The organism is Streptomyces sp. CBMA156, assembly GCF_014596515.1.
In the GTDB taxonomy this organism is placed as follows: domain Bacteria; phylum Actinomycetota; class Actinomycetes; order Streptomycetales; family Streptomycetaceae; genus Kitasatospora.
Window position 1 is genome coordinate 1 of sequence record NZ_MSJQ01000214.1, and the last position, 56,150, is coordinate 56,150.

Here is a 56,150-nt window from a genome sequence, read left to right on the forward strand (position 1 = left end):
GGCTCGGGCGACCGGCGCTCCGGGCGGCGCTGAGCCCGCACGTGACGGCGGCCGGGGCCGGTGGTTGCGTTCCGCGCCCACCGGCCCCGGCCGCGTCGTGCCCCGGTGCCGTCCGTCCCGGCTGTCCCGTCCCGTCCGCCGCCGTCAGGACAGGAGCTTCTCCTTGGCCCTCAGGTACTCCTCGTCGGAGATGGCGCCCCGCTCCTTCAGGTCCGCCAGTTTCGCCAGGTCGTCGACGTGGCTCCGGCCGGTGCCGCCGACTCCGCCCCCACCGCCGTCCTCCGCCCCGGCGGCGTCCCGGATGTAGGCCTTGAACGCGGCCTCGGAGCGCTGTGCCTGGGCGACGTCCCGTTTGCCCATCGACTGCCCGCGGGCGATCAGGTAGGCGAGGACGCCGATCAGCGGCAGGACGATCACCAGGACCAGCCAGCCGGCCTTGCCCCAGCCGCCGAGGTCGTCGCTGCGGAAGATGTCGGTGATGATCTTGAACAGCAGGAAGAACCAGAGGATCCAGAGGAACAGCTCCAGCATCGTCCAGAAGATGTGGAGCGCCGGGTAGTCCACGGCCAGAAATTTGGTGTCCATGGCCGAGTCATATCACCGCAAAACGGACATAGCTCGGTGCTGTTGGGCTGTTCCAGTGATCTTCCGCCCGGGCGGGAATACCGGCGGAGGGGGGTGGCCTCAGGCCTGCCCGGCCCGCCGGCGCAGCTCCACCGCCAGCGCGACCAGCTCGCCCCACCAGGCCTCGTGCCCGGTCAGCAGCAGCCGCTGGGCCTCGGCGGGCGGCACCGCACGGACCTCGACGACCTGCTCGCCGTCCGCCGGGTTGGTCGGCGCGGAGTCCAGCGCGACCTCTCCCCAGCCCCACAGCCAGGCCTTCTCCGGGTGCGGCTGCCACGGGCGGTACGGCAGCGGGTCCTCGGTGCGGCAGCGGTGCGCGCCCAGCCAGCCGGGCTCGCCGAGCAGCCGGGCGCCCGCCTCCTCCCGCAGCTCGCGGTCGAGACAGGAGGCGACGCTCTCGTCCCGTTCGCGGGTGCCGCCGGGGAGGAACCAGTGGTCCCGGTCGTCCCGGCAGAGCACCACCTCGCCGTCCGCGAAGCCGACCAGGTGGATGTTGGTGACCAGCGCGTCCGGCGGCAGTTCGGTGGAGAACTGCGCGTCGAACCGCCCCCAGCTCCAGTACTGCGGCGCGTGCAACGACGGGAACAGGGCGGCGAGTTCGACGGATCTGGCAGAGGCGTCGGTGCGGTCCGTGGTGTCGGTCATCAGGTGATCGTAGTGCCGGCCGGGAAACGGCGGGGGGCGGTCGGATGGACGAGGGCGATGTCGTCGGTGGAGATGGCGCGCGGGCGGCGCGGACGCGCCCCCTCGGCCGGTGCGCCGACCCAACTGCCCAGCGAGATCTCGGCGGTGATGCCGGGTCCGAAGCCCGCGATCAGCCCGGTGGTGCCCTCGGGCACACCGCCGTCGGCGAACAGCCGGGCCAGCGCGTCGAACACCACGGCGCTGGCGATGTTGCCGCGCTCGGTGAGCGTCGCCCGGCTGTAGCGGAAGGTGGCCGGCTCCAGGCGGAGGAAGCGGCACAGGTCGTCCAGGATGCGCGGGCCGCCCGCGTGCACGATGTAGAAGCCGAGCCCGGAGACGTCCCAGCCGTGCTCCCCGGCCAGGCCGCGCAGCGCCGGCGCCAGCATCTCCATCGTGCCGGGCACCCGCCTGTCCAGCTGGAAGTGGAACCCGGTGTCCTTCACCCCGTACGAGATCCAGTCCTCGGTGTGCGGGACGAGGTGCGAGCCGTTGCGCTCGATCTGCACACCGTGCCCGCCGTGTCCGCGCACCACCACGGCGGCGACCGCGTCCCCGAACAGGCCGTTGGAGAGCAGCGAGCCGACGCCGAGGTCGGCCGGCTGGTAGCAGAGCGAGCAGAACTCGCAGGCGACGATCAGCACGTTGGCACCGGGGTAGGCGCGGCAGAAGTCGTGCGCGCGGTTGACGGCGGCGCCGCCGGCCGCGCAGCCGAGCTGGGCGATCGGCACCTGGCGGGTGTCAGGGCGGAAGCCCATGGTGTTGATCAGCCAGGCGGTCATCGACGGCATCATGAAGCCGGTGCAGGAGACGTAGACCATCAGGTCGATGTCCCTGGCCGTCAACTCGCCGTACGCGAGGGCGCGTTCGACGACCTCGGGGACGCGCCGCTTGGCCTCCCGCTCGTACGTCTCGTTGCGGGCGGTGAAGCCCGGGTGGGTGAGCGTCCGCTCGATCGGCTGGACCAGGTGCCGGGTGCGCACCCCGGTGTTCTCGATCAGCCGCAGGGCCAGGCCGAGCTGGGGGTGGCCGGCGTGCAGGGTGCGGGCCAGGTCGAGGGTCTCCTCGACGGTGATGACGTGCTCGGGCACGGCGATCGCCGGGCGGCAGAGAGTTGCCATGGGTGGGTCTTCCCTGGGGGCCTGGTGGCAGGCCGGTGGATGCGTGGAACGGTACGGGCGCCGCGCGGCGGCGGGCGGCGGAGCCGGCGGCAGGGGGCCGGCTACCAGGCCACCGGCAGGGTGCGCGGGAAGCGCCAGATCGAGCCGGAGTCCCAGTCGAGTCCGGACGGATCGGCGGCGAGCCGCAGGCCGGGGAAGCGGCGCAGCAGGGTGCCGATGGCGACCTGGAGCTCCATCCGGGCCAGGTGCGAGCCGAGGCAGTGGTGCTGGCCGTACCCGAAGGCCATGTGGGTGGGCGCGCCGCGGTCGAGGTCCAGCTCGTCGGGGCGCTCGTAGAAGGCCGGGTCCCGGTTGGCGGTCAGGTAGGAGACGTGCACGGCCTCGCCGGCCCGGATCAGCACCCCGCCCAGTTCGACGTCCTCGGTGGCGACCCGGGCGATGCCGACGCCCTGGCGGAACGGGATGAAGCGCAGCAGCTCCTCCAGCGCCCGGGGCAGCATCTCGGGCCGGGCGCGCAGTTTGGCGAGCTGCTCGGGGTGGGTGAGCAGGGTGTGGGTGATGTTGCCGAGCTGGTAGGTGCTGGTGTCGTGGCCGGTGACCAGCAGGACCATCGCCATCACGGTCAGCTCGTCCGGGTCCAGCAGTTCGTCGCCGTCGCGGGCGGTGGCGAGGGCGCTGATCAGGTCCTCGCCGGGGTGGGCCCGGCGGGCGGCGGTCAGCTCGGTGAAGTACCCGCGCAGCGCCGTCTTGGCGGCCTCCTGGCCGTCCCGGCTGCCGGGGCCCATCCGCATCATCGCCACCGCGTGGCCGCGCAGTTCGGTGCGGTCGGCGGCGGGGATGTCCAGCAGGTCGCAGATGGTGGTGAGCGGGAGGCGGGCCGCCAGGAAGTGCATCAGGTCGGCGGGGGCGCCGTGCTCGGTCATTTCGTCGAAGTAGCCGTCGACGGTCCGCTGGGTGGTCGGGCGCAGCCGCTCGACCTGACGGTTGGTGAAGCCCTGGGCGACCAGCCGGCGGAGCCGGTTGTGGGCGGGCGGGTCCATCAGGTTGATCGCCTCGGCCTGGGCGATCGGGGCGGGCGTCATCCGCGGCAGGTCGCGGCCGATGCCGGCGGCGCGGCTGAACCGGCGGTCGGTGGTGACCACCTTGACGTCCTCGTAGCGGGTGGCCAGCCAGGCCTCGCCCTCGCCGTGCGGCAGCCGGATCCTGGCGACCGGGTCCTCGGTGAGCAGCCGCTTCAGGAGGGGGTCGAACTCCAGGCCGTCGGTGTGGTGGAAGGGGCAGTCCCACACGGGGGCGGTGGTGGTCACGGGCCGGTCCAAGTGTTCTCGTCATGCCGGGTGGTGGCGCCCGAGGTGTCGGTGCTGTTCGGGCGTGGACATGCAGATGGTGCCCCATGACATGGCAAAAAGGGGAATTCGGTGAAGATTTAACTCCAAGGAGTGAGATTCGGATGATAGTCACGCGAATTGAGGTGACAGGGACGGGCGTTGACGGTCAGCCGCCACCCGGTGCGACCAGCCCGGTCTCATAGGCGAGCACCACCGCCTGCGCCCGGTCGCGCAGGTGGAGCTTGGCGAAGATCCGGGCCACGTGGGTCTTCACGGTCGACTCGCTGAGCGTCAGTTCGCGCGCCAGCTCGGTGTTGGACAGCCCCCGGCCGAGCAGCGCGAGCACCTCCGCCTCGCGCGGGGTGAGCGGCGCGAGGTCGCGGTGCAGCGGCGGGCTCTCGCCGCCGGGCGCCGGGCGCGGGGCGCCCGCCGCGAACCGCTCGACCAGGCGCCGGGTGATCGAGGGGGCGAGCAGCGCGTCCCCGGTGTCCACCAGCCGTACGGCGGCGGCGAGATGGGCCGAGGTGACGTCCTTGAGCAGGAAGCCGCTGGCCCCGGCGGACAGCGCGGCGTAGACGTAGTGGTCCAGGTCGAAGGTGGTCAGCATGATCACCCGGCAGCCGGGCACCTGCGCCAGGATGCGCCGGGCGGCCTCCAGGCCGTCGGTGCCGGGCATCCGGATGTCCAGCAGCGCGACGTCCGGGCGGTGCAGCACGGCGGCGGCCACCGCCTCGGCGCCGTCCGCGGCCTCGGCGACCACGTCGATGCCGCGCGCGTTGAGGATCATCCGGAAGCCGGTGCGGACCAGCTCCTGGTCGTCGGCGATCACCACCCGGGGGCGGCGCTCCTGCTGCTGCTCGTGCTCCATGGTTCCCTCCGTCACGGCCGGTCCAGCGGGATGCGGGCGCGGACCCGGAAGCCGCCGCCGAGCCGGCGCCGGGCGTCCAGGTCCCCGCCGTAGACCGCGACGCGCTCGCGCAGGCCGATCAGCCCGCGCCCGGCGCCGTCCGGCCGCCCTGCCGCGGTGGCGGCCCCGCCGGAGAGCACGCTCGGACCGCTGTTGAGCACCTCCACCCGCAGGTAGTGGTCCGCGTAGCGCACCGTCACCTCCGCCGTCGCCCCGTCCCCGTGCTTGAGCGCGTTGGTCAGCGCCTCCTGGACGATCCGGTACGCCGTCACGTCGATGCCGCCGGGCAGTGGCCGCGGCTCGCCGGAGATCCGCACCTCGACCGGCAGCCCGGCGAAGGCGAACCGGTCGATCAGCGGGCTCAGCCGGCCCAGGCTCGGCTGCGGCGCGAAGTCGTCCGCCGGCGCCTCCTCGCTGCCGTCCGCCGCCGGGGCCAGCAGGCCCAGCAGGTGCCGCAGCTCGGTCATGGTGCCCCGCCCGGCCGCCTCGACCGCGGCCATCGAGGCCGCCGCCTCCTCCGGCATGGTGGCCAGCACCTCGCGCGCGGCCCCGGCCTGCACCACCATCAGGCTCACGTTGTGGCTCACGATGTCGTGCAACTCGGCCGCGATCCGGGCCCGTTCGGCGTCCACGGCGGTCCTGGCGGCGCTCTCCCGCTCCCGCTCCAGCAGCCAGCCGCGCTCGCCGACGGTCGCCCGGTGCAGCCGCCGCGCCCTGGCGAGCGCCACGGCCAGCCAGCCGGCCGCCGTGCCCGCCGCGGCGGCCGTCGCGACGGCCGCCCACTCCCACCCCGTTCCCCACACGGCGCCAGCCTCCCAGGTCACGGCATGATCCACATCATCCGGGGGTGCCGCCCCCGTACATCCCCGGTACTACGGCCGCCCTCGGTTACACCCGGGGTGGGACGTACCGGCCGGGCCCCCGCGCCTACGGTCGTCCACCATGAGCAACGACCACGACGGGACCACCCGGCCGGACGGCGCGCAGGTCGTCGTCGAGCTGTCCGGGGTCCACAAGGAGTTCGGTGACGCCAAGGCGCTCGACGGCGTCGACCTGCGGATCCGCGCGGGTGAGGCGGTCGCCGTGATGGGCCCCTCGGGCTGCGGCAAGTCCACCCTGCTGAACATGGTGGCCGGGCTGGACCGGCCCACCGCCGGCACCGTCCGGGTGCAGGGCCAGGACCTCGGGCCGCTGAACGAGAACGGGCTGGCCCTGTTCCGCCGCCGCCACATCGGGATGGTCTTCCAGTTCTTCAACCTGATCGACGACCTCCCGGCCCTCGACAACGTCGCCCTGGCCGCCCAGCTGACCGGCACCAGTGCCCGCCAGGCCCGCCGGCGGGCACTGGAGCTGCTGGACGAACTCGGCGTCGCCCACCGCAAGGACGTCTACCCGGCCACCCTCAGCGGCGGCGAGCGCCAGCGGGTCGCGGTGGCCAGGGCCCTGATGAACCGCCCGGCCCTGCTGCTCGCGGACGAGCCCACCGGCGCGCTGGACAGCCGCTCCGGCGAGCAGGTGATGGACCTGCTGATCGACCTCAACCAGATCGGCCAGACCCTGCTGATCGTCACCCACGACCCCGCCCTGGCCACCCGCTGCGCCAGCCGGCTGGTCGAGATGGCGGACGGCCGCGTGGCGAACGAGCGGATGCTGGAGCCGCAGTCATGACCGGTGCCGTGTGGCGGGCCTCGCGGGCGGCGGTGAAGCGCCGCCGGGTGCAGACCGTCGTGATCGGCCTGGTCGTCTTCTGCGCCACCACGACGGTGCTGCTCGCCCTCGCGGTGATCAGCGCCGCCCGGGCCCCCTTCGACGAGGCCTTCGACGGGCAGCACGGAGCGCACGTCGTGGCGTCCTTCGACCCGGCCAGGGCCTCGGCGGAGCAACTGGCCGCCACCGCCCACCGGCCCGGCGTCGAGGCGGCCGCCGGGCCGTTCGACCAGGCGACGGTGGAGATCCCCACCGACTGGGTGGGCAGCCCGCCAGGACCGCTGACCCTGGTCGGCCGGGCCGACCGGGCCGGGCCGGTGGACCGGGTCGAGCTGCTGTCCGGCCGCTGGGTCACCGCACCCGGCGAGGTGGTCCTCAACTCGCCGTTCGGAGGCGCGGCGGAGACGTTCCTGGACTCCCGGATCCCCATCGGCGGCGGCCGGGACCTCACCATCGTCGGCTTCGCCACCAGCATGAGCCAGAGCGCCGGCGGCTGGGTCACCCCCGAGCAGGCCGCCGCCCTGCACCCCACCGGCCGGCAGATGCTCTACCGCTTCACCGACGCCGCGAGCGAGCAGCGGCTCACCTCCGCCATGGGCACCGCCACCGAGGGCCTGCCGGAGGACGCGGTCACCAGCGCCCAGTCGTACCTGGTGCTCAAGGACGCCTTCTCCGCGGGGGCCGACGCCTACCTGCCGCTGATGACGGTCTTCGGCGTGCTCGGCCTGGTCGTCTCTGCGCTGATCGTCGGCAACGTGGTGAGCGGCGCGGTCGTCTCCGGCTACCGGCACATCGGCGTGCTGAAGTCGATCGGCTTCACCCCTCGCCAGGTGGTCACCGTCTACCTGACCATGGTCTCGGTGCCCGCGGTCGCCGGCACCGTCCTCGGTACGGCGGCCGGCTGGGTGGCCTCGTACCCGATCCTCCAGTCCGCGTTCTCCGGCATCGTCACCGGCACCGCCGTGATCGAGCCCGCCGGCTGGCTGCCGCTCGCCACCCTGGTCAGCGTCCCGCTGCTGGTCGTCCTCGCCGCGCTGCTCCCGGCCTCGCGCGCCCACCGGCTCTCCGCCGCCCAGTCCATCTCGGCCGGCAGCGCCCCGCGCAACGGCCGCGGGCTCAAGGTCCAGCGCCGGCTGAGCGGCACCCGGCTGCCGCGAGCCGTCAGCCTCGGCCTCGGCCAGCCCTTCGCCCGCCCCGCCCGTACCGCGCTGACCATGGCGGCGATCGTGCTCGGCGTCGTCACCGTGACGATGACGGCAGGTCTGAGCAGCACCCTGACCAGACTGGTGGACCACACCGACGGCCACACCCACGTCAACGTCAAGACCGCCCACTTCTCGGGCGACAAGACCGAGCCCAGGCTCAACCCGGCCCAGACCGAGGCCATGCTGCGCGCCGCCCCCGGTGCCGAGCGGGTCAGCACGCGCGGGCTGGTCCAGGTCGGGCTGGCCGGCCACCCCCAGCCCGCGTTCGCCGACTTCTACGGCGGCGACAGCGTCGGCGCCAAGTGGCTCTCGGTGGTGAACGGCCGCCCGGCCACCGGCCCGAACGAGATCGAGGCCGGGCCGTCCTTCCTCCGGCAGCACGGACTCAAGCTCGGGGACAAGCTGACCCTGCTCCTGGACGGGCGGCAGCTGGCCGTCACCCTCGTCGGCGAGGAGGCCGAGGGCAACCCCAGGGCGTTCGCCTCCAACGACGCCACCAGGGCCGCGCTCACCGACGACCCGCACGTGGTCGAGTACGACGTGACGCTCGCCGAGGGTGCCGACGCGGAGGCGTACCGCAAGGCGGTCACGGACGCCGACCCGAGCCTCTCGGCCTCGGTCTTCGACCCCGACCTGGCCGGGCCGATCGCCGCGGTCATCGCCTTCACCACGATCTTCACCGTGCTGCTGTCGGTGGTCGCCGCGCTGGGCGTCTTCAACACCTTGCTGCTCACCGTCCGCGAACGCCGCCGGGACCTCGGCATGCTGAAGTCGATCGGGATGACGCCCCGGCAGGTGGTGGCGATGACGGTCACCTCGGTGGCCTGGCAGGGCGTGGTCAGCGGGATCATCGGCATCCCGGCCGGGGTGGTGGCCCACCGGCTGATCGTCGAGAACGTCGGGACGATCGTGTTCACGGAGGAGGCGATCGACGTCTGGAGCGCCCCGCTGCTGAGTGGTCTCGCCGTGGCGGGCGTCGCGATCGCCGTCCTCGGCGCCCTCGTCCCGGCCCGGTCGGCGGCCCGGCTGCCGATCGCCGAGGTGCTGCACAACGAGTGACCGGGCGTACGGCGGTCGCGGACGGCCGGCCGGACCACCCGGCCGGCCGTCCGCCGCGTCCGGGTCCGTCGTGCCCAGGCCCGCCGTGCTCAGGCCCGTCGCGTCCGGGTCCGTCGCGGTGGGGTTCGCCGCGCCCGCTCACGGTGCTGACGCGTGCTCAGGTCTCGGTGTGAGGACGCCTATCATCGCGCCATGGCCACCGCTGAGCTGATCCGCATCGTCTCCCGCTCCTCACCCATGGCGCTCGCCCAGGTCGAGCGGGTCCGCACCGAACTCGCCGCCCTGCACCCGGGCCTGCGCACCGAGGTGGTGCCGGTCACCACCTCGGGCGACCGCTGGACGGGTGATCTCGCCCAGCTCGGCGGCAAGGGCGCGTTCACCAAGGAGGTCGACGCCGCGCTGCTCGCCGGGGAGGCCGACGTCGCCGTCCACTGCCTCAAGGACGTGCCCGCCGACCGCCCGCTGCCGGCCGGCACCGTGTTCGCCGCCTACCTGCGCCGCGACGACATCCGCGACGCCCTCGTCCACCCCGGCGGCCTGCCGCTCGCCGCCCTCCCGCCCGGCACCCGGATCGGCACCTCCTCCGTCCGCCGGGTCGCCCAACTCGCCGCCTCCCACCCGCACCTGGAGTGCGTCCCGATCCGCGGCAACGCCAACAGCCGGCTCGCCAAGCTGGCGGCCGGGGACGCCGACGCACTGCTGCTCGCGCTCTCCGGCCTGGAGCGGATCGGCGAGCAGGCGCGGATCACCGAGGTGCTCGGCATCGAGGCGATGTGCCCGCCGATCGGCGCCGGCATCCTCGTGCTCCAGTGCCGCGAGGGCGACACCGCGACCATCGAGGCGGTCACCGGCCTCGGCCACCACGAGACCTGGCGCGAGGCGGCGGCCGAGCGGATGTTCCTGCACGCGCTCCAGGGGCACTGCAACAGCCCGATCGCCGGCTATGCCAGGGCGGAGCGGGACGGCCGCCTCTCGCTGCGCGGCCGGGTCTTCACTCCGGACGGCAAGCAGGTGCTGGACGCCCACGAGTGGGCGGGCGCGCTCAGCCCGGAGGACCTCGGGACCTCGGTGGCGCTGGCGCTCAAGCGGCAGGGGGCGCGGGAGCTGATCTCCTCGATCCCGCACTGACGACCGGACGGGGCGAGTGGCCGCGCCGGCGGTCCGTGCGGTGACCGGGCGGTGACCGTCCGGAAGTTTTCCCCGCCCCGGTGAGAACCGGGCGGGTGTTCGGGGCGTCCGTTTGAGGCGTGATCAGTTCGGTGCTCGGCGGGATACCGATGTTCTGGCCCGGGCTGCTGCTCTCGCTGGTGCCCGCGGCTCTGTGGAACCGGCCGGTGGGGCGGTTGCTGCGGGCCCACTGGGTGGTGGGCTTCGTGCTGCTGCTCGGGCTCGGCGGGGTGGTCGTGGGGACGCTGCTGCCGGAGGCGTTCCAGCTCTCGGAGGGCGGCGTCCGGCACTGCGCGACGGAGGGCGGCCGGCCGCGGTCGCCGTACGAGCTGCTGCACGTCCGGCACATCGGGATCAAGCTGGCGACCTATGCCCCGGTCGGCTTCGCGGCCGCGCTGGCGGGCACCCGGCGGCGGGCCGCGGTGGCGCTGCTGGGCGCGGCGGTGCTGCCGTTCGCGGTGTCGGCGGTGCAGTACGCGGTGCCGGCGATCGGGCGGGCCTGTGACGTGCAGGACGTCTGGGACGGGGTGCAGGGGATCGCCCTGGGGGCGGTGCTGGGGCTGGGTGTCGGGCCGCTGGTGCGCGCGGTGCGGGCGCGTACGCGCAGCGTCTGACCGGCGGCTGTCCGGTCGGGCTACTGGTCTCGGGCTACTGGTCGGGCTCCTGGTCGAGCAGCGGGAAGAGCCGGGCGACGGCGGCGACCGGACGGGCCCCTGCGGGTCGGGCGGCCGGGTCGGCCTCGCGGTCCCGGTAGCGGGCCAGCACCTGCCGGACGGCCGCGCCGACGGCGGTCAGCTCCTCGGGCGTCAGGTAGACGACGGCGCTGAAGGCCTCGTCCTGCTGCCACTCGGCCGGGGCGCCGGCCCGCCGGGCGAGCCAGCGCTGGTGGCTCTCGTCCTCCAGGCCGCGGGCCAGCTCGTCGAACCCGCCTTCCGGCAAGGCCTGTCGGGCCGTCGGCAGCCGCCAAGGCCGGGCCCGCCCGTCGGCGGCCGGGGCCTCCTCGATCAGCCCGTAGCGGGCCAGCTGCCGCAGGTGGAACGAGCACAGGCCCGAGCTGTACCCCAGCTGCGCGGCCGCCTCGGTGGAAGTGAGTGTGCCGCGTTCGGCCAACAGCTCCAGCAGCGCGGTGCGGACGGCGTGCTCGGGGAGGGAACCGGTTCTGACGAGGTCTTCGGTCACTTTGCAAAGTCTGCTACTTTGCAAAGTCGACAGCAAGCCCATCGAAGGAGTGCCCGTGTCCGAGCTGCGCGAACGGCCGACCGTCCTGCGGATCACCGAGGTGGGGGAGGAGATCCTGCGCCGCACCTGCCGTACGGCCACCGAGGAGGACTTCGGCAGCGAGCGCCTGGCGCAGCTCATCGACGACATGTTCGCCACCATGCACGTCGCCGACGGCTGCGGCCTCGCCGCCAACCAGGTGGACGTCGACCTGCGCCTGTTCGTCTACGACTGCCCCGACGACGACGGCGTCCGGCACACCGGGCACATCCTCAACCCGGTGGTCGAGGAGCAGGAGCCGGGCCGCGCCCTGATCGAGGAGACCGAGGGCTGCCTCTCCGTCCCCGGCGCCAACACCCGGCTCGCCCGCCCGGCCCACGCGGTGGTGCGCGGCGTCAACCAGCACGGCGAGGCCGTCACGATCGAAGGCGCCGGCTACTTCGCCCGCTGCCTCCAGCACGAGACCGACCACCTCAACGGCGGGCTCTACATCGACCGCCTCTCCGCCCGCGACCGCAAGCGGATGATGAAGCAGACCGCCGACCGGCGGGAGAAGATCTTCGCCGAGCGCGCCGCCAGGGCCGCGAAGGTGGCCGGGTGACCGAACCGGCCCACCTCGCCGCCGTCCGCGCGTCGTACGACACCGTCGCCGCCGACTACCTGCGCCTCGTCGTCCCGCCGGAGGGCATGGACCCGGTGTCCAGGGCGATGATCGCCGCCTTCGCGGAGCTGGTGCGGGAGTCCGGCGGCGGCGAGGTCGCGGACCTCGGGTGCGGGCCGGGGCGGGTGACGGCGTACCTGTCCGGCCTGGGGCTGTCGGCCTTCGGGGTCGACGTGTCCGGCGAGATGGTCGCCCTCGCCCGCCGGGCCCATCCCCGACTGCGCTACGTACAGGGCTCGATGACCTCCCTCGACCTCCCCGGCGGGGCGCTCGGCGGCATCCTCGCCTGGTACTCCGTCCACCACACGCCGGCCGGCCAACTGCCGGAACTCTTCGCCGAGTTCCACCGCGTCCTCGCGCCCGGCGGCCACCTGCTGCTCGGCGGGCACGCGGGCGAGGCCCAACTGCTGCGCCCCGCCCGGGCCTACGGCCACCCGGTGTCGTACGCCTCGCACCTGGTCCCGATGGCGCGCCTCGTCGAGCTGCTGGAGGGGGCCGGCTTCACCGTCACGACCCGGCTCGAACAGCCGCACCCGCAGCGAGCCGACCGCTCCTACGTCTGCCTGCTGGCCACGCCTGCCGCCGGCCGGCGCTGAGGCCCGAACCGGCTGCACCTTCCGAGCGGTCTGTCGCCACCCGGTTCACCTGGACAGTGCACGCACCCGCGCGAGCCGGCATCGCTTCGGGAACGATCGAACCGTTCCCCAGTCCCGGCCGGCCCTTCCGCGATCCGCGCTTCCGCCCGGGCGAGCGGGGTGATCCGGAATGCCGAAGGAGCGGGCCCATGGGTCGCTACATCACAGACGTGAACATCCTCACCCCGTACGGAGACGAGCCGGTCCACGTGCCCACCGGCTGGCACAAGCTCGACACGGATCTCAACAGCGGCGCGGGTGGCGACTACCTCTACCTCGCCTACGAGCGGGCCGACCAGGACCAGAAGAACCCGATCAGGGACATCCGCATCCTCGTCGGGGACGAGAAGCCGCCCGCGAAATACCAGAAGATCCCAGTGGACCTCAACAAAGGTGCTTTCTACGAAGAGAAGAAGGTGACCGATGTCAAGAAGAAGAAGAGGAATCCGCTCTTCATGGCCGTGACCCGAGATCCCGATGCAGGCGATCCCATCGAGGACCTGGTCCTCACGTCCTGGCTTGATGGAAAACACGAGGTTGGCCCGCCATCGGGCTACAGCAGGATCAAGGGCGATCTGAACGATGGAGTCAGAAAGCAACAGAACGACGGGACTTTCACTACGACGCACATCCACCTCGACCGCAAACCCGCCGCCCACTCGTGAGCGCCCTTCGGTGTGCGGCCCGCGCGGTACTCATCGCCGTCCTGGCGGCCGGAGCACCGCCCCTGGCCTCCGCCCCACCCGCCTCGGCGGCGAGCTGCCCGACCCTGGACACCGGTTTGACCTGGTACGGGAACAACCGGCAGGAGCTCCAGGACTTCATCGACGCGACCGGCAGCTGCACCCACCCCGACGCGCACCCGCTGGCCCTGTTCGACTGGGACAACACGCTGGTGAAGAACGACGTCGGCGACGCGATGATGTCCTGGCTGCTGCGCAACGGCGAGATCCTCCAACCCACCGGCAAGGACTGGTCGGCCACCAGCCGCTACCTGACCACCGAGGCCTCGGCCGCGCTGAGCAGGGCCTGCGGGGATTCCACCGTCGCCGGGAGCCCCCTCCCCACCGCCACCGACACCGGGTGCGCGGACGAGATCCTCTCCGTGTACGGCGAGCACACCACCACCGGTGGTGCCGCGGCCTTCGCGGGCTTCGACCACCGCCGCATCAACCCCGCCTACGCCTGGGGCGCACAGCTCCTCGCCGGGCACACCCTCGACGAGATCACGGCCTTCGCCGGCCGGGCCCGTGAGGAGAGCCTGGCGGCCTCCCCGTCGGACTCCGCGCAGGCCGTCCGCACGGTCTGGGTGCGGTACTACGAGCACATGCACGATCTGGTCGGCACCTTGCAGGGAGCCGGCTTCGACGTGCGCGTCGTCTCCGCCTCCCCGGAGCCCGTGGTGCGGGTGTGGGCGGAAGGCCTCGGCTTCGCGGCGGACAAGGTGATCGGCATCCGCAACAAGACCGAGAACGGCAGGCTGACCGCCCACTTGGCCGACTGCGGCGGCGCGGAGGCCGACTCCGTGGTCACCTACATCGACGGCAAGCGCTGCTTCATCAACCAGGACATCCTCGGCATCACGGGCCAGGCGGCCTTCCAACAGGCCCCCGAGGCCGAGCGCCAGGCCTTTGCCGCCGGGGACTCCTCCACCGACGTCACCTTCGTGGGCGACGCGACGGGGCTGCGCCTGGTGATCAACCGCCAGGCGGCCGAGCTGATGTGCCACGCCTACGCCAACGAGGACGGCAGGTGGCTGGTGAACCCGATGCTCATCGATCCCCTGCCCGCCCTGCCCTGCCGGTACCCCTGCTCGACCACCGCCTACACGGGGTCGGACGGCACGGCGGGGCCGGTGCGCGACGACGACGGCCACGTGATTCCCGACCAGGCCGACACCGTGCACTGAAGGAGAGGAAGGCCGGCCGCACCGCGTGGGCGGCCGGATCGCGAAGCCATCCAGGGAGATGAGATGGACAAGGAAGCGTGCAAAAAAGAACAAGCGATCCAGCGCGACAAGACCGTCCCGCAGGACCTTCCTGAGAAGCTGAAGGCCCTCATGCGGAACCCGCCGCCGAAAGGGGGCCTCAAGGCGGTCAAACACGTGGTCCTCCTGATGCAGGAGAACCGCTCGTTCGACCACTATTTCGGTGAAGACGTCGACGGTGTGCGGGGGTTCAAGGACCGCAACGTGGTCCTCCAGCCCGACGGCAAGACCTCGGTCCTGGAGCAGCCCGGGTCCGAGGGGCCGAAGCAGTGGAAAGTCCCGGACAAGAATGTCGACCAGGGGCTCGACCACTACTGGGGCGATGCCCACGACGCCTGGAATGGGGGCTGGTACGACCGTTGGGTGGAAGCCAGATCGGTCGACACGATGGGCTACTACGACCAGAAGGAAGTGGTCGGGTTCTACCGGAAGCTGGCCGACGCCTTCACCATCTGCGACGCCTACCACTCGTCCGTGATGGGTGACACCACCAGTAACCGGAACTACTTCTTCTCCGGATTCGGCGGCTGGGAACCCAACGGACTCCGGGTGACCGGGCCCGCCGCCCACGGGCGGGAGAACGCGCCCGAAGGGTACAACTGGACCAGCTACCCGGAACTGCTGGAGGCCAACGGTATTTCCTGGAAGGTCTACCAGGAGTGGGACAACTTCTACGACAACAACCTGGAGTTCTTCCAGGAGTTCAAGCGAGTCGCCCAAGACGTTCTGGGCGATGCGAAGCTGCCCGTCACGTACAAGAGCCTCTGGGACTTCTACCGCCGTGACAGGGATTGCCCCGTCAAGGTGGGCGCGATCCCCGAGAAGGAGCTGAAGGCTCTCGCCGACGCGGCGAACGACAAGAACCGGCCCGCCGCCGACAGGAGCCTCTACGCTCGCGGGCTGTACCACTATCCGCGTGAGGACAACAACGGAGGAGTAGAGGGGAAACGCGGCTTCCTGGAGGGGTTCAAGAAGGACATCGCCGACGGCGTGCTGCCGCAGGTGTCGTACCTGGTGCCCCCGGAGCAGGACACGGAGCACCCCTCGAGTTCGTCCCCGGCGTTCGGCCAGCAGATCGCCTACCAGGTGCTGGAGGCCATCGCCTCCGATGAGGAGACGTGGAACTCCACCATTCTGTTGATCAGCTACGACGAGAACGACGGCCTCTTCGACCACGTCCCGCCCCCGGTACCACCGGGGAAGTGGGGCGACGAGTTCGTGGACGGCCTGCCCATCGGGCTGGGGGCCCGGGTGCCCATGATCGCGGTGTCGCCGTGGACGGTCGGCGGCTACGTGAACTCCCAGGTCTTCGACCACACTTCGCAGGTCCGCTTCCTGGAGAACTGGCTGGGCGTGCACCAGCCGGCCATCGGCCGGTGGCGCCGCACGGTGGCGGGCGACCTCTCCTCGGTCTTCGACTTCGACCGCACCACCGCCGTCACGAGCTCGTACAAGGGCTCCGGGCCCCGCCCGGCGCGGCCGCTGCCCTACCAGCCGGACGCCTACGCGACGTTCGACGGCGACACGCAGAACTTCATCCTGCGGATGCACAACAGCGGGAAGGCCAGTGCACACTTCGCGCTCTACCCGTACGCCGGCGAGTTCGACGTCCCTCAGCACTTCGACGTGCTCGGCGCCGCCGTCGAGGGCGTCCCGGTCAGGGACGGCGCCTACAACTTCACCCTCACCGGCCCGAACGGCTTCCGGCGGGAGTTCGCGGGCACGACCACCGGCGACGCCGCGCTCGTCGACGTCGTCACCACGGTGGACGGGGCCGCGCAGGAGCTGAAGCTCTCGGTCACCAACCGGGGTGCGTCGGCCCTGGAGGTGAAGCTGGCCGCGAACGCGTACAGCACGGCCTCCGCGCAGGATCTCAAGGTTCCCGTGAACGGGCAGCCGGCCGTGGTGACTTGGAAGACCGATGACGCCCAGGGCTGGTACGACCTGACCCTCACCGTCACCGGGGACTCCTCCTACCGGCGCCGCTTCATGGGCCACATCGAGAACGGCAAGGAGAGCGTCAGCGGCTGACACGCGCCGGCTCCGGACCCGTACAGAGTGGATCTGTAGGGTCAGGCGGCCTCGGTGGTGGCGGCGAAGGTGACGAACGCCTGCCAGGCGGTGGGGGAGAAGGTGAGCTGGGGGCCGGACTTGTCCTTGGAGTCGCCCACGTGGACGGCGGTGGTCGTCTCGGCGACCTCGACGCACTCGTTGCCGCTGTGGCTGCTCTTGAACCATGCCAGCTCGGCCATGCCTACCGCTCTCCCAGAATCGCTTCGATCAGGGCCAGGGACTCCCTCAGCCCCAGGGCCTGGGCCCGGATGCTGCTGTACCGTGCGGCCATATTACGGACTTCCGCCGGATCCGTGATCAGACGGTTCACGTGCTGCGCGGCGGCATAGCCGATCTGCGGGCGGTTGGGCGGGGTCAGCAGGATGAACGAACCGCTCATGCCCGCGTGGCTCATCCGGTCGAGCGGCATGACCTGGAGCTCCGGGCCGCGCATCTGCCCGATCTTCAGCAGGTGCTGGAGCTGCTCCTTGTGCACGTCCCAGCCGCCCAGCGGGCGCCGGAGCACGCTCTCGTCGACCGCCCAGGTCACCACCGGCAGCGGCCAGCGGGCCAGGATGTCCTGCCGGGCGAGGCGTGCCGCCACCCACTCGTCGATCTGCTCCGGCGAGAGCACCGGCCGACGCATCTCGTACAGAGCACGGATGTACGCCTCGGTCTGGAGCAGTCCCGGAATCGCCGCCCAGTTGGTCATTGGCGCCTTGGTTTCGGAGGTAGTCGAGATGCCGCGCGGATCGTTCGATGTTTGACTTGAAGTGGAACGCGACGGCGGTCTGCGTGCCGCAGGGCGAGGGGAATTCGCGAGAGGAGTTCACCGATGGCCCGTTCACTTCGCATTCTTTACCGCGGCCAGCAGGGGACGATTCGAAAGAACTGGAACTGGGATGGCGTGATCGACCTCGACTCCGCGGTGATCGTCACCGCGGCCGAATTCACCCCCCAATTCGGCGGTCTCGGCGGCGGCCCGAAGACGCTCGGGCGTCCGCTGCTCGGCGCCGCGAACGTCTACGTGACGAACATCGGCCCGCACGGGGTGGCGGGAGCGGAAGCCGGAGGCGTGGAGTTCCTCCTCCACGTCGACTGGGGATCGCCGCTCGACGTGGTGGTGACCATCTCGGTCCTGGAGGACATCGAGGTGTTCGAGCAGGCGTAGGGCGACGAGCAGGCGTAGGACGAGGTGTCCGCGCCCCGGAGATCCTCCGGGGCGACCGCGTCACCGTTGTCCCCGACCGGCGGGGCCGGGGAGACTGGACCACCGATGCCGGGTGGAGGAGTCGTGATGCAGGTAGCCGTGGTCACCTTCGACGGGTTCAACGAACTCGACAGTTTCATCGCCGCCGCGTTGATCAACCGCTGCCGCAGGGACGGCCTGGAGGCCTTCATCACGACGCCGACGCCGGTCGTCAGGTCGATGAACGGCGTCGAGGTGACCGGGCAGCGCCCGATGGAGTTCGTGACCGAGGCCGACGCCGTGCTGATCGGCAGCGGGGTGAAGACCCGCGACGTGGTCGCCGACGACCGGTTGCTCTCCGCGCTGCCGCTCGACCCCGCGCGGCAGTTGATCGGTTCGCAGTGCTCCGGCGCGCTGGTGCTGGCGCACCTCGGGCTGCTGGGCGGCATGCCGGCCTGTACGGACCGGACGAGCCGGCCCTTCGTGGAGGCCTGCGGGGTCACCGTGCTCGACGCGCCGTTCCACGCGGAGGGGAACATCGCCACCGCGGGCGGCTGCCTGGCCTCCCAGTACCTCGCCACCTGGGTGATCACCCGGACCCTCGGCGAGGACGCCGCGCGTGACGTCCTCGACTACGTGGCCCCGGTCGGCGAGAGCCGGGAGACCGTCGAGCGCGGCCTGCGGGCCGTCCGCGCGGGGGAGCCGGTCCGGCCCTGACGCCCACCGGCGGGGGCCGGGCCAGGGCCGGTGGTATCCCAGGTTTGGGGGATGTTTCCGGGCCATCGGGTGCTGCCAGGATCTGGCCCAGGAGTTGACCGTTTCGGCCGGGCTCCTGCGCCCCGCACGTCCTCCGTGCGGGGCCGCGCCGGAGTGTCCGGCCGCCTCGAAGGAGAGATCCCCACCCATGAAGATCCGCCGACTGGCCGCCACCGCGGCCGCCGCGGCCGTGCTGGCCCCCGTGTTCGTCCTCGCCGCCGGCACCCAGGCGAGCGCCCTTCCCGTACCGCCGTCGAGGACGGCACAGTGCACCGCGAACTGGGACGTCAACTACGTGGTCGGCGGCCCGGCGTTCGCCCGCACGCAGTGGAAGGCCTGCATGGGCGGCTGACCGCCGCCGCGGCCCCCGGCGCCGACCGGGGGTCGCACGCCGGAACGGGTTGGCCGCCACTGACGGACCGTCTCCTCCCTTGTGATGAGGGGTGGTTGGCTCGCCCGGGGGAGCCGGTGGGGCCGCGCGGTGGACGCGGGGCGGGGCGGCACCCGGGACGGTGGACGCATGCTGATGAACATCCCGGTGGGCGACACCGAACGCCCCGTTCCCCGATGGGCCCTGCGCCTCGCCAAGGCCCTCCCGTTCGTCGTGCTGCCGCACTGTCTGTGGCGGCTGCCGTTCGCGTTCGACCTCCGGATGGGGACCGTCGACCCGGACGCCGGGGCGTACGTCTGGTGGGCCACGCCGTACGTGATCGGCCTGAGCGTGCTCACCGAGGCGCTGACGGTCCTGACCCTGGGGCTGGTCAGCGGCTGGGGCGAGGTGTTCCCGCGCTGGGTGCCCGTGCTGGGCGGGCGGCGGGTGCCGCCGCTCGCGGCGGTCGTCCCGGCAGTGCTCGGGGGCCTCGTCCTAGTGGCCCTCTTCGACGGCATGCCCCTCGGCTGGCTGGGTGTGGTCGCGGAAGTCGGCTACAGCAACGGCTGGTGGATGCTGCTGGGGCGGGTCTGCACCGCGACGGCGATGTTCTGGGGTCCGGCCACCCTCGCCCTCGCCTGGGCCTACCACCGCCGCCGGCGCCCGGGCGTCGGGTGAGTCCGGAACGCTCAGTGGGTGGCGTAGTACTCGGCGAGGGTGAAGAACGCCTCCTTCGGGTCCCAGGGGAGTCCGGGATGGGTGCTGCCCGCGCGGTCCTCGTAGGTCTTGACGATGCCGTAGCTCGCGAGGTCGAGGTCGTCGCGGGGGTCGCCACCGGGGCGGTGGACGTGGTCGTAGAGGGCGAAGGTGAAGACGAACGCGGCATCGACGCCGCCGGCGTCGAAGGCCTCCAGCAGCTCCCGGACGTACCCGGCCTGGCCGGCCTCGTCCCGCTCGTGGACGCCGTCCAGGCGGGCCGGTCGGCCGTCGTGGTACTCGACGATGTCCAGGCCGTGCGCGCCGCGGTCCCCGGCGCCGCGGAAGGTGGCGGAGCCGAACTCGGTGACGGCGACCGGCTTGCCCTGGGCCGTCAGGTCGCGGACGCCGTCGGCGAAGCGGTCGGCGGTCCCGGCGGAGCGGTACAGGTCCAGCGAGATGAGGTCGAAGGGCTCCCAGTCCACGCGCTCCAGCGGTACGGCGGCGTACGTGACGCGGCCGCCGAAGCGTGCGCGGACGGTTGCCACCGCCTTGTCGAGGAAGGCGTTGACCAGGCCGCTGACGGCGCCGAGGTGCTCGCGCAGCCGCTCGGGCCGGGTGAGCAGCCCGACGCGTTCGGCCGTGGTGGAGCCGGGCAGGAAGCCCGGGTTCATCAGGCTGAGTTCGGCGCCGGTGACGAACACCACCTCGGCGCCGCGCCGCCGCAGCCGCTCCGCGCGGTCGGCGCAGTCGGCGAAGAGCTCCAGCATCGCGTCGGCGGTGAGCTCCAGCGGGTAGGGCGAGAACCAGACCTCCAGGCCGAGGTCGGCGGCGTGCCCGGCGGCGAGTTCGATCCGCTCCGGGTCGCCGCCCATGATGCGGACCGCGGTGCAGTGCAGTTCGTCCCTGATGATCCGCAGTTCGCGTTCGACGGCTTCCGAGTCGAACCAGGTCCGGGAGTACGCGCCGTCCCTGACGAATCCGGTGTCGTAGCTGATTCCCTTGGTACGCATGTTCGTCTGCCTTTCCGGCGAGAGGAAATTTACGGTACGACTAGTACCGTAGTTGCCGACGCTCCGGTCTGGCAAGAAGGATGGGGCGGGTACGGGCGGTATCGGCTGGCGGAGCGGGCGGAGCGAGGGCATGGCCGGGCAGACGCGGCGGCGCGGGGCGGCGCTGGAGGAGGCGATCCTGCGGGCCGCGGTCGAGGAGATCACCGGGGCCGGGTACGCCGGGCTGACCATGGACAAGGTCGCCGCCCGCGCCGGCACCAACAAGAACGCCATCTACCGCCGCTGGCCCAACCGGCTGGCGCTCGGCATCGCCGCGTACAAGCAGCTGGCGAAGGCCGCCCCGCTCCCGGACACCGGTGAACTGCGCGGCGACGCGCTGGAGCTGCTGCGCCAGGCGAACCGGCACTGGAGCTCCCCGCTGGGCGCCGTGCTGCGCGAGCTGCTGGCCGCGGCCGGCGGCGCGACGGAGTTCCTGGCGCAGTTGCAGGACCAGTCCGGCGACGCCGCGGCCGCGCCCTGGCTCACCGTCCTGGGGCGCGCGGTCGCCCGCGGCGAGGTCGCCCCCGAGGCGCTGCACCCCCGGGTGGCGACGGTGGCGGTGGTGCTGCTGCGCAACGAGTTCGTGGTGCGCGGGGTACCGACCGCGCCGGACGACGTCCTGGTGGAGATCGTGGACGAGGTGTACCTGCCCCTGGTGCGCGGCCGGCGGCCCTAGCGGGAGCTGTTCCCCCTGGTCAGCGAGTCGGTGAGGCGCTCCGCGGTGTCCGCGTCCAGCGCCCCGTGCCCGAGCAGGAAGCGGTACCAGAAGACCCCGTAGACCTGGTCCGCGATGAGGTCGGGGTCGGCGTCCCCGGCCAGCTCGCCGCGCTCGCGGCCCCTGGCGAGGAGGTCGCGCAGTGCGCCGCGGCGGGCGGCGGTGAAGCTCCGCATCAGCTCGGCGAGGTGCGGGTCGCGGGCGGCCTCGCGGGCGACGGTGCGCAGTGCGGAGGCGGTGGTGTCGCGCTGGGCCGTCTCGAAGGTGGTGCCGATGAAGGCGCGCAGGTCGGCGCGCAGGTCGCCGGTGTCGGGGTCGTGGACGTCCTGGTCGGCGCGGCCGGTGAGGGCGTCGAGCAGCACGGCGCCCTTGGAGGGCCACCAGCGGTAGACGGTCTGCTTGCCGACGCCGGCCGCACGGGCGATGGCGTCGATGGTGACGGGCGTGCCGTCGGACTCGGCGAGCAGGCGGAGCGCGGCGTCGAGGATCGCCTGGCGGGCGGCCTCGTTGCGGCGGCGTCCGGTGTGCGGGCGTACGGCCGGGGTGGTCCCGGCCGCCTCGGCTCCCTGGGTCTCGCTCATGCCGCTCCCTCTCTTTCTGCCGTCACTTGACAAGACTAACAGTCTCGACAAACATCATTGTCGGAACCAGTGGTCTCGACAAGTCGAAAGGCCCCACCACCATGAACACTGCGTCAGACCTCTTCGCCGGACAGCGCGTCGTCGTGATGGGCGGCAGCTCGGGCATCGGCGAGGCGGCGGCCACCGCCTTCGCCGCGGACGGCGCCGAGGTCGTCGTCACCGGTCGCGACCGCGACCGGCTGGACGCCGCCGTCGCCCGGATCGGCGGCAGGACCACGGGCCACCGGCTGGACGCGGCCGACCCGGCCGGCCTCGCCGAGTTCTTCGCCGGGGCCGGCACCGTGGACCACCTGGTCGTCGCGGTCAGCGGCGCGGCCGGCGCCGGACCGTTCGCCGGGCTCGACCTGGCCGAGCTCGCGACCGGCTTCGAGGCCAAGTTCTGGCCGCAGGTGCGCGTGCTCCAGGCGGCGCTGCCGTACCTGCGCGCGGACGGCTCGGTCACCCTGATCACCGCCGCCTCGGCCCGCGCCGCCTTCCCCGGTACCGCCGGACTGGCCGCCATCAACGGCGCGCTGGAGGCGATGGTCCCGCCGCTGGCCGTCGAACTCGCCCCGCTGCGGGTCAACGCCGTCTCGCCCGGCGTGATCGACACCCCGTGGTGGGACCGCGTCCCGGCCGGGCAGCGGGCCGCGCTGTTCGAGGGCCTCGCGGCCACCACCCCGGTCGGCCGGGTCGGCCGTGCCGAGGACGTCGCCAGGGCGATCCACCTGCTGGCGGCCAACACCTTCGTCACGGGCGTGGTGTTCGACTGCGCCGGCGGGGCCAACCTGGCCACCGGGCGCTGAACCGGCCTCTGAACCGGGCGTTGTCACAGGCCGCCCGTACGGTACGGCCATGGACGTTCCCGATCTGATCCCCGTCTGCCACGAGCCGGGCTACCGCACCGACACCATCGGCCACTGGCAGGGCGGCCAGTTCTTCGCGTCGATCGTCCGCCTCGGCAGCCGCTACCGCGCGATCCTGCACCGCTTCGACGCCGCCGGCCGCCACCTCGACGCGCGGGTGCGCTGCACCGAGGACCTCGGGGAGGCCGAGCGGCTGCTGGCGGAGTGGCTCGACGCGCTGCCCGGCCGGGAGTACGGGGACATCGCGATCGCCCCGTTCTCGGTGCACGTCGACGGTGAGCTGTACGGCCTGGTCCGCGAGGACTACGAGCCGGACGAGGTGGACGAGGAGGACGGCGAGGGGGCGCGCGTCCACTTCGAGCTCTACCCGGACTGCCTGGGCTTCAACGCCCCCTGGGACGGCTGCTACGACACCTGAGCGGTGACGGCGGCCGGGTCATGACGGCCCGGGCGGGGTCTCACCACTCCGCCACCCGGTAGTCCTTGAGGAACACCCCCGACACCGGATCCCCGGCCTCGCCGCGGACGATCGGGTCGTAGATCCGGGCCGCGCCGTCCACGATGTCCAGCGGGGTGCGGAACCCCTGGGCGGCTATGTGGGCCTTCTTCGGGGCCGGGTTCTCGTCGGTGATCCAGCCGGTGTCGACGGCACACATGTGCACGCCCCGGCCGGCGAGTTCGGCGGCGCTGGTGCGGGTGAGCATGTTGAGCGCGGCCTTCGCCATGTTGGTGTGCGGGTGCCGGGCGGTCTTGTTGCGGACGGCGAACCGGCCCTCCACCGCCGTGACGTTGACGACGTAGCGGGCGGGGCGCGGTGAGGCCAGCAGCAGCGGCAGCAGCCGGTCGCAGAGCAGGGCCGGGGCCAGCGCGTTGACCAGCTGGGTCTCCAGGATCTCCGCCGGGTCGAGCGAACCGAGCTTCGCGGACCAGGAGTTGGCCGGGGCGAGGTCGGGCAGCAGCCCGGCCTCGTCGGTGAGGTCCAGCAGCGATCCCGCGCCGGACGGCAGGGAGGTGAGGCCGGTGGCCGGACGGAACCCGGGGGCGTGGCAGATCGCCCGGCGGTCGGCGGCGGGCAGCGCGTCCCGCTCGCCCGCGGCCAGCAGCGCGTACGACTCGGGCGGACGGCGCAGGGTCTGGGCGGCGTTGTTGACCAGGATGTCGAGCGGGCGCCCGTCGGCGCGCAACTGCTCGGTCAGGCCCAGGACCTGGCGCGGGTCACGGAGGTCGATGCCGACGACGGTGAGCCGCTCCCACCACTGCCCGCTGCCCTCGGCGGCGCGGAAGCGGCGGACGGTGTCCTGCGGGAAGCGGCTGGTGACGGTCAGCTCGGCGCCGTCCCGCAGCATCATCAGGGCGAGCTGGAAGCCGATCTTCACCCGCCCGCCGGTGAGCAGCGCCCGGCGCCCGCGCAGGTCGGTGCCGAGGGCGCGGCGGGCGGTGTTGTCGGCCGCGCAGTCGGGGCAGAGCATGTGGTAGAAGCCGTCGACCCGGCGGTAGGCCCGCTTGCAGACGTAGCACTTGCGCGGCGTGAGCAGTTCGCCGACCGGCCCGTCCGCGGCGGCCAGCGGGGTGTCCTCGCGGCGGGCCCGGCCGCCGGTCGCGGTGGCCGCGAGCAGGTCGGCGTCGGCCTGCCGCACGGCCTGCCGGGCCTCCTGGCGGCGGCGCTTGCGGCTCTCCATGACGAAGGAGCTGAGCTGCCGTTCGGCGTGCAGCCGGGTGCGGTCGTGGGAGGGGAGGGCGCGCAGCCTGCCGAGGGTGCGGCTGAACGCGGCGAGTTCCTCGGCGGTGACGTCGCCGGCACCCGCGGCGCCGCCCGTCGGATGGATGGTGATCAGCTGGTCGTGGTCGTCCCGGACCGTCATGTCCGCCCCCTCGTGCCGTACAGGTGGGAGGGACTGTAATCGACGGCCCGGGACGATGAGATGCCAATTTCCGCCGGCGGGTGGCCGGTGGTCGGTGGCCGCCGGCCGGTGGCGGTGGCGGCCCGTGGGCTCAGCCCGCGTACTGGCCGAGGATCTTCGCGAACTCGTACGGCTGCTGCGGGATGTTGGTGCACTTGGACAGCGAGCCCCCGGTGCAGGCGTTGGCGTCCCGGGTGGCGTCCCAGAAGGAGAGCATCCCGATGTGGTTCTGCCGGGCGAAGGCCACCAACTGCTGGGCGTCGGCCTGGTTGTAGACCTGGTGGTCGTCGTTCTCGCCGATCATCGGGGTGACGCCGACCATGGCCCACAGCTGGGTGTCGGTCTTCGCCGGGTAGAGCGCCTTGAGCTGGCCGAACAGCGACTGGGCGGCCTGCACGGCGGCGTTGCCGTAGTCGGTTCCGGCCCGGTAGTAGTCCATCGCCATGACGTTGACCAGGTCGACGTTCACCCCGGCGTCCCGGGCGGACTTGACGATGGCGACGCCCTCGGCGGTCAGGCCCTCGGGCAGGACGGGCAGGGTGAAGGAGACCCGCAGGCCGGGGTGGGCCTGCTGGAGCTTGGCGAGCGCGGCGGAACGGCGGTCGTTGGCGGCGGTGTCGGCGATGGCCGCGCCCTCGATGTCGAAGTCGACGTAGCGCAGGCCGTAGGCCCTCACCACGGCGTCGTACTCGGCGAACAGGGCGTCCACCGTCGTGCAGGCGGCGGCGAGTTCGGTGCCCGCGGCGCCGCCGAAGGAGACCTTGACGTCGCCGCCGGCCGCGCGCAGCGCGTCCACCTGGTCCTTGGCCCAGGCGGTGCGCGGGTCGTAGGCGTTGAACCAGCTGGCCTTGCAGCCGACACCGGTGACGAAGCCCATCGTGTAGCCCTTGAGGCCGCCGGCCCTGGCCAGGTCGGGCATCGACGGGGTGGGCCAGGCGCCCATGTCGATGTACGGGGCCACCGGGAGCGCGACGTTCGGAGCCGGGGTGCCGGTCGGGGTGCCGGTCGGGCTCGGCGGGGTCGAACTCGGCGGCGGGGTGCCCGGGTCGCCGCCGCCGGGGCCGGTCAGGGCGATGTCGTCGGCGAGGTAGCCGCCCTGCCCGTACCAGCCGTGCAGGTAGACGGTGACGCTGGTGGTGGCCGGTCCGGTGGTGAAGCCGGCGGACAGCTGCTGCCAGCCGGGGCCGCCCGCGGTCCAGGTGGCCGGGTCGGTGAGGCCGCTGCCGGTGGCGCCGAGGTAGACGTACTGGCCCTGCACCCAGGCGCTGAGGGTGTACGTGGTGTTGGGCCGGACGCTGACGGTCTGGCCGCACTGCGCGGTGTCGCTCGCGCTCACCGCCCCCTTGAGCGCGTACGTCCCGCTGTGCGCGCCGGAGCCGACCGTGCCGCCGGTGTCGGCGGAGCAGCTCCAGGGGCCGAGCGCGCCGCTCTCCAGACCGCCGTTGGCGAGCAGGTTGCCGTCGGCGGCGCCGGCGTTCCCGGCGAGGACGGCCAGGCCTCCGGCGGCGAGCGCGGTGGCGGCGGCGAGGCTCAGCAGGGTGGTCCGGCGGGCCGGGCGGCGGTGCGTGGGGGCGGGCAGGGGCGCGCTGGGCATGGGGGTGCCTCTCGGGACGTGGTAGCCGCCCGCGCCGCGAGGGGGGACACGGTGCGGGCGGCGGCCTGGGGTGGTCCGGTGCGGGGGAGAGCGCGGTGCTGAGCATCAAACTGGACTAGACCAGCTGTGCACGTCAAGCACTTCCCGGGCCCGGACGCGTCACCGGAGGCAGGTTTTGGGAACGGTTGACCCGTGACCAGAGCGTCGGCCGTCGAGGGAGGCCCTGCCAAGACCGGACCGGCGGCGCCCGGTGGTGCGGGGGGCGGCCGGCGGGCTCTCGCGCGCCGGTTTGACGGGTGATCACCGGTGATGGCCGGGTGAAAGGACCGGGGACGAACGCCGCGGGTCGACGGCCGGAGCTTCGTACCTGGTGGTGAAACCGGAGGCGCGCGCCCCGCTCGCGCCCCTGCGGGAGGTGGATGACCATATGAACGCCTTGGGTGGCGGCGGGACGGCGGAACGGGCTTGACCTTGAGTGCACTCCAAGGTGAAAGCTGAGGGCGTTGATCACGCACCACCACGCGGAACCACCACGCGAACCACGATGGGAGCACTCTCATGCGCAACGCCCCGTTCGGTACCGGCGGTCCGGAGCTCGGCGTCATCGGCCTCGGCTGCATGGGCATGACCTGGGCCTACGACCCGCGGCACCGGGACGACGAGAACTCGGTCCGGGTGATCCGGCAGGCGCTGGACCTCGGCGTCGGGCTGATCGACACCGCCGACATGTACGGCCCGTACACCAACGAGGAGGTCGTCGGCGCCGCGCTGGCCGGCCCGTACCGGGAGCGCGCGTTCCTGGCCACCAAGGTGGGCATCGTCCCGGGCGGCGGGGGCGTGCAGGAGCGCGACGGCCGGCCCGAGCACGTGCGCCGCTCGATCGACGAGAGCCTGCGCCGGCTGGGCACCGACCACGTCGACCTCTACCAGCTGCACCGGGTCGACCCCGCGGTCCCGATCGAGGAGACCTGGGGCGCGTTCGCCGAGGTCGTCGCGGCCGGCAAGGCCCGCAGCATCGGGCTCTCCGAGGTGACCGTCGAGGAGATCCGGCGGGCCCAGGCCGTGCACCCGGTGGCCTCGGTGCAGTCCGAGCTGTCGCTGTGGACCAGGGACGCGCTGGACGGGGTGCTGCCGTACACCGAGGAGCAGGGGATCGCCTTCCTGCCGTTCTCGCCGCTCGGCCGGGGCTTCCTGACCGGCAGCATCACGTCCTTCGACGAGCTGCCCGCGGACGACTTCCGGCGCCGGCTGCCGCGCTTCCAGCAGGACGCGCTGAAGGCCAACCTGGAGCTGGTCGGGAGGGTCGGGGCGGTCGCCGGGCGGACCGGCGCCACCCCCGCGCAGGTCGCGCTGGCCTGGGTGCTGGCGCAGGGCCGGTACGTCTTCCCGATCCCGGGCACCAGGACGCCGCGCTACCTGGCGGACAACGTGGGCGCGGCGGGCGTCGAGCTCTCGGCGGCGGACCTGGCCGAGCTGGACGCGCTGCCGGCCGCGACCGGCGGGCGCTACTGACCGGCGCTACCGGCGGGCGCTACTGACCGGCGTTACTGACCGGCCTCATGGGTGGCGGGCGGTACCGGCGGGGTCAGCGCTCCATCACCCACACCAGTTGCCGTCCGGTCTCGGCCGGCGCCCGGACGGCGACCTCGGCGACCCGGTCCAGCCGGTAGCCGAGCTTGCGCGGGACGGCGGCGCTGGCGCCGTTCGCCCGGTCGCAGCGGATCTCCACCCGGGTGATCCCGGGCAGTGCCAGCGCGGCCTCGGTGAGCGCCCCGGCCGCGGCGGTGGCGATGCCGCGGCCGACGTGCCCGGCGGCGACCCAGTAGCCGATCTCCAGCGCGCCCGGGCCGATCCGCCCGTGCAGGCCGAAGGCGCCGATCACGTCGTCGGGCTCGGCGTCCAGGCCGGCCAGGTACATGAAGTCGGTGCCGGCCTCCCAGGCGGCGGCGCCGGCCAGGGTCAGCTCGGCGGTCTGCGCCCGGGAGGGGGCCTCGGCCGCCCACTCCATCCAGGGCCGCAGGTGGTCCAGGTTGGCGTGGACGGCCCGGTTCACCGCCGCCGCGTGGGTGCTGCGGCGGCGCCGCAGCCAGAGGCCGCCGGGCAGCCGCAGGCGTTCCGGCGGCCGCCCGGCGGTCACCTCGGCCGTCGGCGGGGAGGGGCCACGGGACCGTGGCTGTGCTCGGCTCATGGCGGCGATTATGTCCTTGGCCGGGACCTGTCACCATCGGACATCCCCCCGATGGCGGGCGCGCCCGGCCACGGCCCGGCGCGTCAGAGGCGGACCATCACCTCGTCGAGCTCCTTGCGCCGCAGGTCCGGCACGCGCGCCCCCTCGGCCGGGTAACCGACCGGGATCACGTACGCCGCGCGCTCCTCCGCCGGGCGGTCGCACACCTCGTTGAGGAACTTCATCGGGCTCGGGGTGTGGGTCAGCGTGGCCAGTCCGGCCTGGTGCAGCGTGGCCAGCAGCAGACCGACCGCGATCCCCACCGACTCCTTGGTGTAGTAGGGGCGCGGCGAGCCGGGGCCCTTGTGCACCTCGAACACCACGATCACGGCCGGCGCGTCCTCCAGGAACGGCTTGCGCCAGTCGGTGCCGATCGGGGCGAGCGCGGCCAGCCACTCCGCCGAGGCGCGGTGGCGGTAGAACTCGCGCTCCTCGGCCTCGGCCGCCGCGCGCAGCCGCTGTTTGCGCTCCGGGTCGGTGATCACCACGAACCGCCAGGGCTGGACGTGCGCGCCGCTGGGCGCGGTGTTCGCGGTGCGGACCGCCCACTCGACCACTCCCTCAGGGAGCGGGCGGGTGGAGTAGTCACGGACGGTCCGGCGCTGGGCCATCACGTCGTGGAAGGACCTGCTGCGGGCCTCGGCCTCGTGGGCGGGCACCGTCATGGGGGTGAGCGGGACGGTCGGGTGGGACGTCCCCGCCACGGCGCTGTCTGTGCTGTCAACCATGGCGCACAGCACAGCACATGACGGCCCCTCCGGGAAGAGGTAGAGACCAATCCCGAAGGAGCCGGGACCGACAGGGAGCCGGCGGGGAGCCGCGGGCGCCGCCCTACAGCTCGCGCACCCGCCCGTCCCCGACCTCCAGGCGCCGGTTCACCGCCACCGTGTCCAGCATCCGCCGGTCGTGGGTGACCAGCAGCAGGGTGCCGGTGTACGAGCCGAGCGCGGACTCCAGCTGCTCGATCGCGGGCAGGTCCAGGTGGTTGGTGGGCTCGTCCAGCACCAGCAGGTTGACCCCGCGGGCCTGCAACAGCGCCAGCGCGGCCCGGGTGCGCTCGCCGGGGGAGAGGGTGCCGGCCGGGCGCATGACGTGCACCGCCTTGAGGCCGAACTTGGCCAGCAGGGTGCGCACCTCCTCCGGCGAGAGCTCCGGCACGGCGGCCGCGAAGGCGTCCGACAGCGGCTCCCCGCCGAGGAACAGACCGCGCGCCTGGTCCACCTCGCCGACCACCACGCCGGAGCCCAGCGAGGCGCTGCCGCCGTCGAGTTCGAGCCGGCCGAGCAGGGCGGCCAGCAGCGTGGACTTGCCCGCGCCGTTGGCACCGGTGATGGCGACCCGGTCGGCCCAGTCGATCTGGAGGTCCACCGGGCCGAAGGCGAAGTCGCCGCGCCGCACGCTCGCCCCGCGCAGGGTCGCGACCACCGAGCCGGAGCGCGGCGCGATGGCGATCTCCATCCGCAGCTCCCACTCCTTGCGGGGCTCCTCGACCACGTCCAGCCGCTCGATCATCCGCTGGGTCTGCCGGGCCTTGGCGGCCTGCTTCTCGGTGGACTCGGCGCGCGTCGCGCGCGCGTTCTTGTCGTTGTCGGAGGACTTGCGGCGGGCGTTGCGCACGCCGTTCTCCATCCAGCCGCGCTGCATCCGGGCGCGGGCCTCCAGCCCGGACTTGGTGTCGGCGTAGTCGTCGTACTCCTCGCGGGCGTGCCGGCGGGCCACCGCCCGCTCCTCCAGGTACGCCTCGTAGCCGCCGCCGTACAGGTTGACCTGCTGCTGGTGCAGGTCCAGCTCCAGCACCTTGGTCACGGTGCGGGCCAGGAACTCGCGGTCGTGGCTGATCAGCACGGTGCCCGTGCGCAGGCCCTTGACGAAGGACTCCAGCCGCTCCAGGCCGTCCAGGTCGAGGTCGTTGGTCGGCTCGTCCAGCAGGAAGACGTCGTAGCGGGAGAGCAGCAGCGAGGCGAGGCCGGCCCGGGCGGCCTGGCCGCCGGACAGCGCGGTCATCGGCAGGTCGAGCGAGACCTTCAGCCCGAGCGAGTCGGCGACCTCCTCGGCGCGTTCCTCCAGGTCGGCGCCGCCGAGGTCCAGCCAGCGCTCCAGGCCGGTGGCGTACGCGTCGTCGGCCCCGGCCCGGCCCTCGACCAGACCCTCGGTGGCCTCGTCCAGGGCGGCCTGCGCGGCCGTCACGCCGGTCCGGCGGGCCAGGAAGTCGCGCACCGACTCGCCCTCGCGGCGCTCCGGCTCCTGCGGCAGGTGGCCGACGTTGGCGCTCGCCGGGCTCAGCCGCAGCGAGCCGCCCTCGGGGGTGTCCAGGCCGGCCAGCAGCCGCAGCAGGGTCGACTTGCCGGCGCCGTTCACGCCGACCAGGCCGATCACGTCGCCGGGGGCGATCACCAGATCCAGGCCGGAGAAGAGGGTGCGTTCGCCGTGGCCGGCGCTGAGGTCCTTGACTACGAGTGTCGCGCTCATGATGGGTCGATTGTAGGAGGAGCGGGCCGGACGGCGGAAAAGGCGGGGGCCACGGCCGTCGCGGCCGCGGCCCCCGGGATCACCGCTCAGCGGGTCACTTGGCCTTCTTCGAGAAGTACTCGAACATGTGCTGGGCCACGTCCTCCAGGTACGGACCGGCCTCGTAGGTGTTCGCGCCGTTGCCGATGGACGTGTCGCTGACCAGGGCCGGCTTGCCGTCCTTGGTCGCGAACCAGCCGCCGCCGCTGCTGCCGCCGGTCATGTTGCAGCCGATCAGCAGCATCGCCGGGCGGCTCGGGTCGCCGGTCTTCCTGGACGGCTTGCCGCCGTCGCAGTGCTCCAGCTCGACGCCGTCGAAGGGCTTGCCCTCGGGGAAGCCGTAGTTGCTGACCGCACCGACCTGGTCACGCGGGGCGTTGAACCAGAGCGGAACGGAGCCGCCGACGGTCTCCTCCAGCGACTTGCCGCCCGGGTTGGGGTTGGCGACCTTGACGATGCCGAAGTCGTACTGGCTCCACGGGCCGCCCTTCTCCGGGTCGGCCTCGGCGGCCCACTGCGGCGAGACCATGCCGGCGGTGGCGGTCCACTCGCCGTACGGCTCGGCGTCCTCCAGCTTGGCCTGCCGGTTGCCGTTGCTCAGCACGCCGTTGCTGTTGAAGGCCGGGGCGAAGGTGATGTCGGTGTAGTACTTGTTGCCCTTGCCGCCGTGCAGGCAGTGGCTGGCGGTCCACACCAGGTTGCTCTTGCCCGGGTTGGCCGGGTCGGAGACGACGGTGCCGGAGCACACGTAGTCCTCGTTGCCGTCCTTGAAGAAGATCTTGCCGTTGACGTGCGTGTTCTTCGGGAACGGGTGCGCCACGGGCTTGGCCGGGACCATGGCGGGCAGCTGGTCGGGACCGGCCGGCTGGGCGGCGGTGGGCTGCGTGGTGGCCGGTGCGCCGGTGGCCGGCGCGGCGCCGGTGGGCTGCGCGGGCGGCTGGGTCGCGTCCGGCGCGGGCTGCGGCAGCGGCTTCGGCTTGGCCTCCAGCAGCTTCTGGAGCGTCCAGTAGCCCTTGACCGCCGGGGTGATCACGTTCGCCTGGGCCCACTTGTCCCAGTCCTCAAGCTTCCAGGTCTTCAGCTCTTCGAGCGTCGGAAGCTTGATCGGAGCCGCGCCCGGCTTGCCGGAGGCACTGGCCTCGACGGTGGGAGCCGCGGTGATGGCGGGGTCGGCGTTGTCGGGGCCGCACGCGGTCGCGACCAGCATGGTCAGCGCGGCGACGGAGGCGCCCAGGACGGCACGGCCCGGCCGGGATATCGGTGACATGAGTTCAAATCCCCCTGTTGACTACCGCCATGCGGCCCGTCCCCGGGTGCGGCCCCACTCGGCCGCAGGCATGGCAGGTGAGGAGTCTGCCATGCGGATAAGGAACTCCTTACACCCGGCCCTGACGGGGGCGGGGCCGTCACCGGATCGGCACGGGATCGGCACCCGGCCTCCGTTGCGGGGGTTCCGGGGGCGTCCGTCGCGGCTGCGGGGATGCCCGTCGCGGCCGGCGTGACCGCCTCGGCCGGCCCGACCGGGCGGCCGGAAAACCGCTTGCCCGCGCGAACCGGGGCGCCTAGCGTGGTCCGGGTCATCAGCCAGACAAGGAGAAGGCCGTTGCTCTACTGAGGTCCCGGGACACCGCCCCCGCCGCGCAGGCCCTGCTGCCGTCGCGCGGTGCGCGAGTGTGCGACCTCAGTCACGGCCCGTGGCACTCCTCTGCGTGACGCCACCCCTTCGTTCCCCTCCGGCCGTGCCCGGTTCCGCACCCGCGGTGTCTCCCCGTGTTGCTCATCACCCCTTCGGCAACCACCCCCGGGAGGCCTGTATGGCACACCAACCCACCACCACCGCCGTCCTCTGCACCGAGCTGTCGTTCGAGTGGCCCGACGGCAAGCCCGTCCTGGAGGGCTTCCAGCTCGCCGTCGGCACCGGCCGCACCGGCCTGATCGGGCTCAACGGCGCGGGCAAGTCCACCCTGCTGCGGCTGATCGCCGGCGACCTCACCCCGACCGGCGGCACCGTCCGGGTCGACGGCGAACTCGGCTACCTGCCCCAGGGGCTGACGCTCGACACCACCCTGAGGGTGGACGAGACGCTCGGCATCCGCGCCGCCCGCGAGGCCCTGCACGCCATCGAGTCCGGCGACACGGAGCAGCGCCACTTCGACGCGATCGGCGACGACTGGGACGTCGAGGAGCGCGCCCGCGCCACCCTCGACCGGCTCGGCCTGCACCGCCTCGGCCTCGACCGCACCACCGGCGAACTCTCCGGCGGCGAGGCGGTGTTGCTGCGGCTGGCCGCCCTGCTGATGGCCCGCCCCGACGTGTTGCTGCTGGACGAGCCCACCAACAACCTCGACCGGGCCGCCCGCGAGCGGCTCTACGAGACGGTGGCCGACTGGAAGGGCGTGCTGCTGGTCGTCAGCCACGACCGCGAGCTGCTCCGCCGCGTCGACCGGATCGCCGACCTCAGGGACGGCGAAGTCACCTGGTACAGCGGCAACTTCGACGCGTACGAACGCGCCGTCGCCACCCGGCAGGAGACGGCCGAGCGGCTGCTGCGCAACGCCGAGGCCGATGTCCAGCGCCAGAAGCGGGACCTGGTCGAGGCCCGCACCCGGCTGGAGCGCAGCGCCGTGTACGGCAAGAAGCGCTCGGTCACCCGCAACGACCCGCACATCTTCGCCGGGATGCTCAAACGCAAGGGCCAGGAGACGGCGGGCCGGCTCCAGGGCATGCACACCGAGCGCCTGGAGGAGGCCAAGGCACGGCTCAGCGTGGCCGAGGAGGCCGTCCGGGACGACGCCGAGATCCGGATCGACCTGCCGCGCACCGCCGTCCCGGCCGGGCGCACCGTGCTCACCCTGGACAAGGCCAGGCTGCCGTACGGCACCATCGCCGACCTCGACCTGCGCGGGCCCGAGCGGATCGCCCTGGTCGGCCGCAACGGCGCCGGCAAGACCACCCTGCTGCGCACCATCGCGGGCGAACTCACCCCGCTGGAAGGAGAGGTCACCACCCCGGTGCCGCTGCGGCACCTCCCGCAGCGGCTCGACCTGCTGGACGACGAGCGCTCGGTCGTGGAGAACGTCAAGCTGTTCGCCCCCGGCGCCGGGGACAACGCGGTCCGCGCCCGGCTCGCCCGCTTCCTGTTCCGCGGCGGCGGGGCCGACCGGCCCGCCGCCACCCTCTCCGGCGGCGAGCGGTTCCGCGCGACGCTGGCCGCCCTGCTGCTGGCCGACCCGCCGCCGCAGCTGCTGCTGCTCGACGAGCCGACCAACAACCTGGACCTCGCCAGTGTCCGCCAGCTCACCCAGGCGCTGGCCGCCTACCGGGGCGCGCTGATCGTGGCCAGCCACGACCTGCCGTTCCTGCGGGGGCTGGGCCTCACCCGGTGGCTGGAGCTGGACGGCGCACTGCGGGCGGTGGATCCGATGTAGCGCCTACCGCTGCCGGTCCTGGTCGCCCTGATCACCCTGGGCGTCCTGGCCGGCCTGCTCGCCCTGATCACCCTGGGCGTTCCGGTCGCCCCGGGCGTCCTCGGCGAGCATCCGGCGGGCCGTGCTCAGGGCCGAGTCCCTGAGCGCGGCCAGCTCGTCGGCGGTGAACACCGGGGTGCGGACGTCCGGCGGGATGCCCGGGCCGTCGAAGGTGCTGCCGTCCCTGGTGAGGTACTTCTCGTTCGGCAGGACGGCCAGGAAGTCCGGCGAGAGCGTCTTGATCATGATGTCGGAGAAGACGCCCTGGGTGTTCTCGCCGACCCGGAGCACCCGCGGCGATCGGCCCGTCATGGCCTGGGTGAAGGTCTCCGCCGCGCTGGTGGAGACCGAGGAGGTGAGCACCGCGACCGGCCCGGTGAAGCGCGCACCCGCCGAGGGCCGGACGGTGATCGGCTGGGGCCGGGTGAACTTCGTCGGGTCGGCGGGGTCGTTGCGCGCCACCTTCCGGTAGGCGACGTACGGGCGGTCGGTGAGCCGGGCGGCGATCTGCAACCCGAGCGCGTCCGAGCCGCCGCCGTTCAGCCGCACGTCGACGACCAGGCCGGTGAGCCGGTCCGGCCCGGCCAGCAGGGCGTCCAGCGCCCGGTCCAGTTCGTCGACCTGGCTCCGGAAGTCGCCGTCGGTGTAGTCGTTGAAGCTGCTCACCCGGAAGTAGCCGACGCCGTCGGGCAGTCGGCCGACGCCGAGCCGGCCGTCGGCGAAGAGCCGCTCGGGGCCGGTGAGCTGGGCTGCCGAGGCCTGCCGGGCCCGCGCGGTCTGCTCCTCGGTGAGCACCGTCGATCCCGGTCGCTGCCCGCTGAAGACCTCCCTGGCATGCCCGTCGACCACCCGGCCCAGCCCGGTGTGCGCGTCGCCGAGCGGGCGGAGCATGTCCGTGAAGACGGCCTGCAACTGGTCGGCGGTCGTCGTCGCGGTGATCGTGCGCCGCTTCTCGTCCCGGACGGCGTGCCAGTCGATGCCCTTGGCGGCGAAGAAGGGGTAGTTCTCCTCGAAGTTCTCCCAGAACCGGTCGAAGACCGCGAGCGGGTCGTTCGGGGCGGGCCCGGCGCACAGCGGCGGCAGGGCGTCCAGGCGGTTGAGCGTCTTGCCGCCGAGCCCGCCCTCCTCGTGTTCCACGGCCCGGTTCCGGCCCTTGGGGGTGAGCGTCAGGCCGAGGTTGCCCACGCTGTACCGGATGGTGCCGTCCGGGCCGGGCGCCCCGGTCCGCGTCCCGGTGATCCACCCCGGTACGCAGCCGTGCGCGGTCACGTCGAAGGTGGTCAGCCGGTCACCGGAGACCGCGATCAACAGTCCGTAGCCGTCCGTCCGCCAGAACCCGTCCAGCCGGCTCGCCCGTTCCCCCTGGGCGGCGGCCGCCCCCGGCGCCGCCAGCCCCACCGCCGTCGCGAGCGCCACCGCCGCGGCCGCCGCCCTGCCCATGTTCCTGCGTGTCATCTCCGGCCTCCGCCGAACCCCGGTCTCCCCCGCGGAACCCCTCCGCCACCGCTGCCGTCGACGCTACGGCCGGCCCCGGCGCCCGGGCGTCATCCGCCGAGCCGCACCCGTTTACTCCTCCGGGCGCATCGGAGCCGGGCGGAATGGTCCCCGGCGGTCTAGACAGCGACCGTTTTGACTGCCGGTGGAAATCCGCCGTCCGCGGGCCCAACTGCCTTTGACTCCGTGGTCATTGCGATCTGCTCCGCGTGGGTCTGTTCCGGACCGGTCCCCGCCGGGTCAGGCCCGGGTGGCGGTCGTCGGCCGGAGCCTGTCCGCGATGCGCGTCCCGAGCCGGTCCAGCCCGACGACGAGCGCGGCGAGCACCACGAACTCGACGGTCAGCAGGGCGATCTGGCCCCAGACGTAGCCGTAGCCCTCGGTGGTCGGGTCGAAGAAGAAGTAGGGGTAGGGCAGCGGGTAGTCGTCGAACAGGGCGTTGCGGGTGAGCACGATCGCGGCGTAGCCGAGCGGGAAGGCCAGCCAGAGCGGGATGTCCTTCCAGGCCGCGGCGTTGCGCGGCTTGAGCACCAGCCAGTCGGCGATCACCATCACCGGCGTCACGTAGTGCAGGAAGAAGGACGACCAGTGCGCCAGCCTGTCCGGCCCGCTGACCAGCCCGGGCAGCGGGTTGGCGCCGTGTTCGAGCAGGACGTGCGAGACCAGCCCGGTGATCAGGATGTACAGCGTGGCGGCGCCGCGCAGCCGGGGCGCGGGCGCGTCCACGGTGCCGCGCTTGGTCATCCAGTACACCGCGCCGATGAAGTAGCCGAACACGATCACGTTGCTCTGCACGGTGAAGTACACCAGCGGCGCGGTTCCGAGCGTCAGGCCGAGGCCCGCCGAGAGCACGATCCCCATGCGCCACCACAGCGCGGGGCGGGTCCGGACAGTCATGCGGCCACCAGTTCTTTCCAGGCGATACGGGAGGTATCGGACGTCGGGGGAAAGACCGCACTCTACTCGCTGGTTCCGGCCGGACGGGAATCCGTGTTCGACGCCCGGGTCCCGTCCGCCCCCGGACCCGGGTGGGGCGTCAGCCCGGCAGCACGAAGCCCGACTCGTAGGCCGCGATGACCGCCTGGGTGCGGTCCCGCGCGCCCAGCTTGGCCAGCACGCTGCCGACGTGGGTCTTCACCGTCTCCTGGCTCACCACCAGTTCCCGGGCGATCTCACCGTTGTTGAGCCCGGTGGCCATCAGCCGCAGCACCTGCCCCTCCCGCTCGGTCAGCCGCCCGATCGGTCCCCGCTCCGCCGGCCCGGCCCCCCGCCGCCGGTCCGCGCCGTGACGCAGCGCCAGTTCGCGGACGGCCGCCGGGAAGAGCAGCGAGTCCCCGCGCGCGACCAGCCGGACCGCCTGCACCATCTCCTCCGCCCGGGCCCGCTTCAGCAGGAACCCGGCGGCGCCCGCGCGCAGCGCGTCGTACACGTAGTCGTCGTGCTCGAAGGTGGTGACCACCAGGATGCGCGGCGGCGGGGTCATCCCGCCGACCAGCTGCTCGGTGGCCCTGATGCCGTCGATGCCGGGCATCCGGACGTCCATCAGCACCACGTCCGGGCGCAGTTCGCGCACCAGCGGGACGACCTCGGCACCGTCGGCGGCCTCGCCGACCACGGTGAGGTCCGGTTCGCTGTCGACCACCACCCGCAGGCCGAGGCGGACCAGCCGCTCGTCGTCCGCGATCACCACCCGGATGCGGTCGGCGCCCCGGGCCGCACCGTCGTTCACGTCCCCGTTCACGTCCCCGTCCATGCCCTCGTCCGCGCGCACGTTCCCGCCCTGGTTCACGTCGTCCCTCCCACCGGCAGCCAGACGGCCAGCCGCCACGTCGTTCCGTCCTCGTCCGGCCCCGCGGTGCTGCCGCCGTGCAGGGCCGCGGCCCGTTCCCTGATCCCGCGCAGCCCGCGCCCGCCGCCGGGCCGGCTCGGACGGGCGGCGCCCAGCGGGTTGGCCAGCTCGATCTCCAGCCGGCCGTCGGCCAGCCCGACCCGCAGTCCGGCCCGGGCGAACCCGGCGTGCCGCAGCACGTTGGTCAGGCCCTCCTGCACGATCCGGTACGCCTCGCGGGAGACCGGCTCGGGCAGGCCGGCCAGCCCGGGCGCCAGCTCGGCGTCCACCACCACTCCGGCGCGGCCGAGCTGGCGCAGCAGGTCGTCCAGTCCCGCGAGGGTGGGGCCGGCCAGGCCGGCGGCCTCCGGGTCCTCCTCGCGCAGCAGCCCCAGCACGGCGTCCAGTTCGGCGACGGCCGCCCGGGCGGTCTCCTCGATCGCCGCCAGCGCCTCGGCGGCGAAGTCCGGGTTGCTGCGCAGCACCCGGGCGGCGGCCGAGGCCTGGATGCCGACCGCGCTGAGCGCGTGCCCGACCGAGTCGTGCAGCTCGCGGGCCAGCCGGTTGCGCTGGGCGAGCACGGTGGCCCGGCGCTCGGCGGCGGCCACCCGCTCCTCCGGCGTCGGGCCGAGCAGGGCGGGTGCCCAGCGGGCGAGCAGCGCTCCGCAGACCGCGTTGGTGCCGACGATCAGCAGCAGCACCCCGAGGCCGAGGACCGGGCCGAGGGCCGGTACGGAGGGGAGGTGCCGCTCCCACATCCGGACGAACTCCTCGGTCCCCGAGAAGCCGAGGATCAGCACCACCGCGAACGGCGTGCCGGCCAGCGTCATCCCGGCGACCACCCCGCCGAACACGACGTGCAGCACGTACCAGAGCGCGGTGCGCCACCGGGCAGCCCAGGAGCGGGCCGGTCCGGTGGCCAGCTCCTCCGGCCGGGCCACCGAACACAGCGCCCGCGCCGTCGCGCCCTCCAGCCCCCGCACCACCGGCACCAGCGCGGTGACGGCGGCCATCGGCACCGAGGTGAGCAACGACAGGACGTACAGCAGCAGTTTGCGGGCGGGGGACTGGTCCGGGTTGAGCGCCCCGAACAGCACCACCGACAGCATCCAGTACGGCATCAGCAGCGCGCCGCCCAGCACCAGGTGCACCCAGCGCAGCCGGGCCCGCCGCCCGACCGCCGCCCCCGCGGTGCGCCGCAGGCGGCCGCTCACTTCCGCGGTGCGCCGCAAGCGCCCGTTCACCCCCGTGATCACCCGCGCGACTCTACGGCAGCGGCCGGCCGGAGGCCGCCCCGTTCGGTCAGCGCGATCGCTCCGACCGCCAGGACCAGCACCGCCGCCACCACCTGGGCGGTCTGCACCAGGGGCGTCAGCCCGGGCACCGCCATCCGCAGTTCGGTCACCCGGGTCGTCGTCGCCCCGAAGGCCACCAACTGCCAGCCGCCCCAGCCGAACAGCGAGCCGGCCGCCGTCCAGACCACCAGCAGCGGCACCAGCAGCCGGCGCCCCGGACGGATCCGGAAGACCAGGACCAGCAGCGCCGCCACCGCGGCCACGGCCATCACCGCGGTCACCCCGTTCATCACCGCCACGCCCCGGTTCCGGTCCTCCGCCATGACCTGCGGCAGCCCGGCGGTGCCGCCGAGCGCCCAGTAGGCCCGGCCCGCCGCGACGCCCGCGGCGAGCAGCGCGGCGACGCAGGCGAGGACGCGTTGCACGGTCAGGGTGGGGGAGCCGGGCAGGTCGCCGATCCGCTCCCGCAGCAGCCCGGCCCAGCGCCGGCGGGCGTACAGGGCGAAGGCGGTGAGCAGCGCCAGGCCCTGGACGGCGAAGCCGCCGTACACGACGAGGAAGACCCAGCCGCCGAGGCCCTTGTCCTCCGGGTCGGCGGGCTCCGGGCCGAGCACCAGGAGGCTCAGCAGGTACAGCGGCAGCGCGACCAGGATCGTGCCGAGCAGCCCGGTCGCCACCCACATCGGGAACGCCACCAGCCCGGCGGGCGCCCGCCGCCCCCACGGCCGGACGAACGCCAGCGCCAGCGCCACGGCGATCGCGTCCATGCCGAAGGTCAGCAGGTTGAGCAGCCACAGCCGGTCCATCGCGCCGGGATCGTCCACCCCCACCGGGTGTCCGGTCAGCCAGAGCAGCTTCAGCGTCAGGTACGGCACGGTCGCCGCCACCGCTGTCCAGGCCGCCCCGGCCCGCACCACGTTCTCGTTGATTCCCATGCCCCCACGGTCCCGTGGGGGCCCGCCCCGGGGCCTCCGTCCGGGGCGCGATCCCCCTCCCCCGGGCGGGGGATCTCCGGCTCAGACCGACGCGGCGACCGGAGCCGTCCGGTGGATCACCCGGTCCTCCTCGTCGGTGCGGCCGTCCGGGTCGGCGACCAGCCCGAGCCGCTCGGCGAGCCGGCGCGAGGGCAGGTTGTCGGCCCGGATCAGGGCGATCACCGGGATGCCGGGGAAGCGCGGCAGTGCCTCGGCCATCGACGCCCTGGCCGCCTCCGCCGCATACCCGAGGCCCCAGGCGGACGGCCGGAACCGGTAGTAGAGGTTGAACACCCGCTCCCCGTCCAGCGTGTGCAGGTACAGCCCGGCGAACCCGATGACCGTCCCCGGGTCCTCCCTGGTGGCGACGGCGCAGTACCCCACCCCGTCCCGCACCCAGTCGGCGACGAACCCGTCCAGCATCTCCCGGCTCGCTGCCCGGTCCCGGTGCGGCCCGTGGGGGTTGTACCGGTTGGTCTCCGGATCGCCGTGGATCGCGAACACCGCCTCCAGGTCGCCCTCCTGCGGCCGCGTCAGCACGAGGCGTTCGGAGACGGCGACGGTCGTGCGGGAGGTGTGGTCGGTGGTGGTCATGGCGCGTCCCGTGTCCCGAGTAATAGGTCTATCGCAAGATAGACTATTACCCGGTTGGCCGCCCGCCCATTTCCGACCGCACCGGGCCCTACAGGATCGGCTCGCAGCCGATCGCCTTGCCGCCGGCGGTGAGGAACTGGCGCACCAGGTCCTTCTGGTCGGGGAAGAGGAAGGGCTTCTCAAGGCCTTCGGTGATCCCGCCGGTGATGGTGAAGAAGACGTCCTTGCCCTGGCAGGTGGTGACGAGCGTTCCTCCGGCCACCCACTGGGCCCGTCCGAGATCGGACGTCCTCTTGCCGTCCTTCTGCGCCAAGGCGGTGGTCCGGGGCTCGGTGGTGATCGCGAATTCCTGTACCCGGCTGTCGTGTCGAGGATCCCCGCCGACCGTGCACGACCAGACCGGGGCGGTCGCGGTGGTGACCTGTTGCGGCATCCGCCACTGGGCGTCGGGGTTCTTCACGGGTGCGAATCCGGGCAGACCGCAGAGGTTGGCCCAGTCCGGGTTCGTCTCGGCGCCCTTCTCCGACAGGTTCATCGGTGCTGGGAGTGCCCCGTTCCCGCACCCCCGTGCCTTGGCGAGGCCATTGGCGAAGGCCACGGCCAGTCGGGCCCTGGTCTCGTCATGGCCCGCTTCGCCGGTGCGCACCTCGGCGCGCACGCCCTTTTCGCACCCCTCAGGGAGCACCGCCCACGCGGCGCCGGGGGTCACCGAGCCGGCCGAGCCGCCGGAGAACAGCCGGGCATCCGGAGCGGCCAGCTCGCCCGGGCCGTAATCGGAGTCGCGGACGACGGTGAACCGCACGGTCTTCCCGGACTTCTCGAACACACCGGAGCTGACCGTGGCGGTGCAACTGTTCCCGGTGGAGTTCGAGGTGGCCGAGTAGCCCCTCGTGGCCTCACTGATCCGCCCGGATCCCAGAAGCTCGTGCAGCTGGTCCGCCGTGGCGGCCCCGTCGCACACGCTGTCAGGACCGCCGAGGTTCGTCAGCCGGTACGCCGCGAACCACGCCGCCCCGACCGGAACGAGCGAGATCGCCAGCACCACCGCCGTTGCCCGCAGCCGCAGTTTCCGAGTGGTGAACCCCCGCCGGTCGAGCGCCGTGTCGACCCGTCCCGTGAGGCCTTTGGGGGCCCTGTCCCCGCCTTCGTTCCCCATCGTGTGCATGCTTCCTCGTTGGCTGTGCTGTCGGTCGGACCGGTCAGAGGATCGGCTCGCAGCCGATCGCCTTGCCGCCGGCGGTGAGGAACTGCTTCCACGTCTCGTCGGTGCCGGGGAGCGGTTCCCGGACGGTGAGGTCGGAGTCCATCCGGAAGTAGGCCGGCTTGCCCTGGCAGGTCGCCACCACTTCCCTCTTCGTGATCGGGGAACCGGCCCAACGTGATCGGCCGAACGCGGGCGAGGCGTCCTTCTCGGACAGCGGGCCGCGAACCCGGGGCTCGGTCGCGATGGAGAAGGAGATCGCGGTGCTGCCCTGGTCGGTGCTGATCCGGCAGACCCACAACGGGTCGAACGCGGTGTTCACGCTCTCCTTGTAGCTCTTGCCTCCGGCGCCGGCGGACGCGGCGAACCCGGGCAGACCGCAGACCGAGGCGGGATTCAGGTCGTGCTCCTGCCCGGCCTGCGACAGCTCGTGGGGAGCGGGGAGCGGAGACTTCCCACACCCCTTGTCCGCGGCGAGGCCGTTCGCCGCCGCCACCGCGAGGCGGGCGAGCTTCCCGGCGTCGGGTGCCCCATCGCCACCCGACTTGACCTCGACCCGCAACCCGTTGCCGCACCCCTCGGGGAGGAGCGCCCAGGCCCGGTCGTCGCCGGCCGCACCGGAGGCACCACTGTTCGCCGAGGCGGCGAACAGACGGTCTCCCGAGTCGGCCAGGTAGGGGCCGAGGTCGTCGGCCTGAAGGACCTGCACGAAGACGGAACGGTTGCCGCCGAACATCCCGTGGCTCACTGTCGCCGTACAGAACGCTCCGCCACTGGGCGATTGCCAGGCACCGTTCTCCTCGCTGCCGACGGGGCCGGACCCGAGCGTGTCGTTCAGGGCAGCGGCGCTCACCGCACCGTCGCACACACTGTCCGGTCCGAACGCGTTGCTCAGGTTGTTCGCGAGGAAAGCCCCCGCTCCGGCCACGACCGTCGCCACTCCCGCCACGACGACCGCCGCCCGTACCCGCAGCGGCCAGGTGGTGAATCCGCGCCGGTCGAGCGCCGCGTCGACCTTGCCGACCGGTCCGTCGGAGGTCTCCTGCTGTCGCCCGGTCACGGGGTCAGCCCTTCCCGAAGGCCGCGGTGTGGGCCTGCGTGATCGACGTCTGGTAGCGGACGTTGGCCGCGTCCGCCAGTTGGCCGAGGAGGGGGTCGCGATCCGGTACGCCGAACTGGTGGGCCTTCTCCAGGAGCATGGCCTGCACCTGGTGCTGGCCCATGGTGTAGAGCTTGCTCAGGTCTCCCTGCGCCTTGGTGTCGATCTGCGCGTTGACCTTGGCCGCCCACTCGGACGTGGCGACGTCGACGTAGCGCTGGGCTATGTCCCCCACCGGCAGCCAGCTGGCGCCCGGCAGCATGTTCGCCACCGTGCCGACATAGTGGTAGTCCATCTTGGCTTTCCAGTTGACCTTGAACTGCTCGTCGGACTTGTGGTCCGTGATGGTGTCCGCCTGGACGGCATCGAGTGCGCCGAGCGCCTTGCCGGCCTGGTCGACGACGATCTCGAACTGTGCGTTCGGCCGGCCGTTGACCCCCTCGAACGCCTCCGGGCCGAACTCGGCCATCCGCCGGGCCACCTCCTGGGTCTCGGCCAGGTGGATCAGGGCGTACGACTCCGGGTCCTCGGCAGTGCCGCGGATCACCCGGAGCAACTGCTCGCGGGTGGTGTGCAGTCCACCGGGCTCGGAGGGGCCGGGGAGGTCCTTGCTGAGGATGTCGTGAGTGTCGGTGATGTACTCGCTGACGATGTTGGCCATCGGGCGGCGGAGCCCGGAGTACATGGCGTTCTCGTTGCCCGCCTTGTCCCCGCCCAGGGTGGAGAGCGCGGTGTCCGTGATCCGCGTCATCGTCGCGTCGTGAGGCCGCACCGGTGGCTGGCCGGGGCCGTGGCCGGTCGCGGCGGACTCCAGCATCTCCGCGAACATCCGGTGGGAGGTGTCGGGCAGGACGTTCTGGGGAAGCCTGGCCTCTTGGCCCTCGTCGAGCCAGGTGCGGTCCTTGAGCAGGTGCACGAGGTTCTGGTTCTTGCTCGGGTCGAGGAATTCCTGGGTCGTCGCCACGTCACCCTTCATCATCCTCAACAGCGGGGCCAGCGGGTCGCCCTTCTGGGGGTCGTTGATCCAATTCGGACCCCACAGCTCCTCGCCCTTGACCTTGCTGGAGGCCTCGAAATCGAGCAGGTCGGTGCCGACTCTACGCACGAAGGCCTTGTCGAAGTCACCCTTCGCCTCCATCAGAGAGGTCAGCGCCGGGTAGTTGTCGTTCCACCCGGCCGCCGAACCACCGGGGCGACGGGCAGCCGCGAAGAGCCCTTCCTCCCACTCCTTGCCCATCCCGCCGTCGCGGGTGGCGGTGGCCAGGGCGACGGACAGGTTCTTGTAGACGTCCTGGTAGCCCGCGGCGTTGTGGTTGCCGTGGGCCAGGCCGTCGTAGACCTTGCTGTACTCCAGCAGGGCCTCGGGGCCGGTCTTGCCGCCGGCGTTGAGGCCGTTGAGCAGCGTGGTGGAGAAGTCCTTGTTCTCCGCGTTGGCGGCCATCAGGGCCTGCAACTGCTTGAGCTGGTCGTCGGAGAGGCTGCCGCCCTTGGACATCAGGTCCGTGGCCCGCTTGGCGTCCGCGACCGGACCGGCGCCGCCCGGGGTGGGGTTGAAGGCGGTGGTGCTGGTGCCGATGTCGGCCTGGAGATCGACGGTGGCCCGCTGGTCGGCGGCGGTGGCCTTGGCGACGGCCTTGCCGAGCCGGTCCGACAGCGCCTGGGCGTTGGCCCGGATCGTGCGCTCGGCCTCGGGGTCGTTCCGCGACTCCTTCGGCACGGTCCAGTTGACCGCACCGTCCGCGGTGACGCTCAGGCTGGTGTCGCCCTGGGCGTCGTGGAGCGCTGCGTCGAGGTCGCGCCGGGCGGCGGCGAAGTCCTCGGCGGCGGTCTTCATGATCGCGGCGAGCGCGGTGGCGACGGCCGAGGCCTGCTTGAAGTCGCTGTCGACGCCCTGCAGGGTCTTGGTCGCCTCGTCGGCGGCCGCGCCCTTCCAGCCGGCCCGCTGCGCGGTGCTGGTGAGGTCCTTGGCGACCCGGCCGTCCAGGGAGGTGAGGGCCTTGGCGACGCCGGACCACGCCTCGGCGGCGTCGTTGACCGCGGCGAAGTCGGCCTCGTGCAGTTCCTTGAAGGACACCATCTGCCTGTTCCCCTCCCCTGTTACCGGCCCGCGCGGAGGTCGGCGGCGGTTCTGGATTCGTTGGCGTGGTAGTTCTGCTGGGTCTTGTCGAGGTTTCCGGCGGTGGTGCCGAGCTTGTCGTGCAGCGTCTTGCACTGCTGCATCCACCGCTCGGTGCTGCTGGTGAGGGCGCCGCCGAAGGAGAAGCCGCGGATCTTGGTCGACGCGGTGCTCGCGTACTCGGTGAGGCTGTGCGCGCCGGGGCCGGCCTTGCCGTTGGCGTTGTCCAGGTCGGTGGCGATCTGCCGGGCTATCCCGGCCGAGGCGTTGAGCTCGTGCGGGGTGTCCAGCCGGGTGGTGCCCAGGACGGGGCCGGGCCCGGGAGCCGGGGACGGGGTCGGAGCCGGAGTCGGGTTGGCGTACGGCGACTTCGCGGCATACGTGGACGTCGCGCTCGGCGTCGGGCCCGGGGCCGGTGCGACCGGTCCCGTGGTGAAGTACGGGCTGACCATGTGTGTGCGATTCCTCCCCATGTCACCGAGCGTTGTTCCTTCGCCGCGGTATGACGACCGTACAGGTGCGGTCCGTCAGTGCACTCACCCACCCTCCGTCGCGTCCGGGGGGCGGGCGGTGGCGTGGTTCACCACGGGTCGGCCGAGGGGGAATTGGCGACTCGGCGCGGGCCCGGAGGTCTTGTTACCGGCGGGTCGCTTGCCTATCATCCCGAGTGTGACAGCTTTACTGTCAAACCCGTCGGAAGGGTTCAGCAGCCAGTGGGTGACGTGAGCAGTGCGCCGGAGGCCAGGGGGCCGCTGGCGGGTGTGCGGGTGGTGGAGCTCGCCGGGATCGGCCCCGGGCCGTTCGCGGCGATGCTGCTGGGGGACCTCGGGGCGGACGTCGTGCGGGTGGACCGGCCGGAGCCCTCGCCGCTCGGGACGGACCCGGCGTACGACCTCAGCAACCGCAACAAGCGCTCGGTGCTGATCGACCTGAAGTCCCCGGAGGGTCCCGGGCGGGTGCTGGACCTGGTCCAGCGGGCGGACCTGCTGATCGAGGGCTACCGGCCTGGCGTCGCGGAGCGGCTCGGGGTCGGGCCGCAGGCGTGCCTGGCGCGCAACCCGGCGCTGGTGTACGGGCGGATGACCGGCTGGGGGCAGCTCGGCCCCCGGGCGGCGACCGCCGGGCACGACCTCGGGTACGCGGCGGTGGCCGGGGTGCTGGGGATGGTGGCCGCGCCGGGAGGCGCCGAGGAGGCGCCCGGCATCCCGGCCAACCTCCTCGGCGACTACGCGGGCGGCTCGCTCTACCTGGTCGTCGGCCTGCTCGCCGGGCTGCACCACGCCCGCGCCACCGGCACCGGCCAGGTGGTCGACGCCGCGATCGTGGACGGCGCCGCGCACCTCGGCAGCATGCTGTGGGGCCTGCTCGCGGCCGGCCACTGGCAGGACCGCAGGGGTGTCAACCTGCTGGACGGCGGCGCACCGTTCTACGCCGTCTACCGGGCGGCCGACGGCGGGCACCTGGCCGTCGGCGCGCTGGAGCCGCGCTTCTACGCGGAGTTCGCCCGGCTGCTGGAGCTCGGCCCGGACGCCCCCGGCCAGTACGACCTCGCCCGCTGGCCCGAACTGCGCGCCCTGATCGCCGCCCGCTTCGCCACCAGGACCAGGGCCGAGTGGGAGGCCGTCTTCGCCGGCTCCGACGCCTGCGTGGAACCAGTTCTGACGATGCGTCAGGCCGCCGCCGACGGGCACCTATCGGCGCGCGGGACGTACGTCGAGGTGGACGGCGTCACCCAGCCGGCCCCCGCCCCGCGCTTCTCCGCCACCCCGGGCGCCCTGCGCCGCCCGCCGGCCCGGCCGGGCGCGGACACCGCCGAGGTGGCCGCGGACTGGGGCGTCCCCTCTCTCAACCCCGTGGCAGAGCAAGGAGAATAGCGTTGCAGCGCGAGATCTTCACCGAGCAGCACGACGACTTCCGGGCCACCGTGCGGGCCTTCCTCGCCAAGGAGGTACTGCCGCACTACGACCGCTGGGAGAAGGCCGGCATCGTCGACCGCTCCGCCTGGCTCGCGGCCGGCCGGCAGGGCCTGCTCGGCATCGCCGTCCCCGAGGAGTACGGCGGTGGCGGCACCCCGGACTTCCGCTACGCCGCCGTGCTGGCCGAGGAGTTCGCCCGGGCCGGTGCCTCCGGTCTGGCGATCGGCCTGCACAACGACATCATCGGCCCGTACCTCACCTCGCTCGCCACCGAGGAGCAGAAGCGCCGCTGGCTGCCCGGCTTCTGCTCGGGCGAGCTGATCACCGCGATCGCGATGACCGAGCCGGGCACCGGCTCCGACCTCCAGGGCATCCGCACCCAGGCCGTCGACAGGGGCGACCACTTCCTGCTCAACGGCGCCAAGACCTTCATCTCCAACGGCATCCTCGCCGACCTGGTGCTCGTGGTCGCCCGCACCACCCCGGAGGGCGGCGCGCACGGGCTCAGCCTGCTGGCCGTCGAGCGCGGCACGCCCGGCTTCGAGCGGGGCCGCAACCTCGACAAGATCGGCCAGAAGGCCCAGGACACCGCCGAGCTGTTCTTCGAGGACGTCCGGGTGCCGAAGGAGAACCTGGTCGGCGACCTGCACGGCGGCTTCGTCCACCTGATGCAGAACCTCGCCCAGGAACGGCTCACCATCGCCGCGTCGGCGATCGCCGGCGCCGAGTACCTGGTCGAGATCACCACCGACTACGTCAAGCAGCGCGAGGCGTTCGGCCGGCCGCTCGCCAAGCTTCAGCACGTCCGCTTCGAGATCGCCGAACTGGCCACCGAGTGCGCCGTCACCCGGGCCTTCGTGGACCGCTGCATCACCGAGCACAACCGCTACGCGCTCACCCCGGCGGACGCCTCGATGGCCAAGTGGTGGGCCACCGAGCTGCAGAAGCGCACCGCCGACCGGTGCCTCCAACTGCACGGCGGGTACGGCTACATGAGCGAGTTCCCGGTCGCCAGGGCGTTCACCGACGGCCGCATCCAGACCATCTACGGCGGCACCACCGAGATCATGAAGGAGATCGTCGGCCGCTCCATCCTCGGCTGAGCGACCCCGCGACACCCCGCAAGCCCCCTGCCCCGCAAGCCCCCTGCCCCGCAGGCCCCCGCCACTCAAGCCCCTCGCCACTCAAGCCCTCTGCCCCGAAAACCCTCTGCCCCGAAAACCCGCTGAAAGGCGTTCCACCGTGACCACCGAAGCGTACGTCTACGACGCGATCCGCACCCCGCGCGGCCGGGGCAAGGCCTCCGGCTCGCTGCACGGCACCAAGCCGATCGACCTGGTCGTCGGACTGATCCGCGAACTGCGCGACCGCCACCCCGAGCTGGACCCGGCCGCGATCGACGACATCGTGCTCGGCGTGGTCAGCCCGGTCGGCGACCAGGGCTCCGACATCGCCCGGATCGCCGCCATCGCGGCCGGCCTGCCCGACACCGTCGCCGGCGTGCAGGAGAACCGCTTCTGCGCCTCCGGTCTGGAAGCCGTCAACCTGGCCGCCGCCAAGGTCCGTTCCGGCTGGGAGGACCTCGTCCTGGCCGGCGGCGTGGAGTCGATGTCCCGGGTGAAGATGGCCTCGGACGGCGGCGCCTGGTTCGCCGACCCGATGACCGCGTACGAGACCGACTTCGCCCCGCAGGGCATCGGCGCCGACCTCATCGCCACCATCGAGGGCTTCTCCCGCACCGACGTGGACGCCTTCGCCGCGGAGTCGCAGGCCCGCGCCGCCAAGGCCCAGGCGGACGGCCTGTTCGACCGCTCGGTCGTCCCGGTGCGCGACCGCAACGGCCTGATCGTGCTGGAGCGCGACGAGTTCATCCGCCCCGGCACCACCGTCGAGACCCTGGCCGGCCTCAAGCCCTCCTTCGCCGCCATCGGCGAGGCCGGCGGCTTCGACGCCGTCGCCCTCCAGAAGTACCACTGGGTCGAGGCCATCGACCACGTCCACCACGCGGGCAACTCCTCCGGCATCGTGGACGGCGCCGCGCTGGTGGCCATCGGCAACCGCGAGGTCGGCGAGCGGTACGGGCTGCGCCCGCGCGCCCGGATCGTCTCCGCCGCCGTCTCCGGCTCCGAGCCGACCATCATGCTCACCGGCCCCGCCCCGGCCACCCACAAGGCGCTCGCCAAGGCCGGACTCACCGCCGCCGACATCGACCTGGTCGAGATCAACGAGGCCTTCGCCGCCGTCGCGCTCCGCTTCATCCGCGAACTCGGCTTCCGCCACGACCAGGTGAACGTCAACGGCGGCGCGATCGCGCTCGGCCACCCGCTCGGCGCCACCGGCGCGATGCTGCTCGGCACCGTGATCGACGAACTGGAGCGGCGCGACCTGCGCTACGGCCTGGTCACCCTCTGCGTGGGCGGCGGCATGGGCATCGCCACCGTCGTCGAGCGCATCTGACGTCCCTCCCCGCAGATCTGGAGAACCCCATGAGCGACACCACCACCATCCGCTGGGAGCAGGACCAGGACGGCGTGGTCACCCTCGTCCTCGACGACCCCACCCAGTCCGTCAACACCATGAACGAGGCCTTCACCGCCGACTTCGAGGCCGTCGTCGAGCGGCTGGCGAACCTCGGGGACGCGCTGCGCGGCGTGGTGGTCACCTCCGGCAAGAAGACCTTCTTCGCCGGCGGAGACCTCCGGGTCCTCTCCGCCGCCCGTCCCGAGGACGCCGGGACCGTCTTCGAGAAGTCGCTGCGGATCAAGCGCGCGCTGCGCACCCTGGAGACCCTCGGCAAGCCGGTCGTCGCCGCCCTCAACGGCAGCGCGCTCGGCGGCGGCCTGGAGATCGCCCTCGCCTGTCACCACCGGATCGCGCTCGACACCCCCGCCGGCCGGTTCGGCCTGCCCGAGGTCACCCTCGGCCTGCTGCCCGGTGGCGGCGGAGTGGTCCGTACGGTACGGCTGTTCGGCATCACCGACGCCCTGCTGAAGTTCCTGCTCCAGGGGCGGCAGTACCGCCCGGCGCAGGCGCTGGAGCACGGGCTGGTGCACGAACTGGCCGACACCCCCGAGGAGCTGACCGCCCGGGCGCGCGCCTGGATCGAGGCCAACCCGGCCGCCGTCCAGCCCTGGGACGTCAAGGGGTACAAGATCCCCGGCGGCACCCCCGCCACCCCGGCCTTCGCGGCGAACCTGCCGGCCTTCCCGGCCAACCTGCGCAAGCAGCTCAACGGCGCGCCCTACCCGGCCCCGCGCAACATCCTGGCCGCCGCCGTGGAGAGCGCCCAGGTGGACGTCGACACCGCGATGACCGTCGAGGCCCGCTACTTCACCGAGTTGGCCTGCGGGCAGACCAGCAAGAACATGATCCAGGCGCTGTTCTTCGACATGCAGGCGGTCAACTCCGGTGCCGGGCGCCCGAAGGACGTCGAGAAGCGGCTGGTCCGCAAGGTCGCGGTGCTCGGCGCCGGGATGATGGGCGCGGGCATCGCCTACACCTGCGCCAAGGCCGGCATCGAGGTCGTGCTCAAGGACGTGAGCGCCGAGGCCGCCGAGCGCGGAAAGGCCTACTCCGCGGGCCTGCTGGACAAGGCCGTCGCGCGCGGGCGCTCCACCGCGGCGAAGCGCGACGAACTGCTGGCCCGGATCACCCCCACCGCCGAGGTCGCCGACCTGGCCGGCTGCGACGCGGTGATCGAGGCGGTCTTCGAGAACACCGAACTCAAGCACAAGGTGTTCCAGGAGATCGAGGACGTGGTCGGCCCCGACGCGCTGCTCTGCTCCAACACCTCCACCCTGCCGATCGGGCTGCTCGCCGAAGGCGTCCGGCGCCAGGACGACTTCATCGGGCTGCACTTCTTCTCGCCGGTCGACAAGATGCGGCTGGTGGAGATCATCCGCGGTCCGCGGACCGGTGCCGGGGCCCTGGCCCGCGCCTTCGACCTGGTCCGGCAGATCGACAGGACGCCGATCGTGGTCAACGACTCGCGCGGCTTCTTCACCTCGCGGGTGATCGGCCAGTTCCTCAACGAGGGCGTCGCCATGGTCGGCGAGGGCATCCACCCGGCCAGCGTCGAGCAGGCCGCCGCCCAGGCCGGCTACCCCGCCAAGGTGCTCTCCCTGATGGACGAGCTCACCCTCACCCTGCCGCGCAAGATCCGCGACGAGTACCGGCGTTCGGTGGAGGCCGTCGGCGGCACCTGGACGCCCCACCCGGCGGACGCGGTGGTCGACCGGATGGTCGACGAGTTCGGCCGCCCGGGACGCAGCGGCGGCGCCGGCTTCTACGAGTACGGCGAGGACGGCACGCGCGGGCGGCTCTGGCCGGGGCTGCTGGAGCACTTCTCCGGGGCCCCCGCCGACGGCCGTGGCGAGGTCTCCGCCGACGCCCGTGCCGAGGTCCCCTTCGAGGACCTCAAGGAGCGGATGCTGTTCAGCGAGGCACTGGACTCGGTGCGCTGCCTGGAGGAGGGCGTGCTGACCTCGGTCGCCGACGCCAACGTGGGCTCGATCCTCGGCATCGGCTTCCCGGCCTGGACGGGCGGCGTGTTCCAGTACATCAACGGGTACGAGGGCGGCCCGGCCGGCTTCGTGGCCCGCGCCCGCGAACTCGCCGCCGCGTACGGTGAGCGGTTCGCGCCGCCGGCGCTGCTGGAGCGGGTGGCGGCCGAGGGGCGGACGTTCACGGACCGACCTGCGGACTGACCCCGCGGGACTGACCCGCGGACTGACCGCGGACTACGCGGACCGGGGTGGGGCCGTGCGCCGTACGGCCCCACCCTCCTCGCCGTCCTGTCCCGGGTCCTCCGGCTGTCCCGGCTCCCCGGCGGGTTCCTCCCGGAGTTCCTCGCCCAGTTCATCGCCCAGTTCCTCCCGGAGCGAGCGCTGGAAGGCCGTGACCAGCGCCTGGGCCACCATCGGCTGGATGTGGTCCGTCAGCGCCCGCATCCGGGTCAGCTCCTCCGGCGTGGGCTCGCTCTCCCGGTACGGCTTCCACACGGTCTCGCGGAACAGCCGCTGCAACTCCCGTGCCGTCGCCCGGCTGTGCTCCAGCACCACCGCCCGGGCGGCCAGCAGCGTCCCCAGCGGAATCGGCACGTCCAGGATCCGCACGCCCAGCGGCAGCAGGCCGGGATCCACCCGGAACACCTCCGGGTCCGCCGTCCGCTCCACCGCCCCCATCGCGACGAGCCGCTCGACCTGCTCCTCCGTCAGCCCCCGCCCGGCCCGCCGCTCCACCTGGGTCCTGGTGGCGTCCTCGGGGGTCTCCGGTGTCCAGGACGCCACCAGCGCACGGTGGATCGCCAGGTCCAGCGGCGTGCTGTCCTCCGGCAGGCGCGCCAGGTAGCGCTCGATCGCGGCCAGGGTCAGCCCCTGCCGCTGCAACTCCTCGATCAGCCCCAGCCGGTCCAGGTGCGCCTCGCCGTACAGCCCCACCCGCCGCGGCCCCAGCTCCGGCGGCGGCAGCAGCCCCTTCGTCCCGTAGAACCGCACCGTCCGCACCGTCACCCCGGCCCGCGCCGCCAACTCGTCCACCGTCAGCCGCATCCCGCCCCCCACCCCGCCGTGCTCCCCCACCTGTACCTCCCGCGCACTGGCACACTCCTGCTGTGACAGCAGCAGTGTGACAGTGCGGTGCGACCCGGGTCCATGGGGAGGGGCAGCCCGGCGCCGTGCACCGGCCGCCGCCGTTACCGCCGTTGCCGCATACCGCCGTTACCGCAGCTACTGCGCGGGACAGATCCGGTCGGTGGACTCGGTGATCTGCCAGTGCTCCCGCTTCACGACGACGGTGTGCCGGTCGGTGGAGTCCCAGAGCCTGATCCAGTCACCCGACGCGGGGAAGGCCACGAACGGGTGCGCGACCTCGACCGCCGTGCCCTGGAACGGCAGAGCGGGGGAATCGGCCGGACGGAGACAGACCAGGCGCGGTGCGAGACCGAAGTACGGAGTCGGTTGCCGGCCGGCGGTCACTTCGGTCTCGGCCGTGACGGCCGCTCGGGTGGCCGGATTCAGAACCTGGCCCCAGAGCAGACCGATGGTGAACACCAGGGCCATGGACAACAGGGACACGCCGACCGAGAGCCCGGCCGTGGTCCGGAACGCGTGGAAGTGCCGCGCGTACCCCAGGAGGCCCAGGACGACGACGGGACCCGCGGCGACGACGAGAGCCTTCGTCATGGCGATGAACTGCCAGCTCCCGGTGATGAAGACCTCTTCCCGGCTGAAGCCGAAATGGTCGAGGTAGTAGGTGTACAGCGAGATCCCGGGGACCGGCAGGACGGAGAGTGCCAGCGGGATCAGCGCCGGGAGGAGCCAGGCGGCCGTCACCTTCCACGACAGGTTGCGGAACAGCAGACGGAGCCCGTTGCCGGTGAGGTAGGCGGCGAACATCGCCCAGGAGAGCGCGAGGCCGTTCGGCGTTCGCCACTCCATCAGCAACCCGAGGAGGGTGAGCCCGAAGCCGAGGAGCCAGCCGCAGGCCGCACGCGTCAGGAGGCTCCGACGAGAGGGCGGGGCTCCGTCGCGGGCGGCCAGGAGGAGAGCCGGCGTACCCAGGAGGAGCGGGAGCAGGAGTGCGACCGCCGCTGTGGTCAGTGGATGCAGCCGGGCCGAACCGAGGGACACCGAGAGGAGCAGCAGCACCACGGAGGCGTGGATGGTCAGGGGGAAGGCGATCCGTTCGGGCACCAGGTGCTGCCGGGGGTGAGGCGCTCGATTCGCGGAGGACGGCGAGCCGATCAAGCGGGGCAGCGCGTCAGGCGGTGGGGTGTGGGCGGTCGTCAGCGGGCGGGCCGCCGCGAGCCGGGCGGCCGCTTCGACGTCGGGCCCGGCCGGAAGGAAGATCTCGCGTCCGGTGTCGAAGAGCCTGGTGCGCAGCAGTGACCAGCGGAGCCAGTCCGGCCGCACGGCATGAGGCACCGGCCGGTGGGCGAGCCACCTGGTCCGAGGTGGGGCGGAGGGTGTGGCGGGCTCCTGGATCAGCAGGTCGACCGAGACGGGCGCCTGCCGGCACGTGCGCAGCAACGTGGTTCTCGCCGTCAGCGCCGAGCCCCAGAAGGAGCCGGTGGTGCCGACCTCGACGATCCAGGTTTCCACCGCGGCGCCGCTTTCCGTGCGGCCGGGCGGTGACACCACCCACCCGCGTTGCGTCAGCAGCGCGCGGAGCCGTTCCAGACCGCCGGGCGTTCCGCTCACCTCGATTTCCATGCGGAACCAGTAGTCGTATCCCTGACTCTGGTTTGCCATGCCCGCCCCCGTTGAATTCGAATCCCTCGGCAATTCTCGATTGCCTGCGGAAATCGTAGGGGCTGCTTGCGTGCGCATTTTCCCGGATGGGTCGGCTCATCGAACCGGCGCGCCACCTGGGTTCAGGGGGCGCGCCGGTCGTGTTTCTCTCTCGGATGCCCTGGATGCGCTGGATGCGCTGGATGCGGCGGGGCAGCAGGAGCGTCGGGGCGGCAGTCGGCTTGGTTCAGGTTGCTTCAGGCTGGTTCGGTGCCGCTCCGATCAGGCGAGGGCGGCGTGGTGGCGGCGGGTGACCTCGGGGTGGGCCCTGGTGTAGCCCTTCCACTCGTTGAGGCCGAAATCGGCGAAGAGCGGGTTGTCCGGGTCCTCGGTGGCGCCGGGGGCGTGATGGGCGAGCGGGAAGTCCAGCGGCTCGATGTGGGCGTCGAGGCGGGGGTTGTAGAAGAACGGCACGGAGAAGCGCTCGCGGGCGCCGGGCGGGCTGACCACGCGGTGGCTGGTGGCCTTGAGGTAACCGTCCGTGGCCACTTCCAGCAGCTCGCCGAGGTTGACGACGAAGGCGCCGTCGAGCGGCGGGACGTCCAGGAAGGTGCCGTCCGCGCGTTCGACCTGGAGGCCGCCGACGGTGTCCTGGAGCAGCAGGGTGATGAATCCGTAGTCCTTGTGGGCGCCGACACCCTGGCCGGCGCCGTCCGGGGCGCTGCCCGGGTAGCGGACCAGCTTGAGGCGCAGGTGGGGGTGGCCCGCGAAGGCGTCGTCGTAGAAGTCGGGGCGGGCGCCGATCGCGATGAGGAGTTCGTGCAGCAGACGGCGGGCGACCAGGCCGAGGTGGTCGATCCAGCCGAGCGCGGCGGTGCGCAGCTCGGGGAGTGCCTCGGGCCACTGGTTGGGCCCCTCCAGCCACCAGTACGGGGGCTCGCCGCTGCCGGGGACGTGCGGGGGCAGCTCGGCGCCGATGTCCAGCTGGTCGCGCCAGTCCTGGCTGCCGCCGGTGCGCTCGTCCCCGGTGCGGGTGTAGCCCCGGAAGTGGGGGGAGTTGAGGTTGCTCACGGCGAGCCGGTCGGCCTCGGGGAGGGCGAAGAAGGCACGGGTGGTCCGGGCGAGCGCGGCCGTCTCCTGCGGGGTGACACCGTGGCCGACGAGCTGGAAGAAGCCGACGCCGGTGGCTGCGGCGCGGAGCTCGTCGTGCAGGCGGCGGCGGTCGTCCTGGCCGCCGTCGGCGAGCGAGAGGTCGATCACCGGGAGGGCGTCCGCCGGGGTGGAGCCGGTGCCGGTTTCGGATATGGGCGTGGACTGCTGCGTCATGTGTGACATCCGCTGGGTCTCGTCCCGGCTGGGCCCGGTGGTCGACCGGGGAGGGACGGGGCAGCCGCCTGGTGCGGCGGGTGCTCCGGGAGCCGGGAGGTGGTGGCGGCCGGGCAGGGGCCGCCGCTGAGGGTGGGTGGCGCGAGGTTCAGCCGGAGCGTCGACAGGACATGGTCGTCACGCGGAGCAGGTCCACGTGGCGGCGGCGAACAAGGATGAGCACTCCACCAGCCTAATTGACCCGTTCCGCGGTGGGCGAGCCCCGTGCAGCGGAAGGCCACTCGCTATTTGTCGGTGATCCACCGGTTTGTGGGGCGATGGTGCCGGTGTGGGTGCGGGATCCGGCACGGGCGCGGGTTCCGGTGTCGGTGTACGGGCGATGGTGGCTCCCCTCCGGAGGTGTGGACCGGCTCAGGGGTTGTTGAGGTAGGCCAGGACGGCCAGGACGCGGCGGTTGTCGTCGTCGGAGGGCTGGAGGTCGAGCCGGACGAAGATCGACGCGGTGTGCTTGGCGACGGCCCGCTCGGTGATCACCAGCTGCTGGGCGATCGCCGCGTTGGACCGGCCCTCCGCCATCAGCCCCAGCACCTGGCGCTCGCGCGGGGAGAGGGTGGAGACCGGGCCGGCCGAGGAGTTGTGGGTGAGCAGTCGGGTGATCACCTCAGGATCCATGGCGGTGCCGCCCTGGGCGACCCGCCGTACGGCGTCGATGAACTGGGTGCCGTCCATCACCCGGTCCTTGAGCAGGTAGCCGATTCCGCCGGT

General features: G+C 72.7%; 53 protein-coding genes (1 of these 53 running past the window's edge). 22 read left to right on the plus strand and 31 right to left on the minus strand.

Annotated features, from left to right (window positions below; genetic code table 11):
* Window positions 1–144: 144 nt before the first annotated feature.
* From BU198_RS17510 to BU198_RS17535, 6 genes are all read right to left on the minus strand, one after another.
* Complete coding sequence (locus tag BU198_RS17510; protein ID WP_188297789.1) at window positions 145–585, minus strand: SHOCT domain-containing protein; 441 nt, start codon at window positions 583–585, stop codon at window positions 145–147.
* 99 nt (window positions 586–684) lie between these two features.
* On the minus strand, window positions 685–1,269 hold the full coding sequence (locus BU198_RS17515; protein WP_188297790.1) for an NUDIX hydrolase: 585 nt from the start codon (window positions 1,267–1,269) through the stop codon (window positions 685–687).
* Complete coding sequence (locus BU198_RS17520) at window positions 1,269–2,426, minus strand: type III polyketide synthase (protein WP_188297791.1); 1,158 nt, start codon at window positions 2,424–2,426, stop codon at window positions 1,269–1,271. Before BU198_RS17520 ends, BU198_RS17515 begins: the two co-directional genes overlap by 1 nt.
* A 101-nt stretch (window positions 2,427–2,527) precedes the next feature.
* Window positions 2,528–3,733 (minus strand): cytochrome P450, encoded by a 1,206-nt coding sequence (locus tag BU198_RS17525; RefSeq protein WP_188297792.1) that lies wholly within the window; start codon window positions 3,731–3,733, stop codon window positions 2,528–2,530.
* A gap of 187 nt (window positions 3,734–3,920) precedes the next feature.
* A complete protein-coding gene (locus tag BU198_RS17530; protein ID WP_188297793.1) occupies window positions 3,921–4,622 on the minus strand; it encodes a response regulator in 702 nt (233 codons plus the stop codon).
* Window positions 4,623–4,633: 11 nt separating this feature from the next.
* The gene (locus BU198_RS17535) at window positions 4,634–5,485 is read right to left on the minus strand and encodes a sensor histidine kinase (protein WP_317620172.1); all 852 of its coding nucleotides are present in this window, start codon (window positions 5,483–5,485) and stop codon (window positions 4,634–4,636) included.
* Between the two features lie 118 nt (window positions 5,486–5,603).
* Between BU198_RS17535 and BU198_RS17540 the strand changes: the two genes are divergently transcribed.
* The 4 genes from BU198_RS17540 to BU198_RS17555 all read left to right on the plus strand — a co-directional run bounded on the left by BU198_RS17540 (window position 5,604) and on the right by BU198_RS17555 (window position 10,413).
* A complete protein-coding gene (locus BU198_RS17540; protein ID WP_188297794.1) occupies window positions 5,604–6,329 on the plus strand; it encodes an ABC transporter ATP-binding protein in 726 nt (241 codons plus the stop codon).
* Window positions 6,326–8,632 carry an FtsX-like permease family protein gene (locus BU198_RS17545; RefSeq protein ID WP_188297795.1) on the plus strand — a complete coding sequence of 769 codons (2,307 nt, stop codon included), beginning with the start codon at window positions 6,326–6,328 and terminating at the stop codon, window positions 8,630–8,632. The genes BU198_RS17540 and BU198_RS17545 overlap by 4 nt, the downstream gene beginning before the upstream one ends.
* A 192-nt stretch (window positions 8,633–8,824) precedes the next feature.
* Entirely contained in the window at window positions 8,825–9,760 is a 936-nt protein-coding gene (hemC, locus tag BU198_RS17550; protein WP_188297796.1) for a hydroxymethylbilane synthase, read from the plus strand.
* Between the two features lie 119 nt (window positions 9,761–9,879).
* Window positions 9,880–10,413 (plus strand): hypothetical protein, encoded by a 534-nt coding sequence (locus BU198_RS17555; protein WP_188297797.1) that lies wholly within the window; start codon window positions 9,880–9,882, stop codon window positions 10,411–10,413.
* Between the two features lie 34 nt (window positions 10,414–10,447).
* Here the strand turns inward: BU198_RS17555 and BU198_RS17560 are convergent, their stop codons facing one another.
* Window positions 10,448–10,978: a winged helix-turn-helix domain-containing protein gene (locus BU198_RS17560; RefSeq protein ID WP_317620173.1), complete on the minus strand. Its 531-nt coding sequence runs from the start codon at window positions 10,976–10,978 to the stop codon at window positions 10,448–10,450.
* Window positions 10,979–11,033: 55 nt separating this feature from the next.
* Between BU198_RS17560 and def the strand changes: the two genes are divergently transcribed.
* From def to BU198_RS17585, 5 genes are all read left to right on the plus strand, one after another.
* Window positions 11,034–11,618, plus strand: a complete 585-nt coding sequence (gene def / locus BU198_RS17565) for a peptide deformylase (RefSeq protein WP_317620174.1) — start codon at window positions 11,034–11,036, stop codon at window positions 11,616–11,618.
* Window positions 11,615–12,274 carry a class I SAM-dependent methyltransferase gene (locus BU198_RS17570; protein WP_188297799.1) on the plus strand — a complete coding sequence of 220 codons (660 nt, stop codon included), beginning with the start codon at window positions 11,615–11,617 and terminating at the stop codon, window positions 12,272–12,274. Before def ends, BU198_RS17570 begins: the two co-directional genes overlap by 4 nt.
* Before the next feature lie 188 nt (window positions 12,275–12,462).
* Window positions 12,463–12,978 (plus strand): hypothetical protein, encoded by a 516-nt coding sequence (locus tag BU198_RS17575; protein WP_188297800.1) that lies wholly within the window; start codon window positions 12,463–12,465, stop codon window positions 12,976–12,978.
* A complete protein-coding gene (locus BU198_RS17580) occupies window positions 12,975–14,222 on the plus strand; it encodes a haloacid dehalogenase-like hydrolase (protein WP_188297801.1) in 1,248 nt (415 codons plus the stop codon). The genes BU198_RS17575 and BU198_RS17580 overlap by 4 nt, the downstream gene beginning before the upstream one ends.
* A 63-nt stretch (window positions 14,223–14,285) precedes the next feature.
* Window positions 14,286–16,331 (plus strand): alkaline phosphatase family protein, encoded by a 2,046-nt coding sequence (locus BU198_RS17585; protein ID WP_223244544.1) that lies wholly within the window; start codon window positions 14,286–14,288, stop codon window positions 16,329–16,331.
* Window positions 16,332–16,372: 41 nt separating this feature from the next.
* Here the strand turns inward: BU198_RS17585 and BU198_RS17590 are convergent, their stop codons facing one another.
* Window positions 16,373–16,552, minus strand: a complete 180-nt coding sequence (locus tag BU198_RS17590) for a DUF397 domain-containing protein (protein ID WP_188297802.1) — start codon at window positions 16,550–16,552, stop codon at window positions 16,373–16,375.
* 2 nt (window positions 16,553–16,554) lie between these two features.
* Entirely contained in the window at window positions 16,555–17,064 is a 510-nt protein-coding gene (locus BU198_RS17595) for a DUF5753 domain-containing protein (RefSeq protein WP_188297803.1), read from the minus strand.
* Between the two features lie 123 nt (window positions 17,065–17,187).
* Here BU198_RS17595 and BU198_RS17600 point away from each other — a divergent pair, with 123 nt between their 5' ends.
* From BU198_RS17600 to BU198_RS17615, 4 genes are all read left to right on the plus strand, one after another.
* Window positions 17,188–17,523 (plus strand): hypothetical protein, encoded by a 336-nt coding sequence (locus tag BU198_RS17600; RefSeq protein ID WP_188297804.1) that lies wholly within the window; start codon window positions 17,188–17,190, stop codon window positions 17,521–17,523.
* 126 nt (window positions 17,524–17,649) lie between these two features.
* Window positions 17,650–18,258, plus strand: a complete 609-nt coding sequence (locus tag BU198_RS17605) for a DJ-1/PfpI family protein (RefSeq protein WP_188297805.1) — start codon at window positions 17,650–17,652, stop codon at window positions 18,256–18,258.
* Between the two features lie 187 nt (window positions 18,259–18,445).
* Window positions 18,446–18,649, plus strand: coding sequence for a hypothetical protein (locus tag BU198_RS17610; protein ID WP_188297806.1), 204 nt, complete (start codon window positions 18,446–18,448; stop codon window positions 18,647–18,649).
* Between the two features lie 168 nt (window positions 18,650–18,817).
* Complete coding sequence (locus BU198_RS17615) at window positions 18,818–19,345, plus strand: hypothetical protein (RefSeq protein WP_188297807.1); 528 nt, start codon at window positions 18,818–18,820, stop codon at window positions 19,343–19,345.
* 11 nt (window positions 19,346–19,356) lie between these two features.
* Here BU198_RS17615 and BU198_RS17620 read toward each other — a convergent pair whose 3' ends face one another.
* Window positions 19,357–20,376, minus strand: a complete 1,020-nt coding sequence (locus BU198_RS17620) for a hypothetical protein (protein ID WP_188297808.1) — start codon at window positions 20,374–20,376, stop codon at window positions 19,357–19,359.
* A gap of 130 nt (window positions 20,377–20,506) precedes the next feature.
* On the opposite strand from BU198_RS17620, the gene BU198_RS17625 reads away from it, so the two are divergent.
* Window positions 20,507–21,091: a TetR/AcrR family transcriptional regulator gene (locus BU198_RS17625; RefSeq protein ID WP_188297809.1), complete on the plus strand. Its 585-nt coding sequence runs from the start codon at window positions 20,507–20,509 to the stop codon at window positions 21,089–21,091.
* On the opposite strand, the gene BU198_RS17630 is transcribed toward BU198_RS17625, so the two are convergent.
* The gene (locus BU198_RS17630) at window positions 21,088–21,711 is read right to left on the minus strand and encodes a TetR/AcrR family transcriptional regulator (protein ID WP_188297810.1); all 624 of its coding nucleotides are present in this window, start codon (window positions 21,709–21,711) and stop codon (window positions 21,088–21,090) included. The genes BU198_RS17625 and BU198_RS17630 overlap by 4 nt on opposite strands.
* 101 nt (window positions 21,712–21,812) lie before the next feature.
* Between BU198_RS17630 and BU198_RS17635 the strand changes: the two genes are divergently transcribed.
* Both BU198_RS17635 and BU198_RS17640 read left to right on the plus strand, forming a co-directional pair.
* Complete coding sequence (locus BU198_RS17635; RefSeq protein WP_223244545.1) at window positions 21,813–22,556, plus strand: SDR family oxidoreductase; 744 nt, start codon at window positions 21,813–21,815, stop codon at window positions 22,554–22,556.
* A 49-nt stretch (window positions 22,557–22,605) separates the two neighbouring features.
* Entirely contained in the window at window positions 22,606–23,034 is a 429-nt protein-coding gene (locus BU198_RS17640; RefSeq protein WP_188297811.1) for a hypothetical protein, read from the plus strand.
* Between the two features lie 40 nt (window positions 23,035–23,074).
* Here BU198_RS17640 and BU198_RS17645 read toward each other — a convergent pair whose 3' ends face one another.
* Both BU198_RS17645 and BU198_RS17650 read right to left on the minus strand, forming a co-directional pair.
* Window positions 23,075–24,478, minus strand: coding sequence for an SDR family NAD(P)-dependent oxidoreductase (locus BU198_RS17645; RefSeq protein ID WP_188297812.1), 1,404 nt, complete (start codon window positions 24,476–24,478; stop codon window positions 23,075–23,077).
* Window positions 24,479–24,608: 130 nt separating this feature from the next.
* Window positions 24,609–26,111, minus strand: coding sequence for a carbohydrate binding domain-containing protein (locus BU198_RS17650; RefSeq protein WP_188297813.1), 1,503 nt, complete (start codon window positions 26,109–26,111; stop codon window positions 24,609–24,611).
* A gap of 558 nt (window positions 26,112–26,669) precedes the next feature.
* Between BU198_RS17650 and BU198_RS17655 the strand changes: the two genes are divergently transcribed.
* The gene (locus BU198_RS17655) at window positions 26,670–27,623 is read left to right on the plus strand and encodes an aldo/keto reductase (RefSeq protein WP_188297814.1); all 954 of its coding nucleotides are present in this window, start codon (window positions 26,670–26,672) and stop codon (window positions 27,621–27,623) included.
* 73 nt (window positions 27,624–27,696) lie between these two features.
* On the opposite strand, the gene BU198_RS17660 is transcribed toward BU198_RS17655, so the two are convergent.
* The 4 genes from BU198_RS17660 to BU198_RS17675 form a co-directional block, all read right to left on the minus strand.
* Window positions 27,697–28,299, minus strand: a complete 603-nt coding sequence (locus BU198_RS17660; RefSeq protein WP_188297815.1) for a GNAT family N-acetyltransferase — start codon at window positions 28,297–28,299, stop codon at window positions 27,697–27,699.
* Window positions 28,300–28,382: 83 nt separating this feature from the next.
* Window positions 28,383–29,066, minus strand: coding sequence for a nitroreductase family protein (locus tag BU198_RS17665; RefSeq protein ID WP_188297816.1), 684 nt, complete (start codon window positions 29,064–29,066; stop codon window positions 28,383–28,385).
* Between the two features lie 103 nt (window positions 29,067–29,169).
* Complete coding sequence (locus tag BU198_RS17670) at window positions 29,170–30,807, minus strand: ABC-F family ATP-binding cassette domain-containing protein (RefSeq protein WP_188297817.1); 1,638 nt, start codon at window positions 30,805–30,807, stop codon at window positions 29,170–29,172.
* A 94-nt stretch (window positions 30,808–30,901) separates the two neighbouring features.
* Complete coding sequence (locus tag BU198_RS17675; RefSeq protein ID WP_188297818.1) at window positions 30,902–32,113, minus strand: trypsin-like serine peptidase; 1,212 nt, start codon at window positions 32,111–32,113, stop codon at window positions 30,902–30,904.
* Window positions 32,114–32,660: 547 nt separating this feature from the next.
* Between BU198_RS17675 and BU198_RS17680 the strand changes: the two genes are divergently transcribed.
* The gene (locus BU198_RS17680) at window positions 32,661–34,274 is read left to right on the plus strand and encodes an ABC-F family ATP-binding cassette domain-containing protein (RefSeq protein ID WP_188297819.1); all 1,614 of its coding nucleotides are present in this window, start codon (window positions 32,661–32,663) and stop codon (window positions 34,272–34,274) included.
* A 3-nt stretch (window positions 34,275–34,277) separates the two neighbouring features.
* On the opposite strand, the gene BU198_RS17685 is transcribed toward BU198_RS17680, so the two are convergent.
* The 10 genes from BU198_RS17685 to BU198_RS17730 form a co-directional block, all read right to left on the minus strand.
* Window positions 34,278–35,768 (minus strand): S41 family peptidase, encoded by a 1,491-nt coding sequence (locus BU198_RS17685; RefSeq protein ID WP_223244546.1) that lies wholly within the window; start codon window positions 35,766–35,768, stop codon window positions 34,278–34,280.
* 279 nt (window positions 35,769–36,047) lie between these two features.
* Window positions 36,048–36,704: a Pr6Pr family membrane protein gene (locus BU198_RS17690; RefSeq protein WP_188297820.1), complete on the minus strand. Its 657-nt coding sequence runs from the start codon at window positions 36,702–36,704 to the stop codon at window positions 36,048–36,050.
* A gap of 139 nt (window positions 36,705–36,843) precedes the next feature.
* Entirely contained in the window at window positions 36,844–37,560 is a 717-nt protein-coding gene (locus BU198_RS17695; protein WP_188297878.1) for a response regulator transcription factor, read from the minus strand.
* 32 nt (window positions 37,561–37,592) lie between these two features.
* The gene (locus tag BU198_RS17700; protein WP_317620175.1) at window positions 37,593–38,891 is read right to left on the minus strand and encodes a sensor histidine kinase; all 1,299 of its coding nucleotides are present in this window, start codon (window positions 38,889–38,891) and stop codon (window positions 37,593–37,595) included.
* A complete protein-coding gene (locus tag BU198_RS17705; RefSeq protein WP_188297821.1) occupies window positions 38,888–39,865 on the minus strand; it encodes a hypothetical protein in 978 nt (325 codons plus the stop codon). The genes BU198_RS17700 and BU198_RS17705 overlap by 4 nt, the downstream gene beginning before the upstream one ends.
* Before the next feature lie 81 nt (window positions 39,866–39,946).
* Window positions 39,947–40,498: a GNAT family N-acetyltransferase gene (locus BU198_RS17710; protein ID WP_188297822.1), complete on the minus strand. Its 552-nt coding sequence runs from the start codon at window positions 40,496–40,498 to the stop codon at window positions 39,947–39,949.
* A gap of 88 nt (window positions 40,499–40,586) precedes the next feature.
* The gene (locus tag BU198_RS17715; protein WP_188297823.1) at window positions 40,587–41,654 is read right to left on the minus strand and encodes a hypothetical protein; all 1,068 of its coding nucleotides are present in this window, start codon (window positions 41,652–41,654) and stop codon (window positions 40,587–40,589) included.
* A 43-nt stretch (window positions 41,655–41,697) separates the two neighbouring features.
* Entirely contained in the window at window positions 41,698–42,759 is a 1,062-nt protein-coding gene (locus BU198_RS17720) for a hypothetical protein (RefSeq protein ID WP_188297824.1), read from the minus strand.
* Between the two features lie 4 nt (window positions 42,760–42,763).
* A complete protein-coding gene (locus BU198_RS17725) occupies window positions 42,764–44,875 on the minus strand; it encodes a hypothetical protein (RefSeq protein ID WP_188297825.1) in 2,112 nt (703 codons plus the stop codon).
* Between the two features lie 20 nt (window positions 44,876–44,895).
* A complete protein-coding gene (locus tag BU198_RS17730; RefSeq protein ID WP_188297826.1) occupies window positions 44,896–45,366 on the minus strand; it encodes a hypothetical protein in 471 nt (156 codons plus the stop codon).
* 270 nt (window positions 45,367–45,636) lie between these two features.
* Between BU198_RS17730 and BU198_RS17735 the strand changes: the two genes are divergently transcribed.
* The 4 genes from BU198_RS17735 (at window position 45,637) to BU198_RS17750 (ending at window position 51,536) form a co-directional block, all read left to right on the plus strand.
* Window positions 45,637–46,788 (plus strand): CaiB/BaiF CoA-transferase family protein, encoded by a 1,152-nt coding sequence (locus tag BU198_RS17735; protein WP_317620176.1) that lies wholly within the window; start codon window positions 45,637–45,639, stop codon window positions 46,786–46,788.
* Window positions 46,789–46,790: 2 nt separating this feature from the next.
* Complete coding sequence (locus tag BU198_RS17740) at window positions 46,791–47,933, plus strand: acyl-CoA dehydrogenase family protein (protein WP_188297827.1); 1,143 nt, start codon at window positions 46,791–46,793, stop codon at window positions 47,931–47,933.
* A 139-nt stretch (window positions 47,934–48,072) separates the two neighbouring features.
* Window positions 48,073–49,287: an acetyl-CoA C-acetyltransferase gene (locus tag BU198_RS17745; RefSeq protein WP_188297828.1), complete on the plus strand. Its 1,215-nt coding sequence runs from the start codon at window positions 48,073–48,075 to the stop codon at window positions 49,285–49,287.
* A 29-nt stretch (window positions 49,288–49,316) separates the two neighbouring features.
* Window positions 49,317–51,536 (plus strand): 3-hydroxyacyl-CoA dehydrogenase NAD-binding domain-containing protein, encoded by a 2,220-nt coding sequence (locus BU198_RS17750; protein WP_188297829.1) that lies wholly within the window; start codon window positions 49,317–49,319, stop codon window positions 51,534–51,536.
* A gap of 33 nt (window positions 51,537–51,569) precedes the next feature.
* Here the strand turns inward: BU198_RS17750 and BU198_RS17755 are convergent, their stop codons facing one another.
* The 4 genes from BU198_RS17755 to BU198_RS17770 all read right to left on the minus strand — a co-directional run.
* On the minus strand, window positions 51,570–52,379 hold the full coding sequence (locus BU198_RS17755) for a MerR family transcriptional regulator (RefSeq protein WP_188297881.1): 810 nt from the start codon (window positions 52,377–52,379) through the stop codon (window positions 51,570–51,572).
* 177 nt (window positions 52,380–52,556) lie between these two features.
* Window positions 52,557–54,080: a hypothetical protein gene (locus BU198_RS17760; protein WP_188297830.1), complete on the minus strand. Its 1,524-nt coding sequence runs from the start codon at window positions 54,078–54,080 to the stop codon at window positions 52,557–52,559.
* Between the two features lie 261 nt (window positions 54,081–54,341).
* A complete protein-coding gene (locus BU198_RS17765; protein WP_223244547.1) occupies window positions 54,342–55,385 on the minus strand; it encodes an isopenicillin N synthase family dioxygenase in 1,044 nt (347 codons plus the stop codon).
* A 411-nt stretch (window positions 55,386–55,796) separates the two neighbouring features.
* A protein-coding gene (locus tag BU198_RS17770) for a response regulator transcription factor (RefSeq protein ID WP_188297832.1) crosses the window boundary here: on the minus strand, window positions 55,797–56,150 show its 3' portion. Its footprint extends 297 nt past the window's final position; the window shows 354 of its 651 coding nt (coding positions 298–651); its start codon lies beyond the right edge, outside the window; the stop codon is at window positions 55,797–55,799.

Coding starts and splice junctions, on each gene's coding strand:
- BU198_RS17510 (WP_188297789.1), bottom strand. CDS start 585: ATGGACACCAAATTTCTGGCCGTGGACTACCCGGCGCTCCACATCTTC.
- BU198_RS17515 (WP_188297790.1), bottom strand. CDS start 1,269: ATGACCGACACCACGGACCGCACCGACGCCTCTGCCAGATCCGTCGAA.
- BU198_RS17520 (WP_188297791.1), bottom strand. CDS start 2,426: ATGGCAACTCTCTGCCGCCCGGCGATCGCCGTGCCCGAGCACGTCATC.
- BU198_RS17530 (WP_188297793.1), bottom strand. CDS start 4,622: ATGGAGCACGAGCAGCAGCAGGAGCGCCGCCCCCGGGTGGTGATCGCC.
- BU198_RS17540 (WP_188297794.1), top strand. CDS start 5,604: ATGAGCAACGACCACGACGGGACCACCCGGCCGGACGGCGCGCAGGTC.
- BU198_RS17545 (WP_188297795.1), top strand. CDS start 6,326: ATGACCGGTGCCGTGTGGCGGGCCTCGCGGGCGGCGGTGAAGCGCCGC.
- hemC (WP_188297796.1), top strand. CDS start 8,825: ATGGCCACCGCTGAGCTGATCCGCATCGTCTCCCGCTCCTCACCCATG.
- BU198_RS17575 (WP_188297800.1), top strand. CDS start 12,463: ATGGGTCGCTACATCACAGACGTGAACATCCTCACCCCGTACGGAGAC.
- BU198_RS17585 (WP_223244544.1), top strand. CDS start 14,286: ATGGACAAGGAAGCGTGCAAAAAAGAACAAGCGATCCAGCGCGACAAG.
- BU198_RS17590 (WP_188297802.1), bottom strand. CDS start 16,552: ATGGCCGAGCTGGCATGGTTCAAGAGCAGCCACAGCGGCAACGAGTGC.
- BU198_RS17595 (WP_188297803.1), bottom strand. CDS start 17,064: ATGACCAACTGGGCGGCGATTCCGGGACTGCTCCAGACCGAGGCGTAC.
- BU198_RS17600 (WP_188297804.1), top strand. CDS start 17,188: ATGGCCCGTTCACTTCGCATTCTTTACCGCGGCCAGCAGGGGACGATT.
- BU198_RS17605 (WP_188297805.1), top strand. CDS start 17,650: ATGCAGGTAGCCGTGGTCACCTTCGACGGGTTCAACGAACTCGACAGT.
- BU198_RS17610 (WP_188297806.1), top strand. CDS start 18,446: ATGAAGATCCGCCGACTGGCCGCCACCGCGGCCGCCGCGGCCGTGCTG.
- BU198_RS17615 (WP_188297807.1), top strand. CDS start 18,818: ATGCTGATGAACATCCCGGTGGGCGACACCGAACGCCCCGTTCCCCGA.
- BU198_RS17620 (WP_188297808.1), bottom strand. CDS start 20,376: ATGCGTACCAAGGGAATCAGCTACGACACCGGATTCGTCAGGGACGGC.
- BU198_RS17625 (WP_188297809.1), top strand. CDS start 20,507: ATGGCCGGGCAGACGCGGCGGCGCGGGGCGGCGCTGGAGGAGGCGATC.
- BU198_RS17630 (WP_188297810.1), bottom strand. CDS start 21,711: ATGAGCGAGACCCAGGGAGCCGAGGCGGCCGGGACCACCCCGGCCGTA.
- BU198_RS17635 (WP_223244545.1), top strand. CDS start 21,813: ATGAACACTGCGTCAGACCTCTTCGCCGGACAGCGCGTCGTCGTGATG.
- BU198_RS17640 (WP_188297811.1), top strand. CDS start 22,606: ATGGACGTTCCCGATCTGATCCCCGTCTGCCACGAGCCGGGCTACCGC.
- BU198_RS17645 (WP_188297812.1), bottom strand. CDS start 24,478: ATGACGGTCCGGGACGACCACGACCAGCTGATCACCATCCATCCGACG.
- BU198_RS17650 (WP_188297813.1), bottom strand. CDS start 26,111: ATGCCCAGCGCGCCCCTGCCCGCCCCCACGCACCGCCGCCCGGCCCGC.
- BU198_RS17655 (WP_188297814.1), top strand. CDS start 26,670: ATGCGCAACGCCCCGTTCGGTACCGGCGGTCCGGAGCTCGGCGTCATC.
- BU198_RS17660 (WP_188297815.1), bottom strand. CDS start 28,299: ATGAGCCGAGCACAGCCACGGTCCCGTGGCCCCTCCCCGCCGACGGCC.
- BU198_RS17665 (WP_188297816.1), bottom strand. CDS start 29,066: ATGGTTGACAGCACAGACAGCGCCGTGGCGGGGACGTCCCACCCGACC.
- BU198_RS17670 (WP_188297817.1), bottom strand. CDS start 30,807: ATGAGCGCGACACTCGTAGTCAAGGACCTCAGCGCCGGCCACGGCGAA.
- BU198_RS17675 (WP_188297818.1), bottom strand. CDS start 32,113: ATGTCACCGATATCCCGGCCGGGCCGTGCCGTCCTGGGCGCCTCCGTC.
- BU198_RS17680 (WP_188297819.1), top strand. CDS start 32,661: ATGGCACACCAACCCACCACCACCGCCGTCCTCTGCACCGAGCTGTCG.
- BU198_RS17685 (WP_223244546.1), bottom strand. CDS start 35,768: ATGACACGCAGGAACATGGGCAGGGCGGCGGCCGCGGCGGTGGCGCTC.
- BU198_RS17690 (WP_188297820.1), bottom strand. CDS start 36,704: ATGACTGTCCGGACCCGCCCCGCGCTGTGGTGGCGCATGGGGATCGTG.
- BU198_RS17695 (WP_188297878.1), bottom strand. CDS start 37,560: ATGGACGGGGACGTGAACGGGGACGTGAACGACGGTGCGGCCCGGGGC.
- BU198_RS17705 (WP_188297821.1), bottom strand. CDS start 39,865: ATGGGAATCAACGAGAACGTGGTGCGGGCCGGGGCGGCCTGGACAGCG.
- BU198_RS17710 (WP_188297822.1), bottom strand. CDS start 40,498: ATGACCACCACCGACCACACCTCCCGCACGACCGTCGCCGTCTCCGAA.
- BU198_RS17715 (WP_188297823.1), bottom strand. CDS start 41,654: ATGGGGAACGAAGGCGGGGACAGGGCCCCCAAAGGCCTCACGGGACGG.
- BU198_RS17725 (WP_188297825.1), bottom strand. CDS start 44,875: ATGGTGTCCTTCAAGGAACTGCACGAGGCCGACTTCGCCGCGGTCAAC.
- BU198_RS17730 (WP_188297826.1), bottom strand. CDS start 45,366: ATGGTCAGCCCGTACTTCACCACGGGACCGGTCGCACCGGCCCCGGGC.
- BU198_RS17750 (WP_188297829.1), top strand. CDS start 49,317: ATGAGCGACACCACCACCATCCGCTGGGAGCAGGACCAGGACGGCGTG.
- BU198_RS17755 (WP_188297881.1), bottom strand. CDS start 52,379: ATGCGGCTGACGGTGGACGAGTTGGCGGCGCGGGCCGGGGTGACGGTG.
- BU198_RS17760 (WP_188297830.1), bottom strand. CDS start 54,080: ATGGCAAACCAGAGTCAGGGATACGACTACTGGTTCCGCATGGAAATC.
- BU198_RS17765 (WP_223244547.1), bottom strand. CDS start 55,385: ATGACGCAGCAGTCCACGCCCATATCCGAAACCGGCACCGGCTCCACC.